This is a genomic window from Lacipirellula sp. (genome assembly GCF_965279485.1).
Lineage (GTDB): Bacteria > Planctomycetota > Planctomycetia > Pirellulales > Lacipirellulaceae > Lacipirellula.
Genome location: NZ_CBDIIC010000002.1, coordinates 2,932,154 through 2,989,824, shown reverse-complemented (window position 1 = coordinate 2,989,824; position 57,671 = coordinate 2,932,154). Strand labels below are relative to the sequence as shown.

Sequence of the window (57,671 nt, the reverse complement as noted above, 5' to 3'; positions counted from 1 at the left end):
CATGCCGTGCTGGCGTGCGTTGCGGCGGTCGTTTCAGTGCAGGCGAATCGGGCGGCGGGGCAGGAGGCGAACGCGCGGACGACGGCGTCGCCGCTCAGCGATGCGATCTTGCGCTCGCCGTATGTTTGGAAGACGCTCACCGGCACGGAGGCGGCGCCGGTGATCGAAGCGGCGATGCCGGGCGCTTACTTGCGGGCGACGGTTGGCAAGACCTCGGCGATTGGCTTGGTCGTCGACGGGAGCGGCAACGCGGGGTGTCCGGCGGATTCGATGCCGGTGATCGAGTACTCCGTTGACGAGCAGCCGTTCAAGATTGTGCCGCTTACGAAGCATGATGCACGCTACGTGTTGCCGCTGGCGGAGGGGCTCGATGCGAGTCGGCCGCATCGCGTCGAGGTGGTGTTTCGCGCGGCCGATCTCACCGCTCAGCGGTGGACGTTTCCGAAGACGCGGCTGCGGATCGCGGGGTTGGAGCTTGATCTCGGCGGGGAATTGCTGCCGACGGCGGCGCGGCCGAAGCGGGCGATTGGGTTTGGCGATTCGATTACCGAAGGGGTCGGCGTCGACGGGCTGTTCACTTCGTGGCAATCGCTGGGAGTGAATAGTGCGCGGACCGCGTGGTTTCCGATCGTGGCGATGGCGCTCGATTGCGAGTATGGGCAGCTCGGTTCGGGCGGGCAGGGGATGGTGCGCGGGTTGGAGTTGCCGCCGCTGCCGGAGACTTGGAGTCGGTTCGATAGCGAGGCGAGTCGGCTGACGGGGGGGCGGCTCGATCCGCAGCCCGACTATATTTTCTGCGCGATGGGGACGAACGATTTTGAGAAGAACATTTCCGAGACGTATGCCGCGTGGTTGCGCGACGTGCGCGGGGCTTGTCCGACGTCGCAAATTTTTTGCGTGATCCCGCCGCTGGGCGTGCATGATCAGGAGATTCGCGATGCGGTCGCCGAGCGGCGCGCGGCGGGCGACGAGCGGGTGCATGTGGTCGAGACGGCGGCGCTGGCGCCGTTGTTTCGGGCGGGGCAGGGGGCCACGCAGTTGGCGGCCGATGGCGTGCATCCGACGCTCGAGGGGCAGGGGCGGTTGGCGGCGCTCATTGCGGTGGCGGTGGCGAAGGCGACGGGCGAGGAGCCTGCGCGTGGCGTGAAGTGAGGGGCGTAGGCGCCTCGTTTTCTCTTGCGCGGCGTGTGATAATGGGCGACGCTGTTCGGCGCCTTGATGTCACCTCACCCCGACGGATTCCTGCCGCCATGCTTCGCTCGATTCAGCTTTCGGCGTTTTTGTTCGCGGCGCTTTCTCTGGCGTTTCCATTCGCTCGCGCCGCGGAGCCGGTGAAGGCGGCGCTTGTTGATGGCTCGGCCGAGGGATTCCGCCCGCTCGGCGAGGCCGACTTTACGAACGTCAATTGCCACGACGACACCTGGACGTGGAAAGATGGCGTCGCCCATTGCACGGGCGAGCCGGTGGGCGTCATTCGGTCGAAGCAGAAGTTTACGAACTTCGAACTCGTCGCCGAGTGGAAGCATCTGCAGGCTGGCGGCAACTCGGGGATGTTCGTGTGGACGAGCGAAGAGGCGCTGAAGGATCTGCCGGCAGGGAAGTTGCCGCCGGGGGGGATCGAGGTGCAGGTGCTCGATCTCGGGTATGCGGTGAACTACGAAAAGCAGCACGGCAAGAAGGCCGACTGGTTCACCTGCCACGGCGACGTGTTTCCCGTGGGCAAAGCCAAGTTAAAACCTTTCCCGCCGCTCTCTGCTGATGGCAGTCGCAGCTTTCCGAAGAAGGAACTGAGTCGCGGCGTCGGCGAGTGGAATCATTACTATGTGCGAGCGATCAATGGCGAGATTCGCCTGTGGGTGAACGGCGAGGAGGTGTCGGGCGGCAACGACGCGGATCCGCGGACTGGGTACTTGTGCCTCGAATCGGAAGGGGCGCCGGTGGAGTTTAAGAACATTCGTATTCGGGAGTTGCCGTAAGCGATGGTGAAGCGAGCAGAGAGAATGGAGAGCGGACTGTGCAGGGCAACGGGGCGGCTGGCGGCGTTGGTGCTGTCGCTTGCGCTCATGCCAGCGAGTGTCGCGGTCGCGGAAGAGGCCGCGGCGAAGGCGCCGGAAATGACGTGGCACAACGTGGCGACGGCGAACGTCGGCGGGCAAGCGTGGAGCGACGTGAAGGCGCCGTTCGATCGATTTCCGGCCAAGGCTGAGAAGATTGTGCGGCCCGAGGTGTGGACGCTTTCGCGCGATTCGTCGGGGTTGAGCGTCGACTTCGAGACCAATGCCGCGAAGTTCACCGTGCGGTGGAAGCTGAACACGCCGGAGCTGTCGTTTGCCCACATGACGGGGACGGGAGTGAGCGGCCTCGACGTTTATGTGCAGGACGAGGCGGGGTGGCATTACCTCGAGACGGGGAAGCCGGCGGCCTTTCCGGATAACCAAGTCGATGTTTCGGCGCCGCGGGGACGCGACGGCGAGGCGGTGCGGTATCGACTTTACTTACCGCTTTACAACGGCGTGAGCAGCGTCGAGGTCGGCGTGCCCGCTGGGGCGTCGCTGAAGTTCATCGATCCGCCGCAGAATGAAAAGCCGGTGGTGATTTACGGGACGTCGATCACGCAGGGCTGCAGTGCGTCGCGGCCGGGGATGGCGTATCCGGCGATTCTTGGGCGGCGGCTCGGTCGCGAGATCGTCAACTTGGGCTTCTCGGGCAACGGCAAGACGGAGCCGGAAGTCGCGACGCTGATCGCGGAGCTCGATCCGGCGGTGCTGGTGATCGATTCGCTGCCGAACTTATCGCCCGAGCTACTCGCCGAACGGATGCCGGGGTTCATCGAGATTTTCCGCAAGAGTCATCCCGAGACGCCGATCTTGCTCGTGCAGAATCCGATCTATCCGACGATTCCGCTGAAGGCGTCGCCGTACGAGAAGGTGATGCGGTCGAGCGAGCTATTGGCGGGGATTCACGCCGATCGCGTCGCGGCGGGGGACAAACAGATTGGGCTCGTTGCGGCGACCGATTGGTCGGTCGACGGCGGCGACGCGACGGTCGACGGGGTGCATCCGACGGATGTGGGGTTTGTGATGCTGGCGGATCAGTTGGAGCCGCAGTTGCGCGAGGCGCTGGGGATGCCGACGAAGTAGTTGGGATTTGATAGTAGCCCCGGGCTCCGCCCGGGGGTGGCGTTGCGTTTGGGCCACGTCATGCGGAATGGTTGCCGACCCCCGGGCGGAGCCCGGGGCTAGGAGTACGGGTCAATAAAACTTACGAGGGAGGTTCTCGATGTTGCGTTCATTGATTGCGCTGTCGCTATTGGTCGTTGCCGCGCCGCTGCAGGCTGAGGAGGAGTTCGTTGAGCTCTTTAACGGCAAAGATCTCACTGGCTGGAAAGGCGATGAAAAAGTCTGGTCGGTCGAGGACGGGCTGCTCACCGGCAAGTCGCCGGCGGAGGGAAAGGATAAGCTTAAGGCGAATACGTTCGCCATTTGGGATGGCGGCGACGTGGGCGACTTTGAAGTGATCGCCGAGTTTCGGCTTGAAGGGAACAACAACTCGGGCGTGCAGTATCGCGCTCAGCCGAAGCCGAACGGCGGGCCTTACGGGGTGATCGGCTATCAGGCCGACATTCACGCCGATCCGCACTACACCGGCATGTTGTACGACGAGGGTGGCCGCGGCATTGCCGCCGAGCGCGGGCAGAAGGTGACGCTGCTGCCGGGCGAGAAGAAGGATGTGCAGCCGCTCGACCCGAAGCAGGAGGAACTCAAGCCGATCGATCTCACCGAGTGGACGACGATCGAAGTGAAGGCGGTCGGCAATCGGCTGATCCACAAGATCAACGGCGAAGTGACCGCCGACATTACCGACGACGATCCGAAGAACGCCGAAGCGAAGGGCTTGCTCGCGCTGCAGGTTCACGCTGGGCCGGATATGAAGGTGCAGTACCGGTCGGTGAAGCTGAAGGATCTCAGTAAGGAAGCGGCGAAGAAGTAACGGCGCGGCCAGCCCCGGGCTCTCAGCTTAATGAGTTCTGGCTCCCTCCCCCTCAAGGGGAGGGGACCTCAACTTCATAAACCTTGTCGTGTGACAAAGCGCGCGGCGATATCGAACGGAATGGTTACCGACCCCCGGGCGGAGCCCGGGGCTAGGGTTACTTTGCTTCGCCGGCGGCGAGTTCGCCTTTTTCGAGGCGTTCCACATGGTGGCGCAGCGCCCGTTTGCGTTGCGACGCGTTTTGCTCCGGCCGGTAGTTGCCGAAGAGCCGCTTGCCGGTGATCTCGTCCCAGTTGTAGGAGGCGAGCACGCGGTAGGTGAGGTCGTCGTCGTCCATCCAGCGGACGATGCGATTGAGGGCGCCGTTTTTCACCTCTTCGCGCGTCTTGCCGACCGCGCTGGCGTCGAAGCCGGAGAGCATTTCCATGAGGTCGTCGGCGGCCTCTTGGCCCCGTTCAAGGGCGAAGGCGTCGCCGATGCCGACGGCGGCCGAGGGATCGCGGGCGATCGCTTGCCGCAGCGAGTCGACTTGCGAACGCCACGACGAACGTTGGTTGGTGTCGTTGAGGGCGTTCACGAGCGCGTCGTACAAGCCGACGTACGCGCCGCAACGAGCGGCGAGGGCGCGGACTTCGGTACGGCGACCGCGATCGGCGGGATCGCTCAATTCGAGCAAGTGCACGTTCACCGGCTCGCCGGCGACGAGCGCCTTGGCGACTTCATCGCGAGCGCGGCGTTCGCTGTCGGCAATCACTTCGCGGTCGACCCACTCCGGCAGATTGTCGATGGCAACGGCGGCGGTGTCTGTGCCGGCGACCGTCGTCCAAGTGGCTGGGGCTTCGATCTTCTCGCCGTTCCACTCGATCGAACCGCTCGTGAGGTACCACGACGCTTCGACCGGCGCGGGGGCGCGGTTGGCGAGCGGGCCGGGAACGAAGACGCGGCGGACTTCGATGGCGAGGCTCGACGACGGGCCGAGCTGAGCGAGGCGCTCGACGTCGAGCAGCGAAAGTTCGATGCGGTTGCCGTTGAGGCCCGAGTTGAGCACGACCTGGCCATAGGGGATGCGCAGGCCAAACTCGGCGGCGCTGGCGCCCGAGCCGGCGCCGGGGGGCAGCAGCTCCACTTCGGCGCCGCCGCTGAGATACACGTTCGCGTCGGCGAGGACGACGTGGGTGCGGAAGGTGGGGAGCGCCAGCAGCGTCTCGCCGGGCAGGAGCGGCGTGCGCGGGGCGACGCGATTCCAGACGTTCTCTTTGGGATCGAGCTTCAACAGCACGTCGTTGTTGCCGAGGTAGGCGCCGATCGGTTTGACTTCGGGCGTGTCGGTTTCCTTTTCGTCGGCGCCGGGCGGGAATGGATCGGCGTTCGTGGCAGCGGCGTCGGCGGCGGGGATCGAGGAGGCGCTGGCGTCGGCGACCATCACGGGGCCGGGAGTTTCCGCGGCGGGCGTTTCGGCGGCGCCGGGAGTGGGTACCACCGCGTCGGTAGCGACCGGCGGCGCGGGAACGGCCGGCGCTTCCGTAGCGGCGACCGCGGCAGCATCGGCGGGGGCGGCAGGCGTTTCCGCCGCAGCGGTGGCGTCGACAGCGGGTGCGGCGGGTTGATCGGCCGCGGGGCCAAGCGTCATTTCGCTGGCGTCGGGGACTTCAGTGGCGGCGGCGGCTGTCGGGGGCGTTGCTGCGGGAGCAGCCGCTGCGGCCGCTTCGGTTTCGGCGGCGATCGCGCCGGCCATTTCAGCGCCGGGTGCGGGGAGTTCGAGCGGCGGCGTCTCGAGCGTGCCGGCGGTTGCCGGTGCGGCAGCGGGCGTCTCGACGACAGGCGGCAGCGTTGGCGCGCTTGGCGTGAAGGCCGGAGCTTCGCTGTCGGCGGTGTCGCTCGCGGCAGGAGCGGTAGCGCCGGCGTCGGCGGTGCTGCTCGACGCAGCGGGCGTTTCGAGATTGCCGACGTCGACGGCTGCGACCACGTCGTCGATCTTGCCGATCGCGGCGACGTCGCCAGGCGTTTCCACCGGCTTGTTGTTCTCGTGGCGGATGTAGAACGCCAAGGCCGCAATGCCGCCGAGGACGAAGGCGCCGAGCGTCGCCGCCAAGGCGCGGCGCGTGCGCCGCCGTTGCCGTGCGGCGGCGAGCATGTAGTCGGGGACGCCCGCTTCGTCGGGATCGACTTGCGAGTTGCGCGCTGTTGTCGTTGGCGCCGGCGTTGTCGTGGGGGCCGGCGCAATCGGCGCCTCGGCGAGCGTCGGCGTGACCGACGCGTTGGCGGGCGTGGCGTGGGCTGGCTCAACGCGGACTTGTTGAGCTGCTGCCGGCGATTGCGCGAGGGCATAGAGCCGCTGCCGCAGATCGGCGTCGACTTCGGCTGGCTCGCCGAGCACCATTGTCAGGATGTGATGGCACGACGCGGCTTCGGCGAGCAGCATGTCGGCGTTGTTGCCTGCTTCGAGGCAACTCCGCTCGAACTCGGCGACCGCGTCGGGCGGGAGGGTGCTGTCGAGATATTCGGAGGTGGTGTTCGCGTCGAGCGCGCCGGCGTCGCCGTGAAGGTCGCCCGTCTCGGCCGAGAGGATTTCAGGCGCCGAGAGTCGCAGCCGCCGGACCGCGTCGCGCGAGCGGTGGATCAGCTCGGTGGCGAAGGGGCTTTGCTCGATCTTTCGGCCGAGATCCTCCTGATCGGCAGGATCGAGGACGTCGTCCATGTAGGCGAGGAGGGTGCGGAGGGTGAGACGCATGGGTCGGCCGTGGGGCTGAGGGATGCTTTTTTCGTGGGCGCTCCGGCGGGTCGTTGACCCGCGGCTACTTTGTTAGTGGCGCCGTGGGCGAGGGTTCGTACAAGAAAATCTCCGGCGGGGAGATTTTGTGCGAAATAGCCCCGGGCTCTGCCCGGGGGTGGCGTTGCGCGGGGCAACGCTAACTGGCATGGGGAGCGACCCCCGGGCGGAGCCCGGGGCTAGGGGATCAGCCTGCCGCAGCGGCAATCCGGCGGTCGGCGCCTTGCCGGCGGTCGCCGCCACGGCGGCGTTCGGTAAAGTACGCGGTGGCGCGGCTGATGGCGAGCTCGCGGAACTGCGACGGGAAGGCGAGCAGGAAGAAAAGCGAAGCGCCGAGTTGCAGCCCCGCGATGACGCCGGGGTGAATCGTTGGCAACGCCGTCGCTTCGTGCGGTTCGACGACGAACCGCGATTCCCAGCCGTCGCTGGTGCGGACCCAATCGCCGCCGGGCGATCGGCCGGCCGCACGTTCGCCGGCGCTGATCCAACCACTGATGGCGGCGACAATCAGAATCGTGAGCAGGCTGCGTTTCATGGCGGGTTCCTCGTCTTGCGATGTTTTCCTGAGGGCAACGGGCGTGCCGACGCGTGGCGTGGCGTCGGCCGAAAATGGCGGGTGCGAAATCCTCGGGAAATCGCGCGGCGCCGGGGAGTTTCGCCCCACGGAATCCCGCGCCCTGGCGTGGCGGCGGGGCAACGTCGCCGGTGGGCTGCGTGGTGAAAAATGAACGCGATCCGTGCAGTCGCCGCCCGCCAAAGCGGCACATTTCCTGGCCCGACGGGCTGGCGGTTTACCACCTTTGGCAGACGCCGCGCGGGCGTCGGCATGTCGAGTTGCCGGTCGCGTGCTGGCGGCAGAGTTTGCGCCTGCGGCGAGTCCCGTAACTTCGGAGAACTCGATTTTCCGAGCGTTTCTGCTTGTGGGAATGAGAGTTACAACACAATCCGTCGTCGCGCCAAAGCCGCGCGCACGGCAGCGTGTAAGATTAGGCAGCTCATCGTTCGGCGCGTGAAACGAACCTTATCTTTCGCCGCCCGACTTGTCAGCGATTTCGGCCCACGGTTTGCATTCTACCTGGATTGAATCGAGCCTTCGGAACCTCTCGATTCGTTCCCGACACCGCAAGCCCTGGCGCCTCTCATGCTCCGCTTTAGCCATAACGCCGCTATGACCACGGAAGCGATTTCGCACCTGCGCCGGGCCTGCACCGAAGCCGAGGGGTACCTCGAACTGGGAATGCCGGAGCGTGCTCTGGCGTCGCTGCAACGGTGGGGGCAGCATGTCCACGGCGACGCCCGCGGCTGCTACCTGATGGGCGAGACGCTGCGCGAGCTGCAACGGTATCGCGATGCGATCTTCCCGCTGCGTCGTTGCCTGGAACTGATTCCTGACGATATTCACGTGGCGATGGCGCTCGGCTGGTGCCTGAAGCGGACTGGCCAATTGGAAGACGCGATTGGCGCCCTCGAACACGCCATCGCCGTCGATCCGAGCGAGGCGGTGCTGCACTACAACCTGGCGTGCTATTGGAGCCTCGCTCACAATCGCCGTCGCGCGCTGCAGTGCTTGGCTCACGCGCTGGAGATTGACGGCAACTTCCGCGATCTGGTTTGCGACGAGCCTGATTTTGATCCAATTCGCATGGATCCGCTGTTTCAGGCACTGACGACTGCGGTTGGCTAATCGCATTTCTGGCCCCGGGCTCCGCTCGGGGGTGGCATTACGCGCGATTTAGCCGATCGGCGTTTTGGCCGACCCCGGGCAGAGCCCGGGGCTAGGAGTCTTTGCGACGTTACCGCTGTCGCAAACAGCATTCTCGTATTTTCCGGCCCCCTCCCCCTCGAGGGGAGGGCTGGGGGAGGGGGGGCGCTTGTACCCGCTTCAATCACCCCTCCCTAACCCAGTGCTCCGCACGGACCACCGCCTGCGCTCAATCGCCACTGGCGACCGTGCTCGTTGCTCCCCTCAAGGGGAGGGGACCTCAAGGTATATTTTTATTTGGGGCGACGCTTCAAGATGATCGCAACTAATGCAACGCACGCCGCGGCGGCTGATGTTGGCTCAGGGACCGCTGACGCGATGGGCGCACTGCCTGTGTACTCGCGCTGCCAGATAAGAAAATCGGCGCCGTCGGTGCGGTTGTCGTTGTTGGCGTCGCCGTTGGCGTTTGTGCCGAAGGCCGATCGCCATGCCGCTAAGTCAGCGGCGTCGACGAAGCCGTCGCCAGTGAAGTCGGCCGAGAGGATTGGCGCCGTGGCCGTTTCGTAGGCGCCGATGTCGATGGCCCCGGCAGGGCGGGGCGTGCCGACGATGTCGACCGCGGGGGCTTCCGTCGCGGTTCCTTTGTTGAGCGCGGGCGAGCCGCTGCGGAGGCGGTAGTCGCCGGCGGTCCAGTTTTCGAATAGTTGCGCCGCCGTCGCCGTGAACGAGTGGGCGTCTTGGCCGGTCGCCGCTTGCCACTGGGCGAGCGTGATATTCGAGCCGCCGCCGTTCGTGGTGAATCGCGAAATGACCGCGTTGTAGTCGCTCACCATCCCTGGCAGGCTGTTGGCCGAGACGTCGATGGCGCCGCGCGACGCATGTTGCGAGAGGATGATGTTGTTCAGCAGCGTGTTGTTGGTGGAGCCGTCTTGAATGTTGATCGCCCAGCGGCCGTTGGAGGGCTGGTTGATCGTGTTGTTGACGACGACGTTGCCGCTGGAGCCTTCGGCGCCGTCGCCCATGAAGAGCGAGATGCCGCTGGCGTGGTTGTCGTAGAGCAAGTTGTTCTCGACGCGGGAATCTTGGACGCCGTCCATGTTGATGCCGCTGCCGCCGCCGAGGGCGCCGCCGTTAATGCTCGCGGCGTTGCCGTAGACGCGGTTGCCGCTGACGAGGGCGCCCGTGATCAGCCCGTCGCCGCCGAGGCTGGCGTCGCCGTTCATATGAATGCCGGCGCCATGGTTGCCCCAGGTGACGTTGTTGCGAATCACGGGGCGATCGCCGCTGTTCGAAACGTAGATGCCATGCTCCAAAATGGAGCCGCTCGTTTCGTTGTTCTCGATGAGCAGGTCGTTCACATGGCCGGTGAAGATGCCCCAGCGGCCGTTGTTGTAGGCGTGGACGTTGCGGATGGTGACGAACTCGGCCATGTCGTCGTCGAGGCCGACGCTGCGGATGCCCGCGCGGGGCATGCCGGTGACGCTGAAGCCGTCGATGATGATGTGCGAGGCGAGTTCGAGATTGATGCCGTCTTGATTGCCGGCGCCGCTGGTGGGCGTGTTGATGAGGACGCCCGGCTCGGCGAGGAACTCGATGGGGCTCGCGGCGGTGCCGCTCGTATCGAGATAAAAGCCTTTGTAGTTGCCGGCGCGAACCGTGACGCGATCGCCGGGGCCGACGCGGTCGGCAGCGTACTGCAGCGTGGCCCAGGGAGCGCCGCTCGCGCCGGACGCAGAATTGTTGCCGCCGGGGGCGACGAAGAACTCGGCGCCGCGGGCGAGTTGAATTTGGCTGGCCGCCGCCAGCGCCGCGAGGGTTCCGTACCAACAGACCTCGAGCCAACGACCTCGTCGCATGCCGCGTCTCCTTCCGTTCCGTTAGCGTCGCGGGTGTCCGTCGCGACGTTGGCCCCTGAGCGTGTGATTGTACACGAGCGGGCGGGGAAGGGGAGTAAAACGTGGTGCTAGCGCCGCGCGCGGTGGCGGCGCCGAAAGCGTTACTTCGGTAGCGTGGCGACCGCTTTCTGCAATGTTGCGATGCTGCGGTTGAGGGCTTCGCGCTCTGCAGATTCCAATTTCGGCGCGAGCACGCTCTGCACGCCGCCGGCGCCGATGACGCTCGGCAGCGAATAGGTGACGCCGTCCGCCGCTTGGTGCGAGCCGACTACGGCGACGATCCGTTCGTCGCGGAGGATCGCTTCGGTCAGCCGGGCCGTGACGGCGCCGATGCCATACTGGCTCGCACCGATGCCGGCGATGATGTTGATGTTCGCGCTGCGGACGGCCGACTCGACTTCGCTGCGGAACGTCGTCGCGTCGAGTTTGCGTTGCTGCAGCACGTCGGCGAGCGGCACGCCGCCGATGGTGGCCGCCGACCAGACGAGGACTTCGCTCATGCCATGCTCGCCGAAGACTTGGGCGCTGACCGATGCCGGGTTCACGCCGAGCACCTGCGCGAGATGGGTGGCGAAGCGGAGGCTATCGAGAAACGTGCCGGTGCTGACGACGCGGTCGTGACGGGCAAGCGTGCGAGTGAGGTCGGCGAGCGGATCGGGCGGATCGGCGACCACGAGCAGTACTGCTTTCGGTGCGACGGCGACAACCTCGGGGACGATCGCTTGGAAGATGCCGGCGTTGACGCCGAGCAGGCGGAGCCGGCCTTGTGCGTCGCTCTTGTCGGTGGCGCCGCCCGATTTCTCGTTGGCGCCGGCGGTGATCGCGACGAGGTCGGCGTCTTTAAGATCGGCGTTCGTGCCGCTGCGAATCGAGAGCGGCGGTCCGGTGGGGATGCCGTAGCGGAGGTCGAGCGCGACCGCTTCGGCGACTTCGCGGCGAACGTCGACGAGGACCAACTCGCGGCAGGAGCCGCGCGAGACCATAGCCGAGGCAGCGGCGCGTCCGACCATGCCGACGCCGACGATTCCAACTTTGCTCATTTCGCTTTCCTTGCGATAGGGTCCATCCAGCGACGCGAGCCTAGCCCGCGCTTACTCTTTCGCGTCGGCCTTCACGTAAATCTCCGCCGGCGGCTTGTCATAGTACTTGAAGAGGGCGGGGCAAATCCAACCCTCCATCGGCGGTTCGTCGAGCTTGTAATAGTTGCCGACGGCGTCGCCGCGCGTCCAGGTGAGTTTCCTTTCGTACTCGGGGAAGGGCTGGGCGGAGAACGTGAGGCGGAAGCCATCCTTCGCGTTCGGGATGTCGGCGACGAGGTGGTCGATCATTTCCGGCACGCCGCCGACGAACGGCTCGCGGACGAGGCCGAAGCGGCTGTCGTCGAAGACCCACGTTCCTTCGTACATGTAGGGGGCGATGACGAGGATCGAGTTTTGCGGAGGACGGGCGCCGCCGACGGGGAGGGCGCCGGCTCGCCAAGCGAGCGCCGTGGCGACGAGGACGACCAGGAAGGCGGCGCCGATGACGCGGCGTTTCGTTGTGGGCTGGACCATGGACTTGTCCGTCGGGAAGCAGTGAAGAGAGGGAGAAATTCCGGCAGGTTCACCCGCGCAGCTGCGCTCATCATATGCTTCCGGCGAAACAAATGGATATCTATTTCTTAAGTAAGGAACAACAGAGTTCGGCGTGGCTGTGCCATTCGTGGTCGATGCTGCGCATGAGGAGGGCGTTGTCGAATTCGATTGAGCCATCCGGGAAGATTGTGCGATTGTCGAAGTAGCTGGAACTGATCGCTTCGATGGCGAGCGGCGTCGCGGTCCAGGAGTGGCAGCGGAGCTCCAGTCCTTGATAGACGTTCGGCGTGCGTGCGTTCGAGTAGCCGAGCGATCCGGCGGCGAAGAATTGCGAGGCGGCGTCTGCGGTGGGGAAGAGCGAGTTCGCGGGCCAGGCGTCGCCCGTGTAGCCGCGGACTTGGATGGCGGTGACGCCGTCATCGCTCTGCATGTCGAACGACAACTCGTCGGGCGTTTCTTGCACGGCGAAGCGGGCGTGATGGTGCACGCCGGGGAAGAGTCGGCCGCCGACGAGGGCGTTGAAGCGCGAGTTGGTATCGCGACGGCGGATGTAGACGCCGGTGCGAACGGCGTCGCCATCGTTCCACTCAACGGCGACGCGATGGGCGGCGTTTTCGGAGCCTACGCCGAGCCACGCCGGCATGCCACGTGGTCGCACCGACTTCAAGCGGATGAGGCAGATGCCGGCGACGCCGTAGCCGTTCACGAGCTGCGGACGAAACGGCGCGGGGAGCGTGGCGGCGAGCACGTCGGGATCGACGCGAAAGTTGGCGAGGATGCGGCGATCGATGACGCCGCGGATGGCAGGTAGGTTAAGCATCGGTTAACTCGGTTGTCGCCACACAACGCCGCGGCGCTCGTATTCCATGTTTTGCTCGATGCGGAGCGCGATCGCGGGGCTGGCGAAACGTTCGACGATCCAGAGTGCGAGGTCGAGACCCGAGGTGACGCCGCCGGCGGTGATAATGGCGCCGTCGTCGACGACGCGGGCGCGAACGACGCGAGCGCCGGCGGCTTCGAGGTCTAGGATGGCGCTGTGGTGAGTGATCGCTGGGCGGCCGGTTAGCAGTTTGGCGGCGGCGAGGAGCATCGCGCCGGTGCAAACGGCGGCGAGCGTGACGCCCGCGGCGTGGTACTCGGCGAGTTCCGTGGGGATGACGCCGCGGTTCACTTCAGCCCGAGCGCCGGCGGCGGAGCCGTCGATCCAGCCGCCGCCGGGGATAACGAGCAGGTCGGGACGCGGGCCCTCGCCGAGTAGGGCATCGCACGCCACGGCGAGGCCGTGGGCGGCGACGATCGCTCCCGCGGTGGGTGAGGCGACGAGGCGCACGCGAAAGTCGGCGCCGAGCTTGGCGGCGTTTTGCAGGACTTCAAACGGCGCGATCGCGTCGAGTTCGTCGAAGCCGGGGTAAATGAGGATGTCGATGTTCATGGCGAAATGAATCTGGTCGGTTAAAGACGGAAACCGCCGTCGCGGCGACGCATTAACATAGCAGTTCAAAGTTATGCGTAGGCGCACGAAAAAGCCCTGCCTGTTCTGCGAGGGTCGCGGGAACAGGCAGGGCTCGGTGGTTTCGGCGTTAGCGTGCCGGCGATCAATCGGCGAAGATGCCGGTGCCGTACCAGATGCCGTTGCCGCCGCGGCGGATGTCGTACCCGAACGCGCGGTGACGACCCGAAACGCCGCGCCAGTGGCCCGACGAACCGCGCCAGCTTTGGACGCAGTCGATGCACGAGTCGATCATGTTCTGGCCAGGCCAACTTTCGGCGACGACTTCGGAGACGGGGCCGCCGGTGGCGCCGCTCAGTTGGTTAAACCGCGAACCGAAGTTCTGGTGACCTTGCTGGCCGATGCTGGCTTGGTAGGTCGAGTGGCTGGCGGCGCCGCTGGCGAGCGTCGGGTGATGCGCGCCGTAGGTGCTTTGCGGAGCTTCGGGATGGGTCCGCACGGCCCAGATCATCGTCCGCTGGGTGAGCGTGCCGGCCGGCAGGTCGAGAATCACGCTGAGGTGATTATTCTGCCAGTGATAGTACTTGCCGCTGGAGTAAGGGAGCACGTTGACGGCGTGGCCGTAGTGGCTGGCGCCTTCGTTCTTCAGGTCGAGCAGGACGAAGCCCGCGCCGCCTTGCAGTTGGGCGAAGGCGGGGAAGGAGAGTAGCCGCTGGGCTTTGCCATCGACGGTGATTTCGGCGTCGACCGGCAGGCGAAGACGCGAGACGCCGTCGAGCTTCTTTTGAATCGCGGCGTTCGTCGCGAAGTAGTTGTCGACGCTGGTTTGAACGTTGTTCGTTGAGGTGCTGGTGAGGTTAATCAACAGCATCTGCTTGTTGCGCTTGGCGGCTTGGTAGGCCTTATTGTAGTCGGTGCGCCACTCGAGCCCGCCGACCGTGACGGTCGACTTCTTGTCGGACTCTGGCTTGGCTTCTTTCTTCGTTTCTTCTGCGGGTTTTTCCGCAGTCTTCATGACCGATTTTTCTGCGGTCTTTGGTTCCGCCGCTCGGGCGGTTTCTTTCGCAGGAGCTTCGGCGGCAGGTTGAGCCGCAGTTGGCTCGTCGGCGCGGAGCGGAGCGAGCGAGATCGAGGCGAGCGCGGCGACGACGGCCGAGGCGCAGAGTTGCTTCGTCAGTGGTGAAGCGAACAACATACTCTTCTCCTAAACTCTTTAACGCCGAACGGAGGTTCCATTTCCGATCGACGCGTCTCGAAATGCCGTTAGGCGAATCCTTCGTGCGGCACGCGAAGGTTCGAGTCTAGGGGTCGCGCAAGCTCGTGGCAACGAGCAGAATGGGCTGTTTGCGGGTTTTCCCTGCGCCCGGGCGAGAGAGATTCGGTAATCTGCGCAAGGTGGCGGAGCGGCGCTCTCAGGCAGCTGGGTGGCGAACCCGACGGCCGGGGGGTTGGCGCACGATGCTCATTGCACTACCGCCGAACGCGATGGCGAGGAGCGCCGCGGAGGCGGGTTCGGGGATCGTCGCGACGGCTGCAGTCGCGGGAACGCCGCTGCCGAATTGCCGCTGCCAGATGAGGAAGTCGGCGCCGTCAGTCTTCAGGTCGCCGTTGGCGTCGGCTCCCGCGCCTTGGCCGAAGGCGAGCTTCCAAGCGGCGAGGTCGGCGGCGTTCACTTTGCCGTCGTTGTTGAAGTCGGCCGCGTAATCTTCGCCGCCGAGCGTGAGTTTGAGTTCGTAGGGGCCGCTGGCGAAGTGGTCGCCAAGATAGGCGTCGTCGTTGGTGCCGGTAACGGCGAGCGTCACCTTGCCGTTGGGCGGGACGGTCCCGGTGAGGAGCGAGAGGCCGTCGCTGCCGCCGTCGTCGTCTTCGCTGATCAGAAAGCCGCTGTCGCCGAACCAACCGAGCTGCGTATCAATTGCGATGTTCTGCGGATCAAACGTTTGCGCGGTGAACGGTGCGCCGGGAGTCAGGCCGGTGAAGGTGAAGTAGTCGATGTCGGCGTTCACACTGAAGTAGCCGAGATTGTCGATGTACACGTCATACGAACCGAGAACCGCGTCTTCGTCGACGAATGAGTACTCCTCAACGGAGCCTGGTGCGAGCGTGGCGGAACTCGTGAAGAGGTTCGCCGGGTCGCCGAAGGAGTCGTACGTTTGCACGTAAACGTCGAGAGCGCCCGACTCACCGTGATTGCCAACGAAGTCGTCGTCGCCATAGCCGCTGATGACGAACGAGATGGTGCCGTTTTGTTGCTGCGTCGGGACGCCGACGAGTCCCGAGGCGTGCCCGTTGCCGACGGGGCTACTGTCGTCGTCGAAGTCGACGATGGCGCCGAGGAAGTTGCGGATGCCGAGAATCGTGTCGGGAGGCTGCACGAGCTGGTCGCTCACCGTGAGGACGCCGGGAGCGAGGATCGTGGCCGTAGCGAACGTTTCGTTCGGTTCGGCGGCTTGGGCGAGCGCAGATGCAAGACCCGTAGCGAGAGCGATCGAGGCGAAGAACTTTGGAATTCTCGACATGTTAACAGCTCACTCAGTGGTGACGGGCTATCCGCACGCGTTTGAAACCGAGGCGGCAGCGAGTCGCAGTATAGCAGTACAGGATTCGAAAGTCCCTTGAGGTTGGGGTTTCCCCATCATGATTGGGCAAGGGGTTGCTGCGCGGGCTTCAGCTCGCCTGGTCAGGCCTGACGGCGACGGATGACGGCAAGAGCAGCGACTGAGGCCGCGCCTGCGAGGACCAGCGTCGACGGCTCAGGAATGGCATAAGTGAGAACAAGATCGTTTCCCATGGCATTCAGTTGAAAGGCGCCGATCGCATATTGCGGGCGTGCCGCAACGAGCGCGGAACGGTCGATGACGACGGCCGCAGGATCAAAGCCGTTGAGATCGGAGCTGGACGCGACGAGCCACTGTCTGGTCTGAAGCCCCGCGGGCGGAGCTTCGACGGCCGAGGAGGCGAACAGCGGATCGATCTTGAACGTCCATTTGGCCGAAGGGGTGGCGTCGAACAATAGTTCGGACGAGACGTCGAGGAAATCCCAGCCGCCCGCTTGGCCGGCGAGGCCGTTGGAGTTTTCGAGTTCCCATTTGTAGACGGCGCCCGAACCGATGGTCATGTCGCCGTCGATCGAGAGCGTGCCGGCGCTCGCGCCGGGCGCGACGATGGCGCCGGTACGCACGTCGACGTCGCCAACGAGCGTGCCGTTGCCGGCAAGCAGCGCCGCGGCCGAGTTTAGTTGGAGCCTGGCGGCGACGCCGTCGTTGAGGATCTGCAGGGAGGTTCCGGCTGGAACGCTGACCGAGCCGGTTTTGAAGTTGTTGTTGCCGATGAGGTTGAGGCTCGATCCGAGTTGAGCGGCGGTAATCGCTCCCTTGAGTTCGACGCTTCCTTCCCAGGCGACGATCTCCGAGCCGGCGCCGACGTGGAGGGGACCGTTGAGCGTCAGTTTGCCGGAACTGGTCTTCTTTAGTCGAACATCGCTGGCGATCGTGGTCGCTCCGGAGATCTGCATGTTGCGCACGACGGGCGAGCCGGTGAACCAGTTCTCCGGTAGATCGATCACGGAATCGGCGGTCACGGCCACGGCTCCGGTAAGCGTGGGCGAGTTCAGGCTGGCAACGATCTTGCCGCCGTTCAACTGAAGGCGGGATTGCAGCGATGCGTCGATCGCGAGCGTGCCCTCGGGATCGACGACGGCGACGCCGGAGCCGAACGCCTGGGCGTGCGTGACGCTGGCGCCGGAAGCGCGAATGAAGACGCTGCCTTGGTAGCCGGCGCTGCTGCCGCCGAGCGTCACTTTGCCGCCGGTGAGCGTGACGTCGCCGTTGAACTGCGAGAAGCCGCTGAGCAATTCAATGAGTTGGTCGGCGCCTGACGCGAGCGTTAGCGTGCCCGCGCCGCGGATAACGCTTTGGACGGTGAGGTTGGCGCCTTGGATGTCGCCATGTTGGCGAATCTCGATCGGCGCGCGTAAGGAGGAGTCGCCGCGGCCGGTCGCTTTGATCATTCCGCCTTCCAGCACGATCTGGCGCTGGTTGTTGAATCCATTGAGTTCGATCACGCCGCCGTCGCGAACGAAGACGCCGCTGGCTTCGCTCGGAGCGGCCCCGCCGAGCGCGGTCCCGTACATGCGCAGCGTCCCTTGCTCGACAATGACCTGGCCGACGAAACTCGGGCTGCCGCCTTCCAAATAAAACGTTCCCTCGCCGCGTTTGACGAGCAGGCCGTCGCCTGCGAGCGGTTTGGAAATCGTGCCGGTGTAAGCTTCGATGAGATCGGCGTCGATTGAGGCGGCGCCGGTTCCGCCGACGACTCCGCGGCTGCGCACGGCGAGTTTGTTCAGTTTCACCGGTTGCGTGTCGGAAAAGTTCAGCAGATAGCTGCCGCCGTTGAGGTTGACGACGTCGTCTGCCGGGATCGCCGAGCGATTCGTCAGAGTTAGCCGAGCGTCCTGGGCGACGTTCGTTCCGCCGCTGTAAGTATTGACGCCGCCGAGGGTAGCCGGGCCTTTTTGCGAGACGTTTAGCGACACAGGATTGGCGCCGTCGTCGACGATATCGGCGGCGACGTTCAGGTTGTTCCCGAGGTGGAAGAAGAGTTCGTGGCCGCTGCCCGCGCCGGCGGTGATTCGCCCGCTCGAGATCGTGGTCTCGGCGTTGACGATGAATCCGCCGCTCTCGACCTTAAGGGTGTAATTGTTGAGGGCGATGGGGACCGTTCCGACGGTGCGAATCGAGTTGACGGTTCTGTCGCCAGTCAGGGCCATAGCGCTGGCGAGTTCGATGTTTTCGTGCGCGGCAGCCAGGTCGAGTTGCTTGCGCGTCATGGGGGCTGCTTCCACTTTGCCGTCGACGATCGTCGCGAACGCGTCGGAGGACATGAGCGAATGGCCGCCGGCCATCGTCGCCCAACCGCCGATCAAGCTGTTTTGTAGCGGCGCGTCGAGTTCGATGGCGCCTCCTTCGGGCTTGCCGAACGACACGACGGCGCCGCGGCTGCGGTGAAGCTCGTTGATTTGGATGACGCCGGCGGTTGCGAGGATGCGGTTGAAGCCGCGCTCTGCGTGAACGGCGCCGATCGTTTCGCGCGAGCCCCCCGCCGTTGATCCGAGGAGTTCGATACGGCCGGACTGTAAGTAGACGGGGACGGCGTCCGAGAGACGGTCGTTCGAGCGGACGGCGCCGCGATCGTTGAAGACGAGGGTTGCGCGTGGGTCCGCGTTGGAATTGGAAACGTCGCCGCTGACGGCGATGCTCGCCGTCGTCGCCAGGCGAGCGTTCTCGGTGAGAACAAGTTTGCCGTCGAGGATGCGGGTTTGCCCGGAATAAGTGTGGCCTTGATTGGTGATTCGCAGTTCGGTGTTCATTCCCATCTTCGAGAGCGAGCCGCCGTGGATCGCCCCGCTGATCGTCAGATGGCCGGTGCGGGTAACGCTGCCCGACGCTTCGTTTTCGGATCCGCCGACGTAGCTGCCTTGGTCGCCGAGGTAGAGATTGCCGGCAAGTTCGCCGGAGCCGACGATGCTTCCGGCGTAGTCCATGCCGGAGGAGTTATTGAGATAGAGGGCGTCTTCGACGCGAACGCCGGCCTCCAGGAAGATTGCAGCGTTGCGCGAGCGGGCGATTGAGGTGCTGCCGACGGTCGTGCCGAGGCCGAGAGCATCTTCGATTTCGAGCCAGCCTTGGTCGACGCTGATCTGTCCGTCGAACCCGTCGAGCCGTCGGACGGCGCCGATGCCGCGCGTCCGCTTTTCGATGGCATCGACGCCGGTGATCCGTCCTTCAATGCTTCCGGCGAAGAACTCGAGGGCGTCGACGTTTGCAGTCTTTCCTGCTTCGATCAAGATGCCGCCGCGTTGAAGCGACTCGCGGATTTCCGGCGAGCGAGCGTCGACGCGCAGTCGCGGAGTATGGAGATCGGAGCCGATGGTCAGAGACGTCAGACCCGTCTCGACCGTGCCGCTGAACTGGGAGAGATCGCCGGCGAGGCGTGCGCGTTCGAGGCCGTTTCTCCCCGGCGCCGACAGGTCGCCGCGCGGCGCGAACTGGCCGGTGAACAACGCGTTGACGCGATCAGAGAGGACGACGTCGCCGCGGACGGCGACGCCTCCGGCGAACTCGTACTGATTCGAGATGCTGCCTTCGACGACCAGCGTTCCCGCTCCGGTGATCGCTCCGGTGAACAAGGCGGCGCTGCTGGCGTTGGGAGAGCGGCCGACGTAACCGCGGCCCGCGATCTCGATATTGCTCGCAACGTTCGCGCTTCCGTTGCTGGCGTATGGCACGAACGCCCCGCCGACCAGCGTGATTTTCCCGGCGTGGGGAGTCGTCGACGTGGTGGTGAGGAGGATGCCGAATTGTTCGACGACGAACGGTTCGGTGGTAGCGGGCGTCGATACCCAGCCGTTGCGGATGAGCGTCCCGACGGAGTCGTCGCCGAACGCGGTGCTCGTGACCGCCTGCATCGTGTGGTACGTCCCGACGTCGATCGTAGTGAGCCCGGTGTAGGTGCTATTCCCGTTAATGTACGTGATGCCGTAGTTGGTTGGTCGCCCGCTGAAGGCAAGCGCGCCGTTGCCGGAAATGCCGCCGGTGAGCCACAGCGAAGAGTATCCCGCCTGACTAATCGTCAGCACTTCGCCGGTTGGCAGCACGAGCGGGGCGGAAATCTTCGTCGTTAGATCGCCGTTCTGCGCGATGAGGCTGACGGAGGGCTGCGTGCGCGGCGACGGATCGCTGAACGTGAGCGGAGCGTTGCCGGAAATCTCCACGGTTCCCCTGCCGGCAACGGTGAGCACTGCGATCGACGCTGGCTGTCCGAGGTCGGCGCGCAAGGTGGCGCCGGTCGTGCTCAACGTCGCCGTATCGCCTGCAATGCTAGGGATGCCGTTGGTCCAGTTGAGCGGATCATGCCAATTCGTGGACGGTGCGTCGCTGCGCCAAACGGTGTTAATGGCTACGGCGGACTGACAGAACAGAAAGGGCGTCGCTGCGACGAGATAAAGATAAGTTCGGATGGCCAACAAACGGCTCCTGCAGGCGAAGGGAATCGCGACGCGAAAATAACGTCTTGGCGATACGGTTAAGTGATTTAAGCAGGCTGCCAATCTAAACGGCGTCGCCGTCCGGGGCAACGCTTGCAGGGTAGATGCAATCTCACTAGGAGCCGTCGGTTTGGCGATCCGTCTCGCGAAGAGGCGTCGACAGGCGAGTTTCTTCACTGCTTTTTCTGCTGTCGCGAGGGACAATTCGCGTCATAATTGTTGTTCGTTTTCGGCAGAACCGTGGGATTTTCACATCGATCACATGAGGCATGTTCAATGAACTCTGCGAAGATAACGTACTTGGCGGCATGGGCAGTGGGGGCGATCCTGATTGGCGGGGCAGTTGGGCGTGCCGACGAAACGAAGATTGCTGCGGCGAAGGGCGAGACGCGCAGCCTGTTCAACGGCAAGGACCTGAGCGGCTGGCATGCCGATGTGCCGGAACTCGATAAGAATCCGCAAGGGAAGTCGCCGTTTGTCGTTCGCGACGGCAATCTCGTCAGCCTCGGCACGCCGGGCGGGCATCTCATCACCGACGACGAGTTCAGCAACTACCGGCTGGTGGCTGAGTACCGGTTCGTCAACAAGCCAGGCAACTGCGGCGTGCTGGTCCACGCGTCGAAGCCGCGGGTGCTGTACGGGATGTTCCCGCAGTCGCTCGAAGTGCAGATGCAAAGCGGCGAGGCTGGCGACTTTTGGTGCATTCACGAAGACATCGAAGTGCCGGAGATGGCGAAGCGTCGCGCGGGCGACCCGGCGAACTGGGGGGCGACCGAAGGGAAGGAACGGCGGGTTCTCAACCTGACGGAGAAGTCGGAAAAACCGCTCGGTGAGTGGAATCAGATGGTGATCGAATGCGTTGGCGACGAGATCAAGGTGTGGGTGAACGGCGAGTTGGTGAACCATGGCTCGAAGTGCACGGCCGAGAAGGGGCAGATCGCCGTGCAGGCGGAGGGGACGGAGGTGGAGTTCCGAAAGCTGGAGCTGACGCCGATTAAGGAGGTAGATCCGTTGGATGTTTTTGGGGGATGATTGGTCTCTCGCAAAGGCGCGGAGGCGCAAAGAAAATCGCAAAGGAAGGAAGAGAGTATTGGTGACGTGCGTACGAGCGGTTTAGCCGGCCAGTGGGAACGTCGGAATGTTGGACGGCTTTGATTGTTTGTTGCTTGGCTTTCTTGGCATTTCTTCGCGCCTTTGCGGCTTGGCGAGAGACGAATGGGAATGCCGTTCGCAAAAGTACGCCCGTTGAGGGGGGGTGTGCGCGACGCGGAATTTGAGAGCAAGTTCTTGGGCAGGAGGAATGATGGGAATTCTGATGCGCGCCGTATCGGCAGCGTTGATCGTGACGGCAACTTGCGGGGTGGCTGCGGCAGATGATTCGGCTACGGTGGAGGGGGCTGCGACGCCGCGGGCGACGTTGACGCTCGCATGCGCTGCCGACAACGATTTGTATCGTGGGCTGACCGCTGGTGGATCAGCGGTGCAGCGGGCGGATTCGGTGCGCGAGGGGATCGAGATCGCCACGCCGGGGACGGCGTTGCTTTTGCTTGCCGATGGGTATCCGGAGCGGCGGACCGTGGTGCGGGCGGAAGATTACGCGGCCGCGCGGGAGAAGGGGCTAAAGCTGTTGGTGGAGTATCCCGCCGAGGCGCCGGGAGTGGAGTTCGCGGCGCCGCGGCAGGCGCGATGGGAGCGGGGCGTTGTCGCGGAAGGATCGTCGCTCGGGTTGCCGCGGCTGGCGATTCTCGCGCTCCATGATTGCCAGTTCTTGCCGTGCCGTGCAGAGAATCCGCTGTTAGTGCTGGGGCGCGTGGCGGGGTTCGATCGGGCATTGTTTGGCATGCCCGCGGCGAACGATCCGCTCTTGTTTCGATCCGACAAGCGAACGTGGATTGCAACAACGCGATTGAGCGGGTTTGTAACGTCGCGCTACGCGCCGGCGGCCGATTGGGCGACGTTGTGGACGCATTTGCTCGCGACGATCGATCCCGCGGGACCGCCCCACCAACTGCAAGTGAAGCCGCTGGCGACGCCGGCGTATGCTGCGGAGGCGCCGTTGCCGGATTCAGCCGAGGCGGAGTCGCTCGCGAGGTTCGCGAAGTGGTGTCTCGACTCGCGGCTGCTGATCACGCCGGAGCGGGAGCCGGAACTCCACCGCTTGCTGCGCGAGAATGTGGAGATCGTCCCGCCGCCGGCCGTGACCGGTGGCGACGGTTCGCTGGGAATTCTCGAAGGGTACGCATCGCAGATTTTGCCCGACGGCAGTCAACTGCAGCGGACGCCGATCCGCGCCGATTGCCAAGCGGAGACGGCGGCGGCGCTGGCGTTGCATGCGCGGCTCAGCGGTGATGCGCGGAGCGAGCAGGTCGCGACCAATCTGATGACCTATTTGTACGAAACTTCGGACATGTGCCGCGGTGAGCGCGGCGATCCGCAGCATCCGGCGTTTGGACTGATTGCGTGGGGGGCCGTTTCACCCGCTTGGATGGCTGGCAACTACGGCGACGACAATGCCAGGACGCTGCTCGCCACGATCGTGACGGCCGCCGAGCTCGAAACCGCGGCGTGGGACAAGCCGTTGTTGCGAGCGCTCTACGCCAATTTGCGAACGACCGGCACGCTCGGGTTCCGTGGCGACAATCTCACCATTGCCCCGCTCGAAGAGCACGGTTGGAAGCATTTTCACGACGCCGCGACCGTGAACGTCTCGCCTCATTTCGAAGCATACTCTTGGGCTTGCTTCCTGTGGGCTTACGCGCGGACGGGTGATGAGCAGTTTCTGGAAGTGACTAAGCGCGGGATCCGCCGCACGATGGAAGAGTATCCCGCCGGTTGGCGGTGGGGCGAGAATCTTGACCGCGCGCGGATGCTGCTGGCGCTCGCTTGGTTGGTGCGCGTGGAAGACACGGCCGAGCATCGCGGCTGGCTCAAGCAAGTGGCGGACGACTTACTGAAGACGCAGCAGCCATGCGGCGGGATTCCCGAGCAGCCGGGCAACGCGTCGACGGGGCACTTTCTTGTGCCGACTTCCAACGACGCCTACGGCACGGGCGAAACACCCCTGATTCAGGAGAGCGGCGATCCGGTGACCGATCAGCTTTATGTGTCGGGGTTCGTCTTGCTCGGCCTGCGTGAAGCGGTTGCCGCGACGGGCGATCCGGAGCTGAAGCAAGCGGAAGATCGCTTGGCCGACTACTTGGTGCGCGTGCAGGTGCGTTCTCAGGAGATTCCGTATCTCGACGGGACGTGGTTCCGGGCGTTTGATTATCGGCGCTGGGACTATTGGTCGAGTTCGGGCGATCTCGGCTGGGGCGCTTGGTGCGCCGAAGCGGGGTGGGGGCCGGCGTGGACGGCGATCACGCTGGGGTTGCGCGCCGAGGGGACGTCGCTGTGGGAGACTAGCCAATCTTCGGCGATTGCTGAGCAGCTTGAGGCAGTGCGCGGAGAGATGTCGCAGAACGGTGGCGAACCTTGGCGAGGGGCGGTCGAGTCGCCGTAAGTGTCGCTGTCAACGCAGCCGTTCCTCAGCCCCGGGCTCCGCTCGGGGGTGGGTTGCACTGCGCGGGACGACGCCGATCGGAATGGAGAGCGACCCCCGGGCGGAGCCCGGGGCTAGGCGATGCGGTCGGTCAGGCTCGCGGCGAGGGTGATTAGCTCGCCTGCTTCGACCGGTTTGGGTAGATGCGACGTGAAGCCGGAGACGAGCGCGCGACGGCGGTCGTCAGCGCGGGCGTAGGCGGTGAGCGCAATCGCCGGGGTTTTCTTTTGCTGTAGCGTCGCCTCCTGGCCGCGCCACTGGCGAATGAACGCGAAGCCGTCCATGCCGGGCATGCCGATGTCGGAGACGATGAGATCGAACGTCGCCGTCGCTTGCAGCTCGAGCGCCTGCTCGGGCGATTCAACCGAGGTGACGCGGGCGCCGCACGATTCTAGGACGCGGCCGACGAGTGCGCGGGAATCGGCTTCGTCATCGAGGATCAGGACGCTCAAACCGGCGAGGCTGAACGTCGGTTCGTGGAGATGCGAGCCCGAGAGGTTGTGCGATTCGCCGTCGGCCGCTTGCTCCTGCATCACGGAACGAATCGGCAAGCTGACGATAAAGGTCGAGCCGCGGCCTTCGCCGGCGCTGTCTGCCGAGACGACGCCGCCGTGGAGTTCAACGAGGTTGCGGACGATCGCGAGGCCGAGGCCGAGTCCGCCGTACGAGCGGCTGATCGACGCGTCGGCCTGGCGGTAGCGATCGAAGATGTACGGCAGCAGGTCGGGCTTGATGCCGATGCCCGAGTCGGTGACGGTGAGCTCGACGTGCGAGTCGACCCGCTGCAGGACGACTTGCACCTTGCCTCCTTTAGGCGTGAACTTGATCGCGTTGGAAAGCAGATTCCACGCGACCTGGCGGAGGCGGTTCGGGTCGCCTGTCGCTTTGACGCCGAAGAGGGGGGCGATCATTTTTTCGAGCCGCACCCCCTTCGCTTGCGCGGTGACGGCGGACGACTGGACCGCTTCTTCGACGATCGTCGCGAGGTTGACGTCTTGCAGGTCGAGCCGCAGCCGGCCGCCGATGATGCGGCTGATCTCGAGCAGGTCTTCGAGCATCGTCGCCTGGGCTTTGGCGTTGCGCTCGATGACGTCGAGCCCTTCTTGGAACTCGGCGCTGAGCTCTGTGCCCGTCATCTTGAGTAGCTGCGACCAGCCGAGGATGGCGTTGAGCGGCGTGCGGAGTTCGTGTGAGAGCGTGGCGACGAACTCGTCCTTCACGCGGTTGAGGCGTTCGAGTTCGTGGCGAGCGATCCGTTCGCTGTCGAGCGCCTTCTCGCGCTCGACGGTGGCGAGGCGGAGGTCGGCGTGAGCCATCGCGAGCATCTCGGCGCGACGGACGAGCAGGGCGACCATTCGCTGGCGGAGGTTATCGGCGGTGGCGATTTCGTCGTTGGTCCAGGGCTCGCAGGTCCCTTTGACGGTTTCACGCCAAAGGGCGAACGAGCCGCGCGGCGAGAGGCGATCGGGCGTCTCCTGCGAGAGGGCCGTTTTGCGGGGATCGCCGGCCCAGTCGACGGTGCGGACGTGTTCGGGGCGGAACCAGAGGAGCTGGTGGGCCCGATTGCGGCCAATGTTCACCGCCAGGACGCCGGCGGCGACGGCGGCGAGATGCCCGCCGCCGAACTCGCTGTTCAAATTGTCGATCGCGATGACTTCTTCGCCGCGTTCGAGAAGCCATGCGGCGATTTGGCGGATCTCATCCTCGCTCGGCGTGTGGCCGATGCGAGAGACGATACCGTCGGAAACGATCGCGGCGCCGCCGGAATCGATGCAATCGATGAGCGTCGGTTCGGAGAAGAGGGCGCCCTTCGCGAAGTCTTCGTCGCGACTGAGGTTGGTCATCACCTTGTCGCAGCAAGTGAGCTGTCGCTTGCGGAGCTCGCGCGTTTCTTGTTCGTCGACCGCGGCGATCTGCAGCGACATGAAGTGGCCGAGCAGTTCGCTCGCCTTCCGCAGGTCGTACGGAATAAACTTCGGCGAATAGTGATGGCAGGCAATCAGGCCCCACAGCTTGCCTTGTCGTAGGATCGAGATCGACATCGAAGCGTAGACGCCCATATTCCGCAGGTACTGCAGATGGATCGGCGAAACGCTGCGGAGCACCGAGTAGCTGAGATCGAGCGGCGGGGCGGTTGTATTAGCGGCGATAATCGGCGCCGCAATGTAGTCGCGATCGGCAATGAAGCGGAGCCAGTTCTTCGTGTAGAGTTCGCGGGCCTGCTTGGGGATGTCGGAAGCGGGGTAGTGCAGGCCGAGGAAGGGTTCGAGATCGGCGCGGCGTTCTTCGGCGATTACTTCGCCGTTCCATTCGCGGTCGAAGCGGTACATCATCACGCGGTCGAAACCGCAGAGGCGACTCACTTTCTCGCAGGCGAGGGCGGCCATCTCTTTTACCGAGGTGGCGCGTTCGATGCGGACGAGGGCGTCTTGCAGGTTGTGGTAGAGAGCATTGGCCCGCTGGCCGGAAGTTTCGGGCGAGCGTTCAAGTTCGATAAAGAGCTTGTCGCCGTAACGATGCGTGATCGCATCCCACGGTTCCTTAGCGTGCTGGAGCTCCCAGGTCGATTGGTAAGCGGGACGGCCTTCGCGCAGGTCGGCCAGATCGCGATGCCAGCGGGCGGCTTCGCCGTGCTCGTTTTCAATGAGTAGAGCGTCGACCGTGCGGCCAAAGAGTTCTTCCGGCGCGGCGCCGATGAGGTGAGCGGCGTTCGCGCTGACGTGCGTGATCGTGAGCCGCTCGCCGTCGAGCGCGACCAGCACGCCGTGGGGTTGGATGGCCCCAGGAATGTGGATCGGCTCGCGGTCGCAGGTGGTGAGGTCAATAGTCTCGGTCATCGTGCCGCCAAACGTTCACTTTCGTTGATGTTGTGAGTCGCACCGACGAGCGGTTCGGCGGGTTGCGTTAGCCAAGCTGCGAGCGATTCGAACGTACTGACCGCGGCAGCGACGACGCGGTCGGCGTCGCGCGGGTTATCGAACGCCGCGAGGCTCGCCAAGTAGCGCTGCCACATCTCGCCGGTTCGCTCGCCGTAGCAGGTGAAGAACGCGAGGCCGCAGCGGCTGGTGAGGCCGAAGCGGGCGGAGAAATGACGCGCGAGGATCATTCCGCCGAGCGTCGACCCTTCGACGACGTACATGGCGCCGACGGCGTCGGCCACGCTGCGGAGGGGCGGGGCGGCGGCCGGCGCGATCGACCGGAGTTCCGTCGCACTCATACCAAGCGATCGCAAGTCGTCGGCAAGCGCCGCGCACTTCCATCGTCCGGCCACCAGCCGTCGGTCGGCCGTCCGCTGCAACGAGGCCTCGAGCGGCAGGTAGTAGGCGTAGAACCGGGCGAGCAGGCTGCAGTAGTCGGGTAGTCGAAGCGCTGGATTGAGCAGATCGAGCGCGCGTTCAAGCGCCGTGTGGGCGTCGTGGGTCGATTCTTTGAGGCGGGTGCGAAGCGGCGCTAGGTGCATAAGTTTGCGGGCCGCTGGTCGCGCGGCGTCCAAGGAACGACCGGCCCGGCAGCGCAGCGGTCAGCGCTGAGGCGAGTCGCGCAAAGCGACCACGGCTAAAACAGGGCGTTTTTAGCGGCGTGGCGAGATTTAACGATGGAACGCCTGCAAGAGCAATCGTCGTGCCGAGGGCGTCCTCGCCTTGCTCCGCTGACGCGAGACGCTAGTTCGAGAGTAGGGATGGCGGCAGCGTCCCTGCAGAAACGCTCGCGTGAACGAGAAGTCTCACTCAAGTGCCGGCAGCGGTTGCACCGCGCGGAGCGTCGGCGTGCCGCGGGCGGCGGCGAGCTTCTTCTGCGCGAGTTCGGCGAGGGTGATGAAGCGGTATTTTCCGCCGGTCCCCTCGGCGAGGTCGATCAACGAGCAGGTCGTGCGGGGCTCCACGCCGAAGTGAACGACGTTGATCTTGATCTTCCGCTGTTTGCACTCGCGTACGAGGACCGCGATTTGCTCGGGGCTTGGGTCGTCTTTTTCCTCGCCGTCGGTGAGGTGGAAGATCACCTCCGGCTCGCACATGATTGCTTCTTCGAGCGCGGGCAGGTGATGCGTGTCCCCTTCGGCCGGCATCGAGTAGACGAACGACTTGGCCAGGACTTTGTTCTCGTAGGTCGCGTCGTACATCCGCCGCGTGTTGCCGAGCAGCGAGACGTAACCGTTGTAGAAGACGATCTGGAATCGACACGATTCGTTGAGGTCTTCGAGGCTGTTGACGAGTTCTTTCTTAACGGCCTCGAGCGGCGTGATTTTGACGACTGGTATTTCGTCTTCCGTTAGCGTGTAGAACGAACTCATGCTGAGCGAGCGATCGAACACGTAGACGAAGTCGCCCCCTTCGCCGACGAGGTCGAACATGCTCGTGGTCGCGTGGCCGGGGCCTGTGCCATCACCAGTTCCTGTGCCGACGCCTTTGCCGTGGCCGCCGCCGCTTCCTGTCCCAGAGCCGCCGTCGCCGCCGTTGCGAGCGTCCCCAGCTTTCGGTCCGCGGTTCGTCGCGGAGACGGACGTGAGCAGCATATCGCGATCGAACGCGACCGCATCGCTCTCGGGGGAGGCGGTGACGAGTGGATCGAACTTTGTGTCGAAGAGGGGATCGGCGGCCGATTCGGCGAGAGGAACTTCGGCCGAGTCGACGGCGAGCGGATCGATCGAAGCGTCGATGTCGGCTGCGTCGACAAGCGGCGCTGAGGCTTCGCCGAGACCTGGGTCGCCGCCGCCGCCGGCGTTGACGTCGGTGAGGCCTGGATCAGCTTGAAAGTCGAGCGTCAGATGGCCCGGGTCTTTGGGGACCGCCTGGATGAGGAGACCGAGAATGAGCACCATCCCGGCGTGGCAAATGAGCGAGACCAGCCATGGGGGAAAGGCTGCGTAATCGACTTCATGGTCGCGCACAACAGCGCGGGCGGTGGCGTTCTTGGGCGTCACGCGAGTCGAGGCCGTGGGGTTTTCTGCTGTTCCGGAAGAGCCTATCGCGACGAGGGCCGACGAGTGGCAGCCGCCGCGAATGACGCCGTCATTGTTGCCGGTTTGGCAGAGCGACGCAAGAAAACCTGCAAAACTGGGTAAAAGTAGCGGAATGTGGCGGGCGAATAGGCTAGCTGGCCGTCGGATGGAACGTTTTGGTGGCGAGGTAGCCGAGCGCGATAAAAGCGAGCAGGTTGACGCCCTGAGCGACGGCGAACGGCGGTTCAGACTGCGTCGGCGCCAAGGCATGGAGCGGCGGCAGCTTTTGGAAAGCCTGGACAATCAGCACGAAGACGTTGAAGTACTGCGCAATGATTGCCGTGACGACATACGCTGCCCGCCACTTGCCGGCGAGATGTTTGGAGTAGAGGGCGTAGATCGCCACGGCGAGCACGATCAACGAGAGGATGGCGAGAATGTGCGACGGCAGCAACTTCACGAACGGAAACAGAAAGCCGGTCGCGCTCGTGAGGACCGTCGTCACGAGAAAGAACGCCGTCCAGCGCGGCAGCCGCTGCGCTTGGAGCATGCCGCCGATGACGACGTAACCCGACACGATGCCGAGCAGGCTGATGATGACGTGAATGATTAAGACGGCGTCCATGGAAACTCTCGGGCTGGCGGATGGCGGGCGGTGAGCGTCGCGAAGAAAGGCGACTTGGCGGGTGGCGGAATCTTACCCTCCGCGCTTGGCGGGTCGCTAGAGCGCCCTTGTTCTGTTAGCGGCGACGTCTACTGGAATGGGGGGCCGACCCCCAGGCGGAGCCCGGGGCTAGGGAAAGAGGCCATCTTGCGGGGAGTTATTGTCCGGAAACGCAAACAGCCCCCGACCGAAGTCGAGGGCTGTTTGGATGTTTACTGATTTGCTGACGCAGCGATTCACTGCTGGCCGGCTTACTTCAGCGGCTTCGCCTCAATCGTCTCGATTGCTTCGCTCGCGGTGCGTTGGACATAGTCGCGGACCAGGCCTTCGGTATCGACGTCGTCGCTTGGAGGCTCAAGTCGACGGTGAAGCAGGGGCAGGGCGTCCTTGGCCGCGGGGCCGAACTCTTTGAGACATTCCGCGGCCATGCCTTGTTGCTTGAAGCCGCCTGCTTCCAGCACGCGGGTGATCGCGGGGAGCGTGGCGAGCAATTCCGGCGAGACCTGGGCCGCGTGCGGATTGATCTTTAGGATCGCGTGGACGATCGTCATACGAGCCGCATCGGAGCGATCCTCGGCTGCGGCTAACTCAATCAACTTCGGAAGCGCCGAGCGGGCGCGTGGACCGATCCAGCAGAGGGCGCTTGCTGCGCGCTCGACGACTTGGTCGTTCTCGCTGCGCAGCGCGTCGACTAAGGCTGGGACGGCTGGCGGGCCAAGTTTGTTGAGGGCGACGCTTGCTGAGACGGCGACGGCCTTATCTTCGTGGGCGAGTAGTTCTATCAGCCTTGGGACGGCGGGAGGTCCCATCGCGACGATCGTGTCGATCGCGGCGAGTCGCCCTGGACGGCTGATGGGCGAGAGCAATGGGACGAGATCGTCGACCGATTGAGCGCCGAGTTGACGTACCGCTTTAGCGGCGAAGGCGACTTCAGCTCGCCACGCGTTGATCGCACGCTGCTCGTCAGCGTCAGTCGTCGAGAGGTCGTGCGGCGGGAAACTCTTCAGGATCACAAGTGATCGGCCTCGCAATTGGTCTCGATAGGGGACGTCGACGGGCAGGGCGGAAAGTGCTCTCAGGCGTACGTCGTTGTCTGGATCGTTCTGGGCGAGCTTAAGCAGAACTGCCGCGATTTGCTCGTCGTGCGGCGCGGTGCGGAGTAGCCCGCGGATCGCTGCTGCACGCAAACGCGGATTCGTATCGCCAAGCAGTTTCAAGATCGCGGGCTGTGCTGTTGGACCGAGCGTTGGCAAAAGCTGTACGGCCATGCCGCCGACGACGTCGGAGCTTGGGTCGATGGCCAATTGGTAGAATGCCTCTGCCGCGGCCGCTTGCTGCTCCGCGGGAAGCTGTTCGAAGGCCGTAGGGCGGATGCGATTGATCAAGATCAAAGCGCCGAACGCATGGCGTTTATCATCTAGCTTTGCGGCCAGGCGCGGAACAGCTGACTCTGCGCTGGGGCCCATCGCCGCCAGAACGTCGGCGAACCTTTCGATCGGCTCGCCCGCGTCGACACGGCGGAAGATTTCCGGCAACGCCTCCTTGTGATCGAAGACTAGGCGTCGTTGCGCCGCCCTGCGAGCAGCTTGATCTGGCGAGCGCAGATTCTTGAACGATTCGTCGAGAGAATGAGTTGCGGGCGTCGTTTCCCGCGCCGCTCGCGGAGGCGGTTCGACGTCGCCGTTTTCCGCGACGAGCCAATCGTAAATCTTTCGCTGGCCGCGAATACTAGCGAGCCTAACCGGCGTTACTCCTTCGGCGTTCGCGACGTCGAGCTGCGCCCCGGCGGCAGCCAGGGCCTGAACGATAGCGAGGTTGTCATCGCCGGCGATGGCTTTGTGAAGCGGGGTGTTGTCGTTGTCGTCAAGGGAGTTGGGATTGGCGCCTTGTTGCAGCAGTTCAGCAACCGCTTGTTCGTCTCCTCGATGAGAATAAGCCAGTAGCAATGCGTTTGCGTCGGGATCATCGCCATTCGCTGGAGGAACGGCGAGTAGCGACAGAGCAACGATCACAGCGACGTCGAGCCGAGTTCGCTTCCGCTGCAAGTTCATCGTGCAGTTCTTTCGGCAAATAAAAAAGCGATGGGGCGGCAGCGCCCCATCGCTTCGATGCGATTGCAATTGCGGCGCTCGGCCTAATTACTTCAGCGGCTTCACCTTGACCGAACGGTAGTGCGTTTCGCTGCCGGGGTCGTGGCCTTGCAGGGCGAAGGTGCCCGAGCCGATCTTGGCGTCCTTCCAGCCGTCTTCACGCTTGAAGTCGGCGGGCTGATCCCACTCGTTCACCACTTCCCCGTTGACCTTCACGGTGACGTGGTTGTCTTTCACGGTGATGTTCTGCGTGAACCATTCGTCGTCCTTGGCGGGCGACTTGTCCATGACGTTCTTGATGTTGTAGAGGCTGCCAGTCTTCTTCGGGTCGCCGTGGGTGTTGTTCACCTGGGTTTCGATGCCGGTGCTCGGCCAGCCGTTGGGTTGGTACTTCGTGTGGAAGTACATGCCCGAGTTGGCCTTCGGCTTGGTGAGAACTTCGCACTCGTATTCGAAGTTCTTGAAGTTGTGATTTTCAACCGGGCCGTCGTAGAAGATGTGGGCCGCTTCGCCGTGGGCGACGATCTCGCCGTCGACGACTTTGAAGGTGTCAGGGTTGTCTTCGCTCTTCTTCCAGCCGTCGAGGTTCTTGCCGTTGAAGAGTTGGTACCAGCCGTCTTTGTCTGGTTTGGGGGCTTCGTCGGCTTGGGCGAACGGCGCCAAGGCAAGCCCGAGCAGCAGGGCGGCGGACGCGAGGGTGAATTTCATCGCAAGGTTCCTTGAGAGTTGTTGCCTGGGATGGAATAGTGGGAGCGATGCGTCGCTGGAAGGAGCTTGTTGCGACGGCGAACGCGGTAGTGACAGGCTACTAATGGCATGCTCGCGGAGCAAGCGGCGAGACGTGTTGGTCGATTGAACTGAATACTCGGCGCGTTGTTTTCTTAGCGTTTTCTTTGCGCCTCTGCGCCTTTGCGAGAGACATTCTTTTTTCTCTCTCGCAAAGGCGCAGAGGCGCAAAGGGGACGCGAAGAAGAAGCGGGGGTTTTTGATCGCTATGCGGTTGCGACCTGGCCTGAAAGCGTTGTCGTTGCCGGTGGCGTCGTTGTGGGCGGCGGGGTAGTGGAGGGGGCGGCGGCGCGGCGGACGAACAGGGCGCTTAGGTCGTCGAGCAGCGAGTAAATCACCGGCACGGCGAGCAGCGTCAAAAGCAGCGATAGGGCTTGGCCCCCGACGACGAGCACGGCGATCGAACGGCGTTCCTCGGCGCCGGGGCCGGTGGCGATCAGCAGCGGCACCATGCCGGCGACGAACGCGATCGCCGTCATGAGGATCGGCCGCAGGCGGTTGCGGTTGCCTTCGAGGATCGCTTCGTTGCGGGGGAGACCGGCGGCGCGGAGTTGGTTAATGTGGTCGACCTGCAAGATCGACGCCTTCTTCACCATGCCGAACAGCACGAGGATGCCGAGGGCCGAGTAGAGGTTGAGCGATTCGCCGCCGAGCCACAGGCTGAACAGGCCGAAGGGGATGGCGATCGGCAGCGACGCGAGGATCGTCAGCGGGTGAATGAGATGCTCGTACTGCGCGGCGAGCACGATGTACATGCAGACGAACGACAGGGCGCAGGTCCAGATAAACTCTTCGAGCGTCGTTTGCAGTTCGCGGGCGCCGCCGACGACGCGAGTGGAGTAGCCGGGCGGCAGGCCGAGATCCTCGGCGGCCTTCTGCACGAGTCGCGCTTGCTCGGCGAGCGCGTAGCCAGGGGCGAGGTTCGCCCGCACGGCGGCCATGCGGAGGCGATCGAGCCGATCGATGCGCGACGGGCTGAAGGTCTCTTCGAACGACACGACGTTGTCGAGTCGCGTGAGCGGTTGGTCGCCCGTTTCGTAACCGAGGCCAGGAATGAGCGTCGGTTCCGCGGCCGGAATCGTGCGGTTGGCATTGCCAGCGGCGCGTGGATTGGCCGTGCGAACGTAGAGCTGCGAAATGTCGCGCGGGTCGGCGCGGTCGACTCCGCGGAGGCGGAGTTCAACGTCATAAGCGTCGTCGGCTTGCGAATCGTAAAAGCGCGAGACGCGGTCGTCGCCGCCGACAGCGATCCGCAGCGTGTCGGCAATCTCGCGCACGTCGACGCCGAGCGCGGCGGCCCGTTCGCGATCGATGTGAGCGAGCAGGTTCGGCTTGTCCATGCGCAGCGTGCTGTCAGCGTCGACAAGGCCCGGCATTTCGGCGACGCGATCGCGGAGGCGGTCGGTGAAGTCGGCGAGTTCTTGTAGGTCGGGGCCGGTGACGACGAAATCGAGATCGACCGGGGCGCCTTGCCGGAACGACGTGAGGTTGCGGACTGATGCGCGCAGATCGGGATACGCGGCGATGATCGAGCGAACCTCGCGCATCTTGTCGCGCTGGTTGTAGTTCCCCTCGAACGCCTGGTTCGGGTTGCCTTCGAGCAGGCCATGCCAAAGCCGGCCGAGCGAGAAGGTGCGCGTTTCGAGGTCGTCGAGCCGGACGTACATGCTCGCCTGACTCGTGCCGCGAGGCGAGCTGCCGGAGACGGTCGAGAGAACGTGCACCACGCCGGGGACTTCGCGGACCTTCGGCTCGACCGCAGCGATCATCTGATCCATCGCCGTGATGCTGGTTCCCTCGGGCGCGGAGATGCGGACTTCGAATTCGCCCTCGTCGACGTCGGTGGGGATGTAGTCTTGCTGGACGAGGTTGAACAGCGGGACGTTCGAGGCGATGACGACGACCGAGACGAGGAGGATGAACCAGCGGTGCCGCATCGAGAGGCGGAGGCACCACATGTAGGAGTTTTCGATGTAGCGGTAGAAGCCGCGGCGAGAGGCGACGTCGTGCGAGTCGTGGCGAACGGGGTCGGGAGCCTTTTGCGACTGGGGGGCGTCTGGGGATGGAGCGGTTTCTAGTCGCAAAAGGCTCCCGACCCCTTCTTGCTTCGGCGCCTTCAGCATCCGGCTGCACATCATGGGCGTGAGCGAGAAGCTTACCAGCATCGAGATCATCACCGCGACGGTCGACGTGATGCCGAACTCGTAGAGCAGCCGGCCGGTGACACTCGAGAGAAACGAGACCGGGAGGAAGACGATCACCAGCGAGATCGTCGTGGCGAGGACTGCGAGGCCGATTTCTTGCGTGCCGAAGATCGCGGCTCGTTTCGGTTCGAGGCGTTGCTCTTCGATGACGCGGAAGACATTCTCAAGCACGATAATCGCATCGTCGATGACCACGCCAACCATTAGCACGAGCGCGAGCATGGTCACGTTGTTGAGCGTAAAATCCATCCCTTTCATTACGGCGAAGGCGCCGATGATCGAAGTCGGAATCGCGACGGCGGCGATGATCGTCGACCGCCACGACCGCATGAAGAGCAGCACGATGACGCTCGCCATTAGGCTGCCGATGACGAGGTGGTGCTGGATCTCGTGGAGCGCGGCGCGGATGTAGCGCGATTGATCTTGGAGTACCTCAACGCGAACGTCGGGCGGGAGGAGTTCGCGGACTTGCTTGAGCCGCTCTTTCACGGCGTCGATTACCTCGACCGTGTTCTCGCCCGATTGTCGCTGCACTTGCAGCACAACGGCAGGCTGGCCGTCGAACAGGGCAAGCGAGCGGCGTTCTTTGGTGAGGTCGACTGCCTCGCCGAGGTCGGAGATCCGCAGCGGCACGTCGCCGACGGTCGACACGACGAGGTTGTTGAATTCGCTCGTCTTCGGCAACCGGCCGAGCGTGCGGAGGCTCAATTCGCGGAACCCGGCGTCGACGCGGCCGGCGGGAATCTCGGCGTTTTGCGAGGAGATCGCGTCATACACCTGCATCACCGACGTGCGATGCGCCGCAAGGCGGTCGGCTTCGAGGTTGATTTGCACCGCGCGATCCGACGCGCCTTCGATGAGCACCTGGCCGACGCCGCGGGCCGATTCGATGATGCTTTTAACGCTGCGATCGGCGAGAACGTACAGCTCGCGCGGCTCGCGTTGGCCGAAGACCGCGAGCGTCATGATCGGCGAGGCGTCGAGATCTTGCTTCTGCACCACCGGCGGATCGATGCCGGGGGGAAGTCGGTTGAGGACGCTGTTCACCGCGTCGCGGACGTCTTGCGAGGCGACGCCGATGTTGACGTCGAGGCGGAAGGTAATCATCAGCATCGAGACGCCGTCGTTCGAAAGCGAACGGAGTTCGTCGATGCCGGCAACGGTGGCGACGGCGTCTTCGAGCGGCTGGCTGACTTCCGATTCGACTTCGGCGGCCGCGGCGCCAGGGTAGTTCGTGGCGACGCGAATCGTCGGCAGGTCGATGTTCGGAAAGCGGTCGATGCCGAGTTGCGGATACGCAGCGGCGCCCGCGACGACCACTGCTGCAATTAGCATGAGGGCGAAGACGGGACGCTCAACGCAAACTCGGGCGAGCCATTGCATGGGGAGCTAGAAAGCCTCAGCGGTTAGCTGTCAGCCGGAGGGGGGCGTGGACGGTGTGTTGGTTGGAGCGGCGGCTTCTTCGGCGGGCGCCTTCGGCTCCTCGGCCTTCTGGCTGATCGCTGAAAGCTGACCGCTGACTGCTTTGTGCGTCACCGGTCCCGTGCGGCCTTGCTCGGCGTTGGCGACGACTTCGCTGCCGGCGGGGAGGCCGTCGAGGATTTCGACGCGGCCCCGTTCTTGGCGACCGGTGCGGATCGACTTTTGTGCGGCTTGGCCGTCGGCGACGACCCAAACTTTCTCGACGCCGGCGAAGCGGGTGACTGCCGATTCGGGCAGCGCGAGGGCCTGCGCCTCGGCGTCGACGATGACGTCGGCCTTCGCGAACAGGCCGGCCTGTAGTGCGTGATCCGGATTAGGCACGTCGGCTTCGATGCGGACGGCGCGGCTCGTTTGCGTGACGATCGGACTGACGCGGGTCACGGCCGTGAGGATCGGTTCAGCAACGCCGGCGATTTGGATTTCGACCTTCTGGCCCGTTTTGATTTGGCGAGCCTGGCTTTCGGGGACGCCGGCCGTGAAGCGGAGCCGTTCAGCGCGGACGAGCGCGATGAGCGGCTGGCCCATCGACACGTATTCGCCCGGCGACACGCGGCGGGCTTCGACGACGCCGTCGAACGGGGCGATCAGCTGCGAGTCAATCACCTGCTGTTTGGCAAGCGACAGCTCGGTGCGGCGGACGCCGATCAGCGCGACCTGCGTGCTGACCGAGTTGAGCGCCGAGTTGTAGCGGGCCTTTGCCGCGCGGAGCTGCGCGACCAGCGTGTCGTATTCGCCGCCGGTGATCGCGCGGGTCGGCACCAACGCACGGGCGCGGTTGACGGCGGCTTGGGCTTCGTCAACGAGGGCTTGCTCCAGTTGGACGGGGGGCGCGTCGTCAAAGTCGAGCTTTGTTTCGTCTTCGTTCGGCGTGATGCCGATCGCGGCGCACGCTTGTTGCAGTTGGGCTTCAGCAAGCTTCACTTGTAGATTGAGTTCGCTGCGGTCGAGCGCGACGAGCGGATCGCCTTTTTTGACGATCGAACCAAGGTCAACGGAAACGGTTGCCACGCGGCCGGCGAGTTTCGAACCGAGCACGGCGTCTTCGTCGGCAAGGAGGGCGCCTTGGACGGTGACCGTGCGGGGCCAAGGAAGCAACTGGGCGGCGACGACTTCGACTTCCTTAGGTGTGACTGGAGCCGTGGCCTCGCTCTTCGGCGCTGCGGGCGTCGCCGGGCTGCACCCTGAGAAGGCGGCCGCAAGCACGGACGCCGCTATGCAGGCGATGACGGAATGAGATCGGGCGATCGCAGGCATGACAAGACGGGCGGGGGCGATGGGATGCTGGGCGGAGGCGGCTGGCGCCTCGACGGCTCAGTATCAAGTATAACCCCGCCGATCGGTCGAAGTGCCGCCGCCACCCGTTCGCTTGCGGCAACCAGCGAAAATGCGTGGATAATCTGGCGAAAATGTCGCCTACGACCGGGCGCGTGAAGGGCGCCGGAAAAGCCCAAGGGCCGCAACCGAGGCGAGTGCGAGCACGGCGCTGGCCGGCTCCGGCACGGCGGCGATCGGGGCCGGCGGCGCGGCGTTTTGGCGTTGCCAGAGCAAGAAGTCGGATCCGTCGACGACGTTGTCCGAATTGCCGTCGCCGCGCATGTCGGTCGTGCCGACGGTGCTTTTCCAGATGGCTAGGTCGAGGTCGTTGACGACGTTGTCGTAGTTGAAGTCGCCCGAGGGGTAGACCAGGTCGGCCCAACGCCGTCCGACTTCATTATGCGTTTCGGTGGTGAAATGAATTCCGTCGCCCAACAGCGTCAGGTCGTCGATGTTGAGAATGCGGGTGTTCGGTACGGTGGCCACGACGTTGTTCTGGGCCGTGCGAATCGCTCCGATGTAAGGCCGAACACCTCCGCCGTGAAGCTGGTTCAAGTAGAACGGCACCTCGACGTTGATGTCAGTTCTTAAGGTCTGAATGAAGTCGGTGAGGTTCTGTTGGTAAACGACTGATTGCCAATTGGTGGCTGCGTCGCCTTCCCCTTGAGTCCAGAACATGCCCGCGAAGTTGGGGGCATAACCGGCGCTGGCGAGTAGGTCTTTCGTCGACGTGACTTTGCTGACCAGCGCGTCGTACCACAAATTTTCGCTATGAATGTTCCAGTCGTAGTGGAGCGACGTCGCATTCGCGGCGACTTTGATGACGGCGATTTTTTTGCCGGTGCGCTCGTACATCTCTTGGCCGAACGTCATTTCCGAGGAGCCGGTCGAGAGGACGGTGCTCAACGGAACTAGCGACGTCGAATCGTAGATCTGCCCCGAGACGGGGCCGGTGACTTTGTAGCTATAGAGGACGTTGGGATTCGGGTTCAGCGTCCCGGCTGGGAGACCGCCCTGGCCGCCTAAATAGCCGGTCATATTCGACTGGCCGGCGAAGATATAAACGTCGATCGGCGTTTGTCCGTAAGCGGAGCTCGCGACGAGAACGCACAGAAAAGAAAAAAGCAGTCTTCTCATACAGAGTGCAGCGCGAAGGGCTTGATCAGTGGCAGGCGGACGCCGGTACGCATTGTATAGGCCACATTGTAATTGGTGGTGAATTTGGCACCAAAAAGGGGGTTGCCTACAAATTCTTAAGGAAGCGATCTGCTCTCCGGAACTGCGGCAAATGTGGAAGAAACGTCGCGCCCGGTTCGCTTAAGGGACAAAGGCCCTGGGCCATTCTCGCAAATTTGCTGGGCGCGGCGGCTGGCAGTTTAAAGGTTGGCCTCAAGCAGCGGGGCGCCGGTCGGATGCGGCGACCCTCCTGCGGGCTCGAGCGTGACGGCCGCACGCACGCCATCCCCAGGCGAGAGGCCAGGGAAGCCGCCGACCACGCTGCCGACGCCATCGACATTGGGTTCGAACGTCGGACCGGGGAGCGGGTTCGATTTCGTTAGCGCCCAGAGTTGATAGGCCTGGCCGGCCGGGACAGGCGGTAGGCCCGTGACGTGGACGTGCCATTGCTCGCCGGGCAGGTCCCAGATCACGAACGCCTTCGCGGCGGTTGGTCCCTTCATCTGAACGAGGCGAAACTCAGAACTAGCGGGACGCTTCTGTTCTCTGGCAAGGAGTTCGCGATACTCCTGAGCCAACTCTTCCAGGTGGGCGCTCTGGCGAGCGTCGTCGCTAGCCGGACGAATCATGTGCACGAACGACGCCGTAAGCGCGACGAAGATGCTTGCGGCAAGAGCGTATGACGCAACTCGCTGCTTGCTAGAAAGCGTCGAGCGAGCCGACGTTTGCGTCACCACGCGTGGGGATGACGAGCCTTCCCGTTCGTGCGGGCCCCAATCGTCTAGTCGACTGGCAATGCGGTCGAAGAGCTCGCGCGGCGGAACGGCCGGTTCGAGCGTCATCGGCAGCGCCGACCAAGCGGCGACGAGCGCCGCCGCTTCATGGCGGCAGACCGGGCAGGCGGCCAGATGTGAGTCGACTGCCGCGGCGATTTCCGCAGGCAGATGGCCCAGGGCGTGTTCGGCCAGCTCGTTTCGGCAGTGGTCGCAAGTGATCATCAGTCATCCTCCGCTTGTAGGCCTTGTAAGGCGTAACGGAGCTTCTTCAATCCTCTGCGAATGTGCGTTTTGACGGTCCCCAGCGGCGCACCAAGTCGCTCGGCGATTTGTTGATGGCTGAGTCCCTCGTAGTAGGCGAGTTCCATGGCTTCGCGCTGGCGGACGTCGAGTTGGGCGATCGCCGCGACGACGCGGACGCGGGTTTCGCCTTGCGACGCAGATTCGTCCGGGGCCGGCGCCGCGGCGGGGAGCGAGTCGTGCTCCGTCACGCGCCAACCGGAATCAGCGCGGACTTCTGGGCGGGCTGCGTGGCTGCGCAAGCGATCGATGGCGCGACTGCGAGCAAGCGTCATTAAGTAAGGTCGCGCTGGTCCACGCATGGCGTCATACCGATCGCGTCGTTTCCAAACTTCCCAAAACACTTCGGCAACGGCGTCTTCGGCGTCGGCGCGATGGCGGAGGATTCGTTCGCACAGGGCGAGCAATTCCGCTCCGAATCGATCGTAGAGCGCACGAAACGCCATCCGATCCCCAAGACGCACCGCGGCGAGTAACTCCGATCCGTCGGAAGTTGGAATCGATTCCAACTCGCCGCTCTTAGGCAGGCCTCGTTCGCGCAGCATCTCGTTGGTCGAGAAACCTCCAGACGCGTCCACCCCCGACCCGTTGCGGGCGTCGTCGCTCGGCATTGGGTCAGGCTTCACGGACAAATATCTGTTCCTATCACTAGTACGTTTGGCGACGGCAAATGGATGCGGAGAGGTCCGTCGCTATGCGTTTGCTCGGCTGCGGCGCGGTTAAGGCGGAGGGAAGATCTTGCGGGGGCGGCGTTATCGGAGGATTCGCTGCTAGCACTGCGTCGGTCATCCAACAGTTTGTGAACGGCTCTTCATCCTGCCGAGACAGAACGAAGGCGAAAACGCGTACGTTGTGTTCCCCGTCGATGATCGACACGAGCAATTTAGCAACGTCGTTATCACGTTGCGGGCGTCCGACGAGCACGGCGTAGGGTGACGTCATGGCGTCGAACGGCGCGTTTCGCACCATTTCACCGAAACGTTTGAGCGGGCCCGTCACCGAACGGTTGGCGGGCGACGCGAGGCAGAAGCATTGCAAGACGCCAACGCCGTCGCGCTTAGGATCGCTCAACCCTTTGAGTTGCAGACGAACAACCTCCTCGGGCGTGAGCGATGGTGAAGGGAAGACGACGCTGGAGAGATCGATGCCGACGAGTTCGTTTGAGTCGATTCCAGCGATGGAGGATGAGGCGTTCACGGACCAGTAGATGTTCATGATGCCGGCGAGGAACGCGAACGCGACCAGCGCGAAAAACGTCGGCCGTAGAAATTGAATGATGGACGACGCCATGCGTTGCCGACTCGATCGTTGGTTGGGGAGTCTCTTCACAACATAACTCAGCGGACGAATTCCTCGCGCCGAGGTGGCAAAAACGGCGGCTGCGGAAGCTGGAGGCGGGGCGCCGTAGGGTGTTCCGGCTAGCGACGTGCGCACAAAAAACAGGCGGACGATTCCGAGGAATCGCCCGCCTGAGGCATTCGAAAACGTTGCGTCGTCGACGCTACTTGCGGCGGCGGACCAGCGGAGCGGCGACGAGGGCCATCGCCACGAGGCCGAGCGTTGCGGGTTCGGGAATTGCCGGGGCCACGGTCAACGTCTGCAGGACAAATCCGCTGCCAATGACGCCGACGGAGGTTGCGGCGCCTGTCGCCAAGTTGATGGTGTACAGGCTCGACTGCGCTGAGTTCGCCGGCTGGAAGGCGGCATATGCGATGCCGCTCGTGCCAGAGATGTCAAAGCCCCCTGCGCCGACGACGTTGACGCCCAGTGGTCCCACGGTGCCCAACGTGCCCGTGTTGTTCGCCTGAGTGACGAGGATGTCCAGGCCCGAGTCGATGCCGTAGAGCTGGCTCGTGGTGGCGGTGGGGATGTTGTTGCTGTAGGCGGAGCTTACCACATTCGGATCGACGCCGAAGTTAGGATCGCTGGGGCCGTAAGCCAAGTCGGTGGCCACCAACTGCACGGCGCCGGTGATGGGGTTCATCACAATGTTCTTGTTGACGTCCGAGACGATACGAGCCCGATCAATCGTCGGATTGAAGTCGAACCCGAAATTGACGCCGTTGAGATTGGGGTTAGGCCCACCGACGGCCAGGGTGGCGCCGGTCGCGGTGTTAACGGTAAGCAACCCGCCGTTGGCGGTCAGTGCGTACAACTGCCGGCTGGCTGGGCGGAAGTCGAGGCCAACAATCGTGCCGCCGAAATAGGAGCCGTTGAACGCCGTGAGAAACGTTGCGGAGAGAAGGTTGTTGGGGGCGGCGGAATCGAAGGTTACCAGGGTCGTCGAGGTGCCAACGTTGACCGTCCCGTAGATGAGTTCCGCAGAAGCAGGCGCTTGGGCGCCGAAAACAAAGAGTGCCAGTGCGCACAACGGCGCGGTGAATCGCTTCATGTAGCTTAACTCCTAGCTCAAGTTGCTGGTCTGGTGCGGTGTCGACCCAGTCGATGGCGCCGAGGATAAGTCGGAAATTGTAGCGCCAGTTGAAACGGACGCCACTTCGAAACCGTCGATCCATCAACGGCGAGACAAACGAAGTGGCTAGGTTTCTCGCGAAACGAGAGGCCAGCCTACCCCGTTACGGAAGGTACGACCAGGGAAATGTCTCTGGATGCGTTAAAAAGTCGAAATCTTCGACTTTGGGGCTTTGGTTGCTTTGCGGGGTGTGGGGCGTCGCTCCGCCGTTCGCGGTTTGCCGGCGGGCTGCTGGTTGTCTTCGCCTCTTTGCTAGCAGTACCTGGCTTGCGCAGCCTGTTAATGCGGTCCGAAATTCGCTAGAGGCCGCCTTGTCACCCCTTGCGGCTTCGGTATATTAGTTGATTCGCACAAGCTCGCCCCACCCCGGCTAGCGTAGCTCAATTGGCAGAGCAGCTGATTTGTAATCAGCAGGTTGTGGGTTCAAGTCCCTCCGCTAGCTCTGTCGATAGAGAGAGTTTTCGCCGCCCGGGACGGTTTTGCTGCGACCGACGGTCTTCGGTAAATCGGCTTTGCGGTGGTTAGAGGAGTACGTCGGGGAGTTACCGAAGCGGTCAAACGGGTCAGACTGTAAATCTGATGGCTATGCCTTCACAGGTTCGAATCCTGTACTCCCCACTAGAAGCTAAGTGCTAGAGCTAGTAAGAGGTTAGGTTTGCGGGTGTAGCTCAATGGTAGAGCAGCAGCCTTCCAAGCTGAATACGAGGGTTCGATTCCCTTCACCCGCTTCGAAGTGCTGTCAGCGTCGGCTTTTGGGTTGCCGCTGAAGGGTTAGTGGTTGTCGGGAAGTGAGTTTCTGGGCTGACGGCTGAGTGCTGAAAGCTGACGGCTTTTGATTCTTTGCTGCTGTAGCTCAGTTGGTAGAGCGCGTCCTTGGTAAGGACGAGGTCACGAGTTCAAGTCTCGTCAGCAGCTCTCGATGTTAGTTTCGATCGTCCAGCCATTGCCGGCGACATGTCGCTCGCTGGCGGGCAAAAATTTTGACCCCATGAAACAAGTGTTGAGTTAGTAGGGAGAACAATGGCAAAGGACACATTCAATCGTACAAAGCCGCACGTGAACGTCGGTACGATCGGTCATATCGATCACGGCAAGACGACCACGACCGGCGCTATTCTGGCCGTTCAAGGCGCCAAGGGCCTCGCGAAGGCGAAGGCTTACTCGGAAATCGCCAAGGGCGGTACGGTCCGCGACGCGACCAAGACGGTGACCATCGCCGTGTCGCACGTCGAGTACGAGACCCCGAATCGTCACTACGCCCACATCGACTGCCCGGGCCACGCCGACTTCATTAAGAACATGATCACCGGCGCCGCCCAAATGGACGGTGCGATCCTGGTTGTGTCGGCTGCCGACGGTCCGATGCCGCAAACCCGCGAGCACATTCTGCTGGCCCGTCAGGTCGGCGTGCCGCGTATTGTGGTCTTCTTGAACAAGGTCGACCTGGTCGACGACGCGGAGCTGCTCGAATTGGTCGAGCTCGAAATTCGCGAGCTGCTGACCTCGAACGGCTACCCAGGCGACGACGTGCCGATCATCCGTGGCGCCTCGAAGCCCGCTTATGACAACCCGGCCGATCCGGAGAAGTCGAAGTGCATCACCGAGCTGATGGAAGCGATCGATGCTTACATCCCCGAGCCGGTCCGCGAAATCGACAAGCCGTTCATGATGGCGATCGAAGACGTCTTCTCGATCGAAGGCCGCGGCACCGTTGCCACCGGTCGTATTGAGCGCGGCGTCGTGAAGGTCGGCGAGGAAGTCATGATCATCGGTTTGACCGATGCCCCGACCAAGACGACCTGCACGGGCGTTGAAATGTTCAACAAGAGCCTCGATCAGGGCCAAGCTGGCGACAACGTCGGTTGCCTGCTCCGCGGCGTCAAGCGTGAAGATATTCAACGCGGTCAGGTGCTCGCCAAGCCCGGCAGCATCACCCCGCACACCAAGTTCGAAGCCGAAGTCTACGTCCTGTCGAAGGAAGAAGGCGGTCGTCACACGCCGTTCTTCAGCGGTTACCGTCCGCAGTTCTACTTCCGCACGACCGACGTCACCGGCACTGCCAACTTGGTGGGCGACGCCGAAATGTGCATGCCTGGCGACAATGCCCGTCTGTCGGTCGAGCTGATGAAGCCGATCGCTATGGACGACGGCGTTCGCTTCGCGATCCGCGAAGGCGGTCGCACGGTTGGTTCGGGCGTCGTGACGAAGATTGTCGAGTAGTTCAAGCGAAAGTAAAAACGGAAGGGGAGGGCGATTTCAATCGCCTTCCCCCGTTCCGATTTTTTCTTTCACACAGGGGCGTAGCTCAATTGGCAGAGCACCGGTCTCCAAAACCGGGGGTTGCGAGTTCGATTCCCGCCGCCCCTGCATTCGGGAGTAGCGAGTAAGGAGTTTCGAGTTTCGAGTTGTCGGCGAGTAACGGATTTCACTCGCAACTCGTCGCTCGTCGCTCATAGCTCTTTGGAAAGACTAACGTGGCTGAGTTAATCGCAGGAATATTCACCGCTTCGCGGTATAAGCGAAATCAGGGCAAGGTGGCCCGGCAGGCCACGTTTTTTGCGCTGTTGGCCGTCGCGGCGGTCGGAGCGTGGACGATGAGTTCCGGCGCAACGCCGGAGTTCGGGGCGTATTTCGTACCGCCGGCTTTGCGTGACAAAATCGCGCCCGCCGTCGTGGCGAGATACGTGTTGCCGATGATTGTGCTGGCGATCGGGGCGTGGGCGGCGTTTCGCGTCGTCAACATGCCGAAGTTCGCCGAGTTCCTGATCTCGGTTGAAAATGAGATGGGAAAGGTCTCCTGGCCGAGCCGGGGCGAGCTTTTTCGGGCGTCGATGGTCGTCTTGGTGGTGATCTTTTTCATGACGGCGATCTTGCTCGGATACGATTTGTTCTTGAAGTGGTTTATTGGCGTCTTGCTCGACGTGTTCGGCAAGATTGTGAACTTCTTCTAGTAACTCGCGTTCGAAAGCATCCCGCCGACTGCTCTGCAGGCGGCGGATGAAATATTCCAATTAGTAGGCGGGAAGAAGGCATACAAGCGGTGAGCAGCGAGGAGCCGAACAAGCTGGACGACGAATTGAACGCCACGGGTGCGAACTCGTCGGCGCCTGCAGTCGTTGAGCCTGAAACCGACGACGATCCTTCGGAAGTCATCCCGGTCGAGCAAAAGCCGCTTTCGCGGGCTTCGGCCGTGTCGACGGACGCCGAGATCGCAGCAAAAAAGGCTGCCGAACCTCAGGGCCCAATCCAAATGGATTGGTACATCCTGAAGGTGCAAAGCAACCGCGAGCGCTCAATCGCCGACGCGTTAAAGCGCAAGGTCGCGATCGAAGGGTTGCAGAAGTACGTCGACATCGAGAATATTCTCGTCCCGACGGAAAAAGTGACCGAGTTCAAGAGCGGCAAGAAAAAGATCGTCGAGCGGAAGCTTTATCCCGGCTACATCGTCGTCCGGATGAACATCAACGACGACAGTTGGTTTGCGATTCGCGAGACCTCGGGAATTGGCGATTTCACCGGCGCCGGCGGCAAGCCGCAGCCGATGCTCGCTCACGAGATCGCTCGGATCGTGCAAACGGACGAAGAGGAATCGGACGACTCGCCAAAGCTGGACATCAAGTTCAAAACGGGCGACCGCGTCAAGGTGAAGGACGGCACGTTCGAAGGGTTCGAAGGCGAAGTTGGAACCATCGACCCGCAGAGCGGCAAGGTCCAAGTGATGATCAGCATCTTCGGCCGGAGTACGCCGGTCGAGCTGGAATATTGGCAAGTTGAAGGCGTGTAGGAGGTCTGCAGGCGTCGGCGTCGAACGCGACTGTCGTCGAGTTCGGAAGCCGAGTTCCGTCGGGCAGACCGTTGACTACCAACAACGGAAAGTGCAATGGCAAAACAGTTAGTCGGAGTTGCGAAGTTCCAGATTCCGGGAGGCCAGGCGACGCCTGCGCCGCCGGTTGGTACTTCGCTCGGTAAGTACGGCATCAACCTGGGCCAGTTCGTCCAGGCGTTCAACGATCGGACGAAAGAAGCCGCTGGAATGATGATTCCGGTGGTGGTGAGCGTCTACAACGACCGGTCGTTCGATTTCTATACCAAAAGTCCGCCAGCGGCCGTCTTGCTGAAGAAGGTCGCGGGTTTGGCGAAGGGCTCGGGCGTGCCGAACAAGACGAAAGTCGGCACGGTCACTCGCGCTCAATTGGCCGAGATCGCAACGCTGAAGATGAACGATCTGAATTCGCGTGACGTCGATCACGCGGTTCGCATGATCGAAGGCACGGCGCGCAGCATGGGCCTAGTGGTCGAAGGCTAGCGCGGCGATCTCGCCGGGTGAGCGTTCGGCCTATGTCGTTCGCTCCGTACAACCAACTTACTCACTGTCATAACGGCACCTTCCATGCCCACAGTTAGCAAAAGAATGAAGGCCTCCGCCAAGAAGCGGCCGGCCGACGCGATGCCGATCGCCGAAGCGGTGACGGCTCTGAAGCAGTTTAGCGCCACCAAGTTCGACCAAACGGTCGACATCGTCTTGCGTCTCGGCGTCGACGCGGCCCAGGCCGATCAGATCGTCCGCGGCTCGATCGTGCTGCCGCACGGTATCGGCAAGCAACTTCGCGTGGTGGTTTTCGCCAAGGGCGCCCAGGCCGATGCGGCCAAGGCGGCCGGCGCCGACGAAGTCGGTGAAGAGGATCTCGCTCAGAAGATCCTGGGCGGCTGGATGGATTTCGATGCCTGCATCGCGTCCCCCGACATGATGAAGGTCGTGAGCCCGCTCGGTCGCGTCCTCGGCCCGCGCGGCTTGATGCCGTCGCCCCGTGCCGGCACCGTTACTCCCGACGTCGCCAAGACCGTCGCCGAGTACAAGGCCGGTAAGGTCGAGTTCCGCAACGATAAGGCTGGCAACGTCCACGCCCCGATCGGCAAGCTGAGCTTCGACGCCGAAAAGCTGGCTGAGAACGCCAAGGCGTTCGTCGACCGCGTCGTGTCGCTCAAGCCGTCGGCTGTGAAGGGGATCTACGTGAAGAGCGCTCATGTGAGCGGCGCGATGACCCCCAGCGTGCGGTTGGCGATCTAGTTCTCAAATCAATCAATGAGCCGCCGAGGTCGAAACGACCCGGCTCGCTGTGAGAGTTTTTATATGAGCAAATACCTAAAAGACCTGATTACCGACGACTTAAAGAAGCGTCTGGACGGCGTCAGCGACGTGCTGGTCGTCGATATCGCGGGCTTGGAAGCCAACAAGAACGTCGAGTTGCGGAAGCAGCTTCGCCAGAAGGGCATCAAGATGCTCATGGTGAAGACGAGCCTGGCCCGTCGCGCGACTGAAGGGACTGCACTCTCGGCAGCCTTCGAAGGCAGCGAAGGGTCGGCGACGATCGTCTGGGGCGCCGAGGACATCGTCTCGCTGGCCAAGGAAATCACGAAGTACACCGACGACAAAGCGTACGCTCCGTTCGCCCCCAAGGGCGGCTCGATGGACGGAACGCGGCTGTCGGCCGAAGACGTGAAGAAGGTCAGCAAATGGCCCAGCCGCGGCGAACAGCTTAGCTTGCTCGTGGGGCAGATTCTGTCTCCTGGAGCGAAGTTGGCTTCCCAACTGCTGGGGCCAGGCGCCAAGTTGGCGAGCCAGGTCAAAAAGAAGAGCGAAGAAGAGGGTTGAGCGGTCGTAGTCACGGCGAACGTCTGCAATTCTCCAATCACATAAATCAAAAAAACTTAATTCACATTGGGCGTAACGCCCACACTTGCGAAAGGGTAGTTAGTCATGAGCGATGCAGCCACTATCGAATTTTCCGACGCGACCAAGAAGCTGGGCGACGACATCGTCAAGCTGACGCTGAAGGAAGCCAAGGAACTGAGCGATTACTTGAAGGACGTCCACGGCATCGAACCGGCCGCTGGCGGCGCGGTGATGATGGCCGGCCCGGCTGGTCCGGCTGCTGAAGCTGCCGCCGAGCAAACCGAATTCAACGTGATCATGGACAGCTTCGGCGACAACAAGATCAACGTGATCAAGGTCGTCCGCAGCGCCACCGGCTTGGGTCTGAAGGAAGCCAAGGACCTGGTCGAAGGCGTCCCGAGCAAGGTGAAGGAAGGGGTCTCGAAGGAAGAGGCCGAGAAGCTGAAGAAGGAACTCGAAGAAGCTGGCGCCAAGGTCACCATCAAGTAACTGTTTGGCTGCATCGCATCGCGCGACCCCTGGCGCTCACGCGCCGGGGTCGCCGCTTTGCGCTTCCGAACGGCTTGATGCGGTAGCGGCGCTCCAGAGCGACGCAGTTTCGATATACTTGCCTAACGTGCGAAGCAGCGAAGAGGTAGCACGGCCTCTTGGCTGCGTTTGTCGTTTGTTGAAAGCTAGCTAAGTTCGCGCTAGCCGGATCGCCATGCGTTCCGGTTTCCGGAGGACGTGGTCCGCCGGCTAGAGGGGAACAGAGCGAGGGGCATTCATTCAATCGGCTAGATTGCGGCGCGCGGATTAGGTTCCCACCTCGTTAGAACGGAGCAGTCAAGCCCTATGGCAGTCACGGCTCAGCGGCGGCTGGTCACCCAGAACATTCGTAGCTTCGGCAGCGGCCGAGAATCGTTCGACCTTCCTGATCTCACCCAGATTCAGACCGAAAGCTACGAGCGGTTCCTGCAATACAACGGCGGTTCCACCGCCAAGCGGAAGAGCGAGGGCCTTGAGGCGGTCCTGCAGGAAATCTTCCCGATCGAGAGCTACGACAAGACGATCAAGCTTGAATACGTCCGCTACGAGCTCGGCAAGCCGCGCTACAGCATGGACGAATGTCGGCAGCTGCGCCTGACCTATGGTCGGCCGTTCCGCATCTGGCTGCGCTTGCTCAAAGATCAGCCGGTCGAGGAAGAGGTCTATCTCGGCGATCTGCCGATCATGCTCGGCGGCGGCGAGTTCATCATCAACGGCGCCGAGCGCGTCGTCGTGTCGCAGTTGCACCGGTCGCCGGGCATCGACTTCGTCTCGGAAATGGATCCGGGCGAGCGTCGCATGTACTCGTGCCGGGTGATCCCGGAGCGTGGCAGCTGGATTGAGCTGAACACCACGAAGAAGGACAGCGTCACGGTCCGCATCGACCAGAGCGGTAAGTTCTCTGCAATGACGCTGCTGCGGGCGATGTCGCCCGAGCTGGGCTCCGACGCCGAGATTCTCCGTCGCTTCTACCCGGTGACAAAGCAGAAGGTCGTCGACGGTCGCAGTGCCGGCAAGCTCGAAGGCAAGGTCGCGGTCGAAGACGTGGTCTACCCCGCCGAGAGCGAACGCGCCGGCGAAATCATCATTGAATCGGGCCAGCGGATCACCAAGAACGTTGCAGAAATCATCTGCACGTCGGGGATCAAGCAAGTCGACGTGATGGACCCGCCGAAGACGCCGCATTTGCTCAACGCGCTGGCCGACGACAACACGTCGAGCCATGAGGAGGCGTTGCTCCGGATTTACCAACGTCTGCGTCCGGGCAACCCGCCGCAGCTTGAGAAGGCTCGCGCGCTGTTCAGCGAAAAGTTCTTCGACGCCAATCGCTACCGTCTCGGTCGCGTCGGTCGCTTCCGCATGAACCGGAAGCTGAACCTGAACGTCTCCGAAGACGAAATGGTGCTGCGTCCGGAAGATTTGGTTGCGGCGATCAACTATCTGTTGTTGCTCGTGGCCGGCGAGAACGAAGCGTACGTCGACGACATCGATCACCTCGGCAATCGTCGTCTGCGGACGATCGACGAGCTGGCGTGCGATGAAATCCGCAAGGGCTTCCTGAAGCTCCGCCGCACCGTGCAAGAGCGGATGAGCCTTAAGGACGCGGCCGACATGACGCCGCGGAGCCTGATCAACCCGAAGAGCATCTCGGCCGCGATCGAGTACTTCTTCGGCCGCGGCGAACTGTCGCAGGTCGTCGACCAGACGAACCCGCTGTCGATGCTCACGCACGAACGCCGGTTGTCTGCCCTCGGCCCGGGCGGTTTGAATCGTAAGCGGGCTGGCTTCGAAGTCCGCGACGTTCACATTTCGCACTACGGTCGTATCTGCCCGATTGAAACGCCGGAAGGTACGAACATCGGTCTAATCTCGAGCTTGGCGATGTACGCCACGGTCGATGATTACGGTTTCCTGGTCACGCCGTACCGCAAGGTGAAGAACGGCAAGTTGACCGAAGAGGTGGTGTGGCTGCGTGCCGACGAAGAGTCGGACGCCTACGTCGCCTCGGCCGACGTGCCGGTGAAGAACAACGAGATTCAAGGCGATACGGTCGTCGCTCGTTACCGCAGCGACTTCATGGTCGTGCCGACGGAAAAGATCCAGTACACCGACGTGGCGCCGAGCCAGATGATCGGCGTGTCGGCTGGTTTGATTCCGTTCCTCGAACATGACGACGCCAACCGCGCGCTCATGGGTTCTAACATGCAGCGCCAAGCGGTGCCGCTGTTGATCGCCGAGCCGCCAATCGTCGGCACGGGTCTTGAGCGCGACGTCGCTCGTCACTCGGGCATGTTGGTGCGGGCCGGTCACAAGGGAACGGTCACATACGTCGACTCGAGCCGGATTGAAATCGGCCAAGAGAAGCACGAACTTCGCAAGTTCGTGGGCCTTAACGAGCGGACGTGTCAGAACCAGAAGCCGTTGGTGAAGATCGGCGACAAGGTCGAGAAGGGCGAAGTCATTGCTGACGGCGCCGCGACGTTCAAGGGCGACCTCGCCCTGGGACGCAACGTCCTCGTCGCGTTCATGTCGTATGAAGGCTACAACTTCGAAGACGCGATCATCATCAGCGAAGAGTTAGTTCATAACGACACCTACACCTCGATTCACATCGAGGAGTTCGACGTCGAAATTCGCGAAACGAAGCTGGGACGCGAGGAATTCACTCGCGACATCCCGAACGTCAGCGAAAAGGCTCTCCGCAATCTCGATGAGAGCGGCATCGTGCGGGTCGGCACCTTCGTCTGGCCGGGCGACATCCTCGTCGGCAAGGTCTCGCCGAAGAGCAAGACCGAGCTCACGCCGGAAGAAAAGCTGCTGCACGCGATCTTCGGTCGCGCCGGCGAAGACGTGAAGAACGACTCGCTGGAAGTCCCGTCGGGCGTCGAAGGCATCGTCATCGACACCCAGAAGTTCTCCCGCCGAATGAGCCTCTCGGAAGACGAACGCAAGGCCTTCGAGCGTTCGCTGAAGGATGCGGAGAAGAGCGGCAACGAGAAGATCGCCGCCGCGTTCACCGCCCTGGCGGAAGAAATCGAGAAGGTCCTCGGCAAGAAGCTGACCGACGAAGACGGCAACGAGCTGATTCACAACCAAGAGGCGCAGTTCGTCGCCGACCAGGCTGTGAACTTCAAAATCGACAACCTCGATATCCGCAGCGACGACCGCAAGAAGCTTGTTCAGCAGGCTCACAAGCAACTGTGGCCGGAAGTCGAAGAAGCGATCGATCAACGCGATCGGACGCTCAACTCGATGAAGCGCGGCGACGAGCTTCGCAGCGGCGTGTTGCAGATGGTCAAGGTTTACGTCGCAACGAAGCGCGTGATCTCGGTCGGCGACAAGATGGCCGGTCGTCACGGTAACAAGGGCGTTATCTCCAAGATCTTGCCGATCGAGGACATGCCGTTCCTGCCGGATGGCACCCCGGTGCAGATCATGCTGAACCCGCTCGGCGTGCCGAGCCGTATGAACGTGGGCCAGATTTTGGAGACTCACCTCGGTTGGGCGGGCGCCAAGCTCGGCTTCCGCGCGGTGACTCCGGTGTTCGACGGCGCCACGGAAGAAGAGATCAACGAGTGTCTCGATAAGGCTGGCTTGCCGAAGCACGGCAAGGCTCGCCTGAACGACGGCCGCACTGGCATGCCGTTCGAGCAGGAAACGACGGTCGGCTTCATCTACATGTTGAAGCTCCATCACTTGGTGGACGACAAGGTCCACGCCCGCAGCACCGGCCCGTACTCGCTCATTACCCAACAACCGTTGGGCGGTAAGGCGCGGTTCGGCGGTCAACGCTTCGGCGAGATGGAAGTGTGGGCCCTCGAGGCCTACGGCGCCGCCTACATCCTGCAAGAACTGCTGACGGTGAAGAGCGACGACGTCGAGGGACGCACGAAGATTTACGAGTCGATGGTCAAGGGCGAGAACACGCTGCAAGCTGGCACCCCGGCGAGCTTCGACGTGCTCACCAACGAGATCCGCGGCCTCGGGCTCAATATGCAGCTCGAAAAGCGGTCCTTGTAGATCGGAACAAGCGGCGCTCCTGGACTGGTCGCTCAAGCGACCAGTCCGGCGCGCCGGATGACTCGGCACAGAGAATACAAACCACGGCCCCACGGCCATGTTCCAGTGAGGAACGAATATGAGCATTCTAGAAGGCGCGAACTACGACCGGGTAAACGACTACGGCTCGGTGAAGATCAGCCTCGCCCGACCGCACGACATTCGTAGCTGGTCGTTTGGCGAAGTGAAGAAGCCCGAGACGATCAATTACCGCACCTACCGTCCGGAAAAGGACGGCTTGTTCTGCGAGCGCATCTTTGGCCCGGAGAAGGACTGGGAATGCGCCTGCGGCAAGTACCGCGGCATGAAGTACAAGGGGATGATCTGCGACCGCTGCGGCGTGAAAGTGACGCACAGCCGCGTTCGCCGCAAGCGGATGGGCCACATCGAGTTGGCCGCGCCGATCGTTCACATTTGGTTCTTCAAGGCGATGCCGAGCCGTCTCGGCAGCCTGCTCGCGATGAAGACGACCAGCCTGGAGAAAGTGATCTACTTCCAGGATTACGTCGTCATCGATCCGAAGGAAACGGCGCTCAAGCCGCAGCAACTGCTGACGGAAGAAGAATACCGCCAAGCCCGCGAGCAATACGGCGAGAGCGGCTTCGAAGCCGACATGGGCGCCGAAGCGATCCGCAAGCTGCTGCAGAACCTCGACCTCGTGAAGCTCAGTGAGCAACTGCGCGTTGATCTGCGCGAGACGGGTTCGAAGCAGAAGGCCAAGGATCTCATCAATCGGCTCAAGACGGTCGAGTCGATCCGCGACTCGGACAACAAGCCGGAGTGGATGGTCCTGGACGTGATCCCGGTGATCCCGCCTGATCTCCGTCCGTTGGTGCTCCTAGACAGCGGCAACTTCGCGACGAGCGATCTCAACGATCTCTACCGCCGCATCATCAACCGCAACAACCGGTTGAAGAAGCTGGTCGACCTGAACGCTCCGGAAGTCATCATTCGCAACGAAAAGCGGATGCTGCAGCAATCGGTCGACGCGTTGTTCGACAACAATCGCTGTAAGCGCCCGGTGCTGGGTTCGTCGAACCGCCCGCTCAAGTCGCTCACCGACATGATCAAGGGCAAGCAAGGTCGTTTCCGCGAAAACTTGCTCGGCAAGCGCGTCGACTACTCGGCCCGTTCGGTGATCGTCGTTGGTCCGCGTTTGAAGCTCCATCAGTGCGGTCTCCCCAAGAAGATCGCGCTTGAGCTCTACCAGCCGTTCATCATTCGCCGGCTGAAGGAACTCGGCCACGCTGACACGATCAAGTCGGCGAAGAAGATGCTGGAGCGCAAGGACGACGAGGTGTGGGATATCCTCGAAGAGGTGATCACCAACCACCCGGTGCTCCTGAATCGCGCCCCGACGCTTCACCGCATGGGTATCCAGGCGTTCGAGCCGACGCTGGTGGAAGGCAACGCCATTCAGTTGCATCCGCTCGTCTGCCGCGGTTTCAACGCCGACTTCGACGGCGACCAGATGGCGGTCCACTTGCCGCTGTCGATCGAGGCTCAGGTCGAAGCCCACACGCTGATGATGTCGACGCATAACATCTTCAGCCCCGGCAACGGCTCGCCGATTATCAGCCCGTCGCAAGACATCGTGATGGGTTGCTACTACCTCACGATGCCCGTCCCCGAGGAAAAGGGCGACGGCATGATCTTTAGCTCGTTCAACGAGGTCCACACGGCCTACGCCGCGGGCAAGGTTGGGACGCACGCCGCCATCAAGGTGCGGTTGCCGAAGGACCGCTGCATGCGGGACGACTTCGACAAGAAGAAGGGCTTCGGCAAGCGGGTCGAAACGACCGTCGGCCGCGTGATGTTCAACGAAATCCTGCCGAAGGGGATGCCGTTCTACAATATCGCAATGCGGTCGAGCGAACTCGCTCGCGTGATTAGCGACTGCTACGAAATCCTCGGCCGCCGCCAAACGATTGAGTTGCTCGACGACATGAACCAGATTGGTTTCCGTCAAAGCACGCTCAGCGGTCTTTCGTTCGCGACGGACGACCTGATCACGCCCGATACGAAGGGCAAGATCATTGGCGAAGCCGATAAGCAGGTCAGCAAGTTCAACAAACTGTTCCAGCGCGGCGTGATCACGGAACTCGAGCGTTACAACTCGGTGCTCGACGCTTGGACGCATGCTCGCGAACAGATTACGTCGGAAATGATGACGCGGCTGGAAAGCGACTATCGCACCGGCGGCTACGTCAACCCGATCTACCTGATGGCCCACTCCGGCGCTCGAGGCGGCATCGAACAGATGCGGCAGCTCGGCGGTATGCGTGGTTTGATGGCTAAGCCGTCCGGTAAGATTATCGAAACGCCGATCAAGGCGAACTTCCGCGAAGGCCTCACGGTGCTCGAGTACTTCTCCAGTACTCACGGCGCCCGTAAGGGCTTGGCTGATACGGCTCTGAAGACGGCCGACTCCGGGTACCTTACCCGTAAGCTGGCCGACGTCGCTCAGAACGTCGTCATCACGATGGAAGATTGCGGGACGACCCAAGGCATCACCAAGGGCATCATCTACCGCGGCGAAAAGGTGGAAGTGAACCTGGTCGACTCGATTCGCGGTCGCGTCAGCCGGGCCAACATCGTGAACCCGATCACCGACGAAGTGATCGTTCACGAAAACCAGCTGATCACCGGCGAAATCGGTCGCAAGATCGAGCAGATGGGCCTGGAGAAGATTCAGGTTCGCAGCCCGATGACCTGCGACGCGTCGCTCGGCGTATGCCGCCGCTGCTACGGTATGGACTTGTCGACCGGCTCGATGGTCGAAGAAGGCATGGCCGTCGGCATCATCGCTGCTCAGTCGATCGGCGAGCCTGGTACGCAGCTGACGATGCGGACGTTCCACATCGGCGGCACCGGCCAGCACTCGGTCGAAGACAGCGACATCAAGGCGAAGAAGGGTGGTATCGCCAAGACCGCTCGCCTGAAGATGGTGACCAACGACTCCGGCCAGCAAGTCGTGCTTTCGCGAAACGGCGAAATCGCGCTGGTCGACGAGAAGGGCCGCGAAGTCGAAAAGTACGAAGTCCCCACCGGCGCCGTGTTGGCGGTGAAGGAAGACGACATCGTCAAGGCTGGTCAGGTCATCTGCGAATGGGATCCGCATAGCATCCCGATCATCGCCGAAACGGGCGGTCGCATCCGCTACGAAGACCTCGTCGAAGGCGAGACGATGCGCGGCGAGAAGGACCCCAGCGGCAAGCTCCGCTACGTCATTCTCGAACACAAGGGCGATCTCCATCCGCAGCTCGTGGTCGAAGACCCGGCGGACGGCAAGATTCTCGACTTCTACTACATGCCTGAACGGGCTCACATCGAAGTCGACGAAGGTCAGACCATCACCCCGGGTACGCTCGTTGCCAAGACGCCGCGCGAAGCTTCGGGAACGCAGGACATCACCGGCGGTCTGCCCCGCGTCACCGAAATTTTCGAAGCTCGCAAGCCGAAGGATCCGGCGGTCATCGCCGAAATCGACGGCTTGGTCGAACTGCTCGGCGAGAAGAAGCGCGGCAAGCGTTCGATCATCGTTCGCAGCGAAACTGGTATCGAGCGCGAGCACCTCGTCTCGCACTCGAAGCACTTGCGAGTTCACGCCGGCGATCATGTCCGTGCCGGCGAGGCCCTCGTCGACGGGCCGCTGGTGCCGCACGACATTCTGCGGATCTCGGGCGAAGAGGCTGTGCAGCAGTACCTCACCCGTGAAATTCAAAACGTTTACCGCAGCCAACGCGTGGAAATCAACGACAAGCACATCGAGATCATCGTTTCGCAAATGTTGCGGAAGGTGAAGATCGAATCGCCGGGCGACACCGACCTGTTGCCAGGCGCCGTGATGGACAAGTTCGATTTCCGCGGCGCTAACGAAGCGGTCGCGAAGTGCCTGAAGATCACTCACCGCGGCGACAGCGAGTTCGCCGAAGGCTCGGTGGTGCCGAAGGAAGTGATCGAGCAAGCCAACGCAACGATCGAATCGCTCGGCGGCGACATCGCGAAGGGTTCGAAGCCGAAGATGGCGACCGCCAGCACCCAGCTCTTGGGCATTACCAAGGCATCGGTGCAGTCGGGCAGCTTCATCTCGGCCGCGAGCTTCCAGGAAACGACGAAGGTCCTCACCGAAGCAGCCCTCGCCGGCCGCACCGACTACCTGGTCGGTCTGAAGGAAAACGTCATTCTTGGTCACTTGATTCCAGCCGGCACCGGTTTCAAGACGATTCACGAATCGGAAGTCCGCATCCAACCTTCGGCTCTCGAGGCCTTGGCCTCGGAGAAGGAGCGGGTGCTGGAGCGTTCGTTCCCGCTGCTGGAATCGGCGTTGCGGACGGGCGGCGATGGCGCCGGCCCGACGATTTCCGAAGGGAATGGCCACGGCAATGGCGAGCGTTCGCCAGCCCCGCCGGCTGCTCCCGCCGCTCCGACCGGCCTCGACGCCCTGCTGGGCGGCATGATGACCGGCCCAACCGGTGACGACGATTTGGACGATGAGTAAGAAATAACGGAGCGATTTCGCTCCCGGCGTCTCGCCGGGGGCGAAAAGCCCTGTCGCGGCCGCCCCAAACGGGCGTTGACAGGCGTTCCCATTGCGATAAATTGATTGGTTCCACCCGTATCGACGGGCCCTAATTAGAGAAAGCGTCTTAGGCTACCAGCCCATGCCCACGATTAACCAACTGGTCCGCAGCCAACGTCGGCCGAAGCGGAAGTTCAGCAAGTCGCCGATCCTCGATCGCTGTCCCTTCAAGCGCGGGGTCTGCTTGCAAGTCCGCACGATGACGCCGAAGAAGCCGAACTCGGCTCTCCGGAAGATCACCCGTGTGCGGTTGTCGAACGGCAAGGAAGTCACCGTTTACATTCCGGGCGAAGGCCACACGCTGCAGGAACATAGCATCGTGCTCGTCCGCGGCGGCCGCGTTCGCGACTTGCCGGGCGTGCGTTACCACGTCGTCCGCGGCGCCCTCGATACTCTGGGCGTCAACGGTCGTAAGCAAAGCCGTAGCAAGTACGGCGCGAAGAAGAGCTAGTTGAAGCTTTCAGCTGTCGGCGATAGAGCCGGCAGCTTTTTCAAATCACATTGAGCTGAGTGCTGACAGCCGACCGCTGACAGCTAATTCCCATGGGCCGTATTACTGCCAGCCGTAAGCAACTGAAGCCAGATCCGGTGTACGGGTCGCTCCTCGCCAGCAAGTTCATCAACTGCTTGATGTACGACGGCAAGAAGAGCACCGCCCAG

General features: G+C 63.0%; 41 protein-coding genes and 5 tRNA genes (2 of these 46 running past the window's edge). 23 read left to right on the top strand and 23 right to left on the bottom strand.

What is annotated here, in order from left to right; genetic code table 11:
- From ACQY7R_RS19635 to ACQY7R_RS19620, 4 genes are all read left to right on the top strand, one after another.
- On the top strand, nt 1–1,152 hold the 3' portion of the coding sequence (locus tag ACQY7R_RS19635) for an SGNH/GDSL hydrolase family protein (protein WP_428307247.1). It extends 21 nt beyond the left edge of the window; 1,152 of the gene's 1,173 nt are visible here — the last part of the coding sequence; its start codon lies off the left edge, out of view; it ends in the stop codon at nt 1,150–1,152.
- A gap of 98 nt (nt 1,153–1,250) precedes the next feature.
- Nucleotides 1,251–1,976, top strand: a complete 726-nt coding sequence (locus ACQY7R_RS19630; RefSeq protein ID WP_428307246.1) for a 3-keto-disaccharide hydrolase — start codon at nt 1,251–1,253, stop codon at nt 1,974–1,976.
- A gap of 24 nt (nt 1,977–2,000) precedes the next feature.
- A complete protein-coding gene (locus ACQY7R_RS19625; RefSeq protein ID WP_428307245.1) occupies nt 2,001–3,140 on the top strand; it encodes an SGNH/GDSL hydrolase family protein in 1,140 nt (379 codons plus the stop codon).
- Nucleotides 3,141–3,279: 139 nt separating this feature from the next.
- Nucleotides 3,280–3,990 carry a 3-keto-disaccharide hydrolase gene (locus ACQY7R_RS19620; protein ID WP_428307244.1) on the top strand — a complete coding sequence of 237 codons (711 nt, stop codon included), beginning with the start codon at nt 3,280–3,282 and terminating at the stop codon, nt 3,988–3,990.
- A 157-nt stretch (nt 3,991–4,147) separates the two neighbouring features.
- On the opposite strand, the gene ACQY7R_RS19615 is transcribed toward ACQY7R_RS19620, so the two are convergent.
- Together ACQY7R_RS19615 and ACQY7R_RS19610 are read right to left on the bottom strand one after the other, a co-directional pair.
- Nucleotides 4,148–6,721, bottom strand: coding sequence for a hypothetical protein (locus ACQY7R_RS19615; protein ID WP_428307243.1), 2,574 nt, complete (start codon nt 6,719–6,721; stop codon nt 4,148–4,150).
- A gap of 226 nt (nt 6,722–6,947) precedes the next feature.
- Nucleotides 6,948–7,295 (bottom strand): hypothetical protein, encoded by a 348-nt coding sequence (locus ACQY7R_RS19610; protein WP_428307242.1) that lies wholly within the window; start codon nt 7,293–7,295, stop codon nt 6,948–6,950.
- 633 nt (nt 7,296–7,928) lie between these two features.
- Between ACQY7R_RS19610 and ACQY7R_RS19605 the strand changes: the two genes are divergently transcribed.
- Complete coding sequence (locus tag ACQY7R_RS19605) at nt 7,929–8,444, top strand: TPR end-of-group domain-containing protein (protein WP_428307241.1); 516 nt, start codon at nt 7,929–7,931, stop codon at nt 8,442–8,444.
- Between the two features lie 311 nt (nt 8,445–8,755).
- Here the strand turns inward: ACQY7R_RS19605 and ACQY7R_RS19600 are convergent, their stop codons facing one another.
- From ACQY7R_RS19600 to ACQY7R_RS19565, 8 genes are all read right to left on the bottom strand, one after another.
- A complete protein-coding gene (locus ACQY7R_RS19600; RefSeq protein WP_428307240.1) occupies nt 8,756–10,318 on the bottom strand; it encodes a right-handed parallel beta-helix repeat-containing protein in 1,563 nt (520 codons plus the stop codon).
- Between the two features lie 140 nt (nt 10,319–10,458).
- On the bottom strand, nt 10,459–11,397 hold the full coding sequence (locus tag ACQY7R_RS19595) for a lactate/malate family dehydrogenase (protein ID WP_428307239.1): 939 nt from the start codon (nt 11,395–11,397) through the stop codon (nt 10,459–10,461).
- A 51-nt stretch (nt 11,398–11,448) separates the two neighbouring features.
- Nucleotides 11,449–11,910: a DUF6717 family protein gene (locus ACQY7R_RS19590; protein ID WP_428307238.1), complete on the bottom strand. Its 462-nt coding sequence runs from the start codon at nt 11,908–11,910 to the stop codon at nt 11,449–11,451.
- A 100-nt stretch (nt 11,911–12,010) separates the two neighbouring features.
- Nucleotides 12,011–12,751 (bottom strand): DUF2071 domain-containing protein, encoded by a 741-nt coding sequence (locus ACQY7R_RS19585; RefSeq protein WP_428307237.1) that lies wholly within the window; start codon nt 12,749–12,751, stop codon nt 12,011–12,013.
- A 3-nt stretch (nt 12,752–12,754) separates the two neighbouring features.
- Complete coding sequence (locus ACQY7R_RS19580; RefSeq protein WP_428307236.1) at nt 12,755–13,363, bottom strand: DJ-1/PfpI family protein; 609 nt, start codon at nt 13,361–13,363, stop codon at nt 12,755–12,757.
- Nucleotides 13,364–13,526: 163 nt separating this feature from the next.
- The gene (locus ACQY7R_RS19575) at nt 13,527–14,576 is read right to left on the bottom strand and encodes a hypothetical protein (protein ID WP_428307235.1); all 1,050 of its coding nucleotides are present in this window, start codon (nt 14,574–14,576) and stop codon (nt 13,527–13,529) included.
- A gap of 217 nt (nt 14,577–14,793) precedes the next feature.
- Entirely contained in the window at nt 14,794–15,900 is a 1,107-nt protein-coding gene (locus ACQY7R_RS19570; RefSeq protein WP_428307234.1) for a dockerin type I domain-containing protein, read from the bottom strand.
- A 161-nt stretch (nt 15,901–16,061) separates the two neighbouring features.
- Entirely contained in the window at nt 16,062–20,405 is a 4,344-nt protein-coding gene (locus ACQY7R_RS19565; RefSeq protein ID WP_428307233.1) for a PEP-CTERM sorting domain-containing protein, read from the bottom strand.
- 297 nt (nt 20,406–20,702) lie between these two features.
- Here ACQY7R_RS19565 and ACQY7R_RS19560 point away from each other — a divergent pair, with 297 nt between their 5' ends.
- Nucleotides 20,703–21,458 (top strand): 3-keto-disaccharide hydrolase, encoded by a 756-nt coding sequence (locus ACQY7R_RS19560; protein WP_428307232.1) that lies wholly within the window; start codon nt 20,703–20,705, stop codon nt 21,456–21,458.
- Nucleotides 21,459–21,729: 271 nt separating this feature from the next.
- Nucleotides 21,730–23,925 carry a hypothetical protein gene (locus tag ACQY7R_RS19555; protein WP_428307231.1) on the top strand — a complete coding sequence of 732 codons (2,196 nt, stop codon included), beginning with the start codon at nt 21,730–21,732 and terminating at the stop codon, nt 23,923–23,925.
- A gap of 113 nt (nt 23,926–24,038) precedes the next feature.
- Here ACQY7R_RS19555 and ACQY7R_RS19550 read toward each other — a convergent pair whose 3' ends face one another.
- From ACQY7R_RS19550 to ACQY7R_RS19490, 13 genes are all read right to left on the bottom strand, one after another.
- The gene (locus ACQY7R_RS19550; RefSeq protein WP_428307230.1) at nt 24,039–26,801 is read right to left on the bottom strand and encodes an ATP-binding protein; all 2,763 of its coding nucleotides are present in this window, start codon (nt 26,799–26,801) and stop codon (nt 24,039–24,041) included.
- A complete protein-coding gene (locus ACQY7R_RS19545; protein WP_428307229.1) occupies nt 26,798–27,424 on the bottom strand; it encodes a biliverdin-producing heme oxygenase in 627 nt (208 codons plus the stop codon). Before ACQY7R_RS19545 ends, ACQY7R_RS19550 begins: the two co-directional genes overlap by 4 nt.
- A gap of 264 nt (nt 27,425–27,688) precedes the next feature.
- Nucleotides 27,689–28,885 (bottom strand): hypothetical protein, encoded by a 1,197-nt coding sequence (locus ACQY7R_RS19540; protein ID WP_428307228.1) that lies wholly within the window; start codon nt 28,883–28,885, stop codon nt 27,689–27,691.
- Nucleotides 28,886–29,054: 169 nt separating this feature from the next.
- Nucleotides 29,055–29,528, bottom strand: a complete 474-nt coding sequence (locus ACQY7R_RS19535) for a hypothetical protein (protein ID WP_428307227.1) — start codon at nt 29,526–29,528, stop codon at nt 29,055–29,057.
- 290 nt (nt 29,529–29,818) lie between these two features.
- Nucleotides 29,819–31,618 carry a HEAT repeat domain-containing protein gene (locus ACQY7R_RS19530; RefSeq protein WP_428307226.1) on the bottom strand — a complete coding sequence of 600 codons (1,800 nt, stop codon included), beginning with the start codon at nt 31,616–31,618 and terminating at the stop codon, nt 29,819–29,821.
- Between the two features lie 87 nt (nt 31,619–31,705).
- The gene (locus ACQY7R_RS19525) at nt 31,706–32,365 is read right to left on the bottom strand and encodes a 3-keto-disaccharide hydrolase (protein ID WP_428307225.1); all 660 of its coding nucleotides are present in this window, start codon (nt 32,363–32,365) and stop codon (nt 31,706–31,708) included.
- 284 nt (nt 32,366–32,649) lie between these two features.
- Nucleotides 32,650–36,030 carry an efflux RND transporter permease subunit gene (locus ACQY7R_RS19520; RefSeq protein WP_428307224.1) on the bottom strand — a complete coding sequence of 1,127 codons (3,381 nt, stop codon included), beginning with the start codon at nt 36,028–36,030 and terminating at the stop codon, nt 32,650–32,652.
- A gap of 30 nt (nt 36,031–36,060) precedes the next feature.
- Nucleotides 36,061–37,383 (bottom strand): efflux RND transporter periplasmic adaptor subunit, encoded by a 1,323-nt coding sequence (locus tag ACQY7R_RS19515; protein WP_428307223.1) that lies wholly within the window; start codon nt 37,381–37,383, stop codon nt 36,061–36,063.
- Between the two features lie 159 nt (nt 37,384–37,542).
- Nucleotides 37,543–38,580 (bottom strand): sialate O-acetylesterase, encoded by a 1,038-nt coding sequence (locus tag ACQY7R_RS19510; RefSeq protein WP_428307222.1) that lies wholly within the window; start codon nt 38,578–38,580, stop codon nt 37,543–37,545.
- 239 nt (nt 38,581–38,819) lie between these two features.
- Nucleotides 38,820–39,617, bottom strand: coding sequence for an anti-sigma factor domain-containing protein (locus ACQY7R_RS19505; RefSeq protein WP_428307221.1), 798 nt, complete (start codon nt 39,615–39,617; stop codon nt 38,820–38,822).
- On the bottom strand, nt 39,617–40,321 hold the full coding sequence (locus tag ACQY7R_RS19500) for a sigma-70 family RNA polymerase sigma factor (protein ID WP_428307220.1): 705 nt from the start codon (nt 40,319–40,321) through the stop codon (nt 39,617–39,619). Before ACQY7R_RS19500 ends, ACQY7R_RS19505 begins: the two co-directional genes overlap by 1 nt.
- 22 nt (nt 40,322–40,343) lie before the next feature.
- Nucleotides 40,344–40,985, bottom strand: coding sequence for a hypothetical protein (locus ACQY7R_RS19495; RefSeq protein WP_428307219.1), 642 nt, complete (start codon nt 40,983–40,985; stop codon nt 40,344–40,346).
- A gap of 211 nt (nt 40,986–41,196) precedes the next feature.
- A complete protein-coding gene (locus ACQY7R_RS19490; RefSeq protein WP_428307218.1) occupies nt 41,197–42,087 on the bottom strand; it encodes a DUF4394 domain-containing protein in 891 nt (296 codons plus the stop codon).
- Between the two features lie 450 nt (nt 42,088–42,537).
- Here ACQY7R_RS19490 and ACQY7R_RS19485 point away from each other — a divergent pair.
- The 16 genes from ACQY7R_RS19485 to rpsG form a co-directional block, all read left to right on the top strand.
- Nucleotides 42,538–42,610 (top strand) — tRNA-Thr (locus ACQY7R_RS19485).
- Nucleotides 42,611–42,704: 94 nt separating this feature from the next.
- Nucleotides 42,705–42,786 (top strand) — tRNA-Tyr (locus ACQY7R_RS19480).
- Nucleotides 42,787–42,825: 39 nt separating this feature from the next.
- Nucleotides 42,826–42,896, top strand: a tRNA-Gly gene (locus tag ACQY7R_RS19475).
- A 114-nt stretch (nt 42,897–43,010) separates the two neighbouring features.
- Nucleotides 43,011–43,083, top strand: a tRNA-Thr gene (locus ACQY7R_RS19470).
- Nucleotides 43,084–43,188: 105 nt separating this feature from the next.
- A complete protein-coding gene (gene tuf / locus ACQY7R_RS19465; RefSeq protein ID WP_428307217.1) occupies nt 43,189–44,388 on the top strand; it encodes an elongation factor Tu in 1,200 nt (399 codons plus the stop codon).
- Between the two features lie 74 nt (nt 44,389–44,462).
- A tRNA-Trp gene (locus ACQY7R_RS19460) sits at nt 44,463–44,535 on the top strand.
- A 107-nt stretch (nt 44,536–44,642) separates the two neighbouring features.
- The gene (gene secE, locus ACQY7R_RS19455) at nt 44,643–45,119 is read left to right on the top strand and encodes a preprotein translocase subunit SecE (protein WP_428307216.1); all 477 of its coding nucleotides are present in this window, start codon (nt 44,643–44,645) and stop codon (nt 45,117–45,119) included.
- Between the two features lie 89 nt (nt 45,120–45,208).
- The gene (nusG, locus tag ACQY7R_RS19450) at nt 45,209–45,952 is read left to right on the top strand and encodes a transcription termination/antitermination protein NusG (RefSeq protein ID WP_428307215.1); all 744 of its coding nucleotides are present in this window, start codon (nt 45,209–45,211) and stop codon (nt 45,950–45,952) included.
- Between the two features lie 96 nt (nt 45,953–46,048).
- Nucleotides 46,049–46,474: a 50S ribosomal protein L11 gene (gene rplK, locus ACQY7R_RS19445; protein ID WP_428307214.1), complete on the top strand. Its 426-nt coding sequence runs from the start codon at nt 46,049–46,051 to the stop codon at nt 46,472–46,474.
- Nucleotides 46,475–46,558: 84 nt separating this feature from the next.
- Nucleotides 46,559–47,236 (top strand): 50S ribosomal protein L1, encoded by a 678-nt coding sequence (rplA, locus tag ACQY7R_RS19440; protein WP_428307213.1) that lies wholly within the window; start codon nt 46,559–46,561, stop codon nt 47,234–47,236.
- 63 nt (nt 47,237–47,299) lie between these two features.
- Nucleotides 47,300–47,821 carry a 50S ribosomal protein L10 gene (rplJ, locus tag ACQY7R_RS19435; protein WP_428307212.1) on the top strand — a complete coding sequence of 174 codons (522 nt, stop codon included), beginning with the start codon at nt 47,300–47,302 and terminating at the stop codon, nt 47,819–47,821.
- 105 nt (nt 47,822–47,926) lie between these two features.
- Nucleotides 47,927–48,331 carry a 50S ribosomal protein L7/L12 gene (gene rplL / locus ACQY7R_RS19430; protein ID WP_428307211.1) on the top strand — a complete coding sequence of 135 codons (405 nt, stop codon included), beginning with the start codon at nt 47,927–47,929 and terminating at the stop codon, nt 48,329–48,331.
- A 345-nt stretch (nt 48,332–48,676) separates the two neighbouring features.
- The gene (gene rpoB, locus ACQY7R_RS19425) at nt 48,677–52,390 is read left to right on the top strand and encodes a DNA-directed RNA polymerase subunit beta (RefSeq protein ID WP_428307210.1); all 3,714 of its coding nucleotides are present in this window, start codon (nt 48,677–48,679) and stop codon (nt 52,388–52,390) included.
- Nucleotides 52,391–52,508: 118 nt separating this feature from the next.
- Nucleotides 52,509–56,930, top strand: a complete 4,422-nt coding sequence (gene rpoC, locus ACQY7R_RS19420; RefSeq protein ID WP_428307209.1) for a DNA-directed RNA polymerase subunit beta' — start codon at nt 52,509–52,511, stop codon at nt 56,928–56,930.
- 163 nt (nt 56,931–57,093) lie between these two features.
- Nucleotides 57,094–57,462, top strand: a complete 369-nt coding sequence (rpsL, locus tag ACQY7R_RS19415) for a 30S ribosomal protein S12 (protein WP_152101587.1) — start codon at nt 57,094–57,096, stop codon at nt 57,460–57,462.
- A 92-nt stretch (nt 57,463–57,554) separates the two neighbouring features.
- A protein-coding gene (rpsG, locus tag ACQY7R_RS19410; RefSeq protein WP_152101586.1) for a 30S ribosomal protein S7 crosses the window boundary here: on the top strand, nt 57,555–57,671 show its start. 354 nt of this gene lie beyond the right edge of the window; the window shows 117 of its 471 coding nt (coding positions 1–117); it begins with the start codon at nt 57,555–57,557; its stop codon lies off the right edge, out of view.

Coding starts and splice junctions, on each gene's coding strand:
- ACQY7R_RS19630 (WP_428307246.1), top strand. CDS start 1,251: ATGCTTCGCTCGATTCAGCTTTCGGCGTTTTTGTTCGCGGCGCTTTCT.
- ACQY7R_RS19625 (WP_428307245.1), top strand. CDS start 2,001: ATGGAGAGCGGACTGTGCAGGGCAACGGGGCGGCTGGCGGCGTTGGTG.
- ACQY7R_RS19620 (WP_428307244.1), top strand. CDS start 3,280: ATGTTGCGTTCATTGATTGCGCTGTCGCTATTGGTCGTTGCCGCGCCG.
- ACQY7R_RS19615 (WP_428307243.1), bottom strand. CDS start 6,721: ATGCGTCTCACCCTCCGCACCCTCCTCGCCTACATGGACGACGTCCTC.
- ACQY7R_RS19610 (WP_428307242.1), bottom strand. CDS start 7,295: ATGAAACGCAGCCTGCTCACGATTCTGATTGTCGCCGCCATCAGTGGT.
- ACQY7R_RS19605 (WP_428307241.1), top strand. CDS start 7,929: ATGACCACGGAAGCGATTTCGCACCTGCGCCGGGCCTGCACCGAAGCC.
- ACQY7R_RS19600 (WP_428307240.1), bottom strand. CDS start 10,318: ATGCGACGAGGTCGTTGGCTCGAGGTCTGTTGGTACGGAACCCTCGCG.
- ACQY7R_RS19595 (WP_428307239.1), bottom strand. CDS start 11,397: ATGAGCAAAGTTGGAATCGTCGGCGTCGGCATGGTCGGACGCGCCGCT.
- ACQY7R_RS19590 (WP_428307238.1), bottom strand. CDS start 11,910: ATGGTCCAGCCCACAACGAAACGCCGCGTCATCGGCGCCGCCTTCCTG.
- ACQY7R_RS19585 (WP_428307237.1), bottom strand. CDS start 12,751: ATGCTTAACCTACCTGCCATCCGCGGCGTCATCGATCGCCGCATCCTC.
- ACQY7R_RS19580 (WP_428307236.1), bottom strand. CDS start 13,363: ATGAACATCGACATCCTCATTTACCCCGGCTTCGACGAACTCGACGCG.
- ACQY7R_RS19575 (WP_428307235.1), bottom strand. CDS start 14,576: ATGTTGTTCGCTTCACCACTGACGAAGCAACTCTGCGCCTCGGCCGTC.
- ACQY7R_RS19570 (WP_428307234.1), bottom strand. CDS start 15,900: ATGTCGAGAATTCCAAAGTTCTTCGCCTCGATCGCTCTCGCTACGGGT.
- ACQY7R_RS19560 (WP_428307232.1), top strand. CDS start 20,703: ATGAACTCTGCGAAGATAACGTACTTGGCGGCATGGGCAGTGGGGGCG.
- ACQY7R_RS19555 (WP_428307231.1), top strand. CDS start 21,730: ATGGGAATTCTGATGCGCGCCGTATCGGCAGCGTTGATCGTGACGGCA.
- ACQY7R_RS19550 (WP_428307230.1), bottom strand. CDS start 26,801: ATGACCGAGACTATTGACCTCACCACCTGCGACCGCGAGCCGATCCAC.
- ACQY7R_RS19545 (WP_428307229.1), bottom strand. CDS start 27,424: ATGCACCTAGCGCCGCTTCGCACCCGCCTCAAAGAATCGACCCACGAC.
- ACQY7R_RS19535 (WP_428307227.1), bottom strand. CDS start 29,528: ATGGACGCCGTCTTAATCATTCACGTCATCATCAGCCTGCTCGGCATC.
- ACQY7R_RS19530 (WP_428307226.1), bottom strand. CDS start 31,618: ATGAACTTGCAGCGGAAGCGAACTCGGCTCGACGTCGCTGTGATCGTT.
- ACQY7R_RS19525 (WP_428307225.1), bottom strand. CDS start 32,365: ATGAAATTCACCCTCGCGTCCGCCGCCCTGCTGCTCGGGCTTGCCTTG.
- ACQY7R_RS19520 (WP_428307224.1), bottom strand. CDS start 36,030: ATGCAATGGCTCGCCCGAGTTTGCGTTGAGCGTCCCGTCTTCGCCCTC.
- ACQY7R_RS19515 (WP_428307223.1), bottom strand. CDS start 37,383: ATGCCTGCGATCGCCCGATCTCATTCCGTCATCGCCTGCATAGCGGCG.
- ACQY7R_RS19510 (WP_428307222.1), bottom strand. CDS start 38,580: ATGAGAAGACTGCTTTTTTCTTTTCTGTGCGTTCTCGTCGCGAGCTCC.
- ACQY7R_RS19505 (WP_428307221.1), bottom strand. CDS start 39,617: ATGATCACTTGCGACCACTGCCGAAACGAGCTGGCCGAACACGCCCTG.
- ACQY7R_RS19495 (WP_428307219.1), bottom strand. CDS start 40,985: ATGGCGTCGTCCATCATTCAATTTCTACGGCCGACGTTTTTCGCGCTG.
- ACQY7R_RS19490 (WP_428307218.1), bottom strand. CDS start 42,087: ATGAAGCGATTCACCGCGCCGTTGTGCGCACTGGCACTCTTTGTTTTC.
- tuf (WP_428307217.1), top strand. CDS start 43,189: ATGGCAAAGGACACATTCAATCGTACAAAGCCGCACGTGAACGTCGGT.
- rplK (WP_428307214.1), top strand. CDS start 46,049: ATGGCAAAACAGTTAGTCGGAGTTGCGAAGTTCCAGATTCCGGGAGGC.
- rplA (WP_428307213.1), top strand. CDS start 46,559: ATGCCCACAGTTAGCAAAAGAATGAAGGCCTCCGCCAAGAAGCGGCCG.
- rplJ (WP_428307212.1), top strand. CDS start 47,300: ATGAGCAAATACCTAAAAGACCTGATTACCGACGACTTAAAGAAGCGT.
- rplL (WP_428307211.1), top strand. CDS start 47,927: ATGAGCGATGCAGCCACTATCGAATTTTCCGACGCGACCAAGAAGCTG.
- rpoB (WP_428307210.1), top strand. CDS start 48,677: ATGGCAGTCACGGCTCAGCGGCGGCTGGTCACCCAGAACATTCGTAGC.
- rpoC (WP_428307209.1), top strand. CDS start 52,509: ATGAGCATTCTAGAAGGCGCGAACTACGACCGGGTAAACGACTACGGC.
- rpsL (WP_152101587.1), top strand. CDS start 57,094: ATGCCCACGATTAACCAACTGGTCCGCAGCCAACGTCGGCCGAAGCGG.